Genomic DNA, 56,833 nt, shown 5'->3' on the forward strand with positions numbered 1-56,833 from the left:
GTCGCCTTGAGCGTCGTGTGGAACTGCTCGTCGCGATCTTGCTGAGCGACGCGGACGTCATTGCGGAGACCAGTGACTTCGTCGGTGAGGCGAGAGACGTTCTCACCGGTGGCTTTGACCATGCCGACGCTTTCAGCCTGATCTTGGCGAAGCAAGTCGACTTCCTTTTGGATCGTTTGGTTTTGGCTGACGATGACGTTGCGCTCGGTTTCGAGCTTGGCGACGTCTTGCAGAGCGGCGGTTTGCTCACTCTTGAGCTGGCTGATTTGTTGCTGGTACTTCGCCTCGAGGTCGGCCTTGGCGGTTTGCTCTTGAGCGAGCTGCGCGTTGACCTTGTCGTAGGCTTCCTTCCAGTTGCGATGCGTCGCGTAGACGAACATCGCGATGACCATCAGCGAAACGCTGGCCAACAGGATGAGGACGGTGAAGATCTTTCCCAGCAAATTCATCGATGCACTTTCCAGTGAGGAACGAGCCTGCCTTGCGGCGGCGATTCCAACGCGCCTTCGACCGGTTCAATCCAAACCGCTCGAACAGCCTCCAGTGGCACGCAGAGCATCCGATGCCCCGTCACGCGGCGACGGTGTGTCTTCCAGCTTTGTCTGTTTCTCTGGCGACGACGTGTTGCAAAGACTGTTCCGCAGTCGGTCTCGCGGGCCTACTGGTCTTGCCACAAATCACTGCCAGGACAGGAGATATCCCCTGTAGTACCGCAGTATAATCAGGCCCCGAAAAGGGTGTCAAACTTTGCGGGCGTCCAGGCTAGGCCGCAAAGCGAAGGGGCGACTGATCTTAGGGATTATACGGGCGTCTGCCGCGGCGGTGCGGAGTTTTTTCTTGGCCGCAGGCCGCCGCGGGCCAAATCGTGGGGAGCGAATGCCGCGGCCGCCCTGCCCTGGCGGGCGTCGGGTTGGCCGCTAACTGGTCGGTATTAATGCCCGAACGGAGTCGCGTGGCGTGGCGAGATCGCCACAAGGCGGCTTGGGGTTGTTGCCCAACCGCAACGCCGGAGTTCTAGCCCCGGGCTCTGCCCGGGGCTAGTTGTTAGTGGCAGCCGCAACCGGTGCCGCAGCCACCGCCGCCCATCGGTCGGGGGCTCGCCGCTTCGCCGCCGAGGTGGGCCACCGCAGGGACGCTCAACAGCTTCGACAACTTCGTGCCGCCGCAGGAGTCGCAGGTCGGCGTCTCGCTGCCGCGGACGAGGTGTTCCTGTTCCTTTTGGCAATCGCGGCAGACGAATTCGTAGAGGGGCATGGCAGGATTTCTCGTTTCAGCAACTCTGGACAACTATGGGGCGGTCATTCTGAGCGGAGCGAAGAATCTGGTAGCTCGTTTGAGCTGCTAGATCCCTCGCTCCGCTCGGGATGACGTCTACTGCAATATTCGTCGCCGCTTACCAACGTTCTTCAGGCCGGCGCAAGATTTCGTTCGCGATGATCACCTGCCGGATCCCGCCCGGGCGGGCCAGTAGTTCGCGAAACTCCTTGGCCGCGGTCGCCGCGGCGCTTTTGGGGGCCGCGTTCGAGACTGGGGCCAGCGTTCCGACGCGGTGGTCGAACTTCTGCTGCAACTGCGCCTGCATGCGGTCGTCGGCCAGGGCGACTTCTTCCCCCAGCCGCGAGGCATGTTGGCCGATGGAGGCGACGCCCCGCATTTGTTCGGTGACGTACGCGTCGACCGCGGCGCCGGTGGGCAGATTGTTGCGACTGGTATCAGCGACCGATTCTGCCGCGCGGCTGGTGAGCGAGCCAGGGGCGTCGACCAGGCGGCGGGGCTGGACTTCCTCCAGCTGCGGTTCCGGCGCCTTTTTCTGCGGCGTCGGTCGTTGCCGCTGCGGCTGTGGCGGTCGCTTTGGGGCGGCCGGCTTTGGCTTCGCCTCGCCCTGAGCACGACGAAGAAACTCCTCCACTTCGCGGCGGAGCGTTTCTTCGAGCGTGACAGGTTTCGCCGAAGGGGCGGGATTGGCGGCGGGACGTTCGAGGCTCGCACGGTCGGGAACGCCGGCGGGGCGACCCATGTCGAACGGATCGGGCTCGGGCTTCGGGCGGGGCGCCGCTTGCTCGCGTTTCTTTTTCTCCTGCTGCATTGCGCCCACGAGGTGGGCGACGCCGTAGATCACCACGATGATGATTGGCATTACGACTCGCGCTAAGTCGGCGAGGTCGGCGAGCAGGAGTGGCGGAGAGGCGAGCATGCCGGTGAATTGTTTGAGGATTGATGCCGCTGATATAACTCTACGCCCGATTGCTGGTGGTGCCGGCGATCGACTCGCGCATGTCGGTATCGGCCTGCACGTTTTTCAGCTTGTAGTAGTCGAGGATGCCGAGCTTGCCGGTGCGGAAAGCCTCGGCCATCGCTTTTGGGATCGAAGCTTCGGCCTCGACGAGCTTCGCGCGGTTTTGTTCGATGCTGGCGATGTACTCCTGCTCTTGCGAGACGGCCATCGCGCGGCGGCCTTCGGCCTGGGCGCGGGCGACGCGGGTGTCGGCCTCGGCTTGGTCGGCCTGCAGGCGAGCGCCAATGTTGTCGCCGACGTCGATGTCGGCAATGTCGATCGAAACAATTTCGAACGCCGTCTGCGAATCGAGCTTGCGAGCGAGCACCGCGCGGGAGATGCGGTCGGGATTGGCGAGCACTTCGGCATGGGTCTCGGCCGAGCCGATGGCGCTCACGATGCCTTCGCCGACGCGGGCGACGATCGTTTCTTCGGTGGCGCCGCCGATGAGCTGGTCGAGGTTCGCACGCACGGTGACGCGGGCCTTCACCTTCAATTGGATGCCGTTCTTCGCCACCGCGTCGAGCGTGAGCCGCTTGCCGGTTTGCGGCGGGCAGTCGATGACGCGGGGGTAGACGCTCGTTTGGACCGCTTCGAGGATGTTGCGGCCGGCGAGGTCGATGGCGGTAGCGCGACGGAAGGAGAGTTCGATGATCTTCGCCTTGCGAGCGGCGATCATCGCGCGGATCACCAGCGGGACGTTGCCGCCCGCCATGTAGTGGGCTTCGAGCGCCTTGGTGGTGAGTTCTTCGTCGTCATTGAGGCCGGCCTGGACTGCCATGATCTTGGTGCGAGTGATGACGGTGGGATTCACCTTACGAAAGGACATCCGCACCAGGTCGAGCATGCCGACGCCGGCGTTGGTCATCACCGACTGCACCCACAGTCGCGCGAAGCGGGCGGCGATCGCGAACGCGATCACGACGCCGATGAGTACAACGAACCCGACCACCAGCATCGGTGCGCCAGTAAGAAATTCAGGCATCGCAAGTCGCTCCGTCGTTGGGGAGGTGCAAAGAGAAAGTCGGCCTGGGCGTCAGTATAGCGGAATTCGGATGGAATTGGGGAGCCTGAGTTGCTGGGCTATCGCTGTCGGCGGTCGCGGCAATCGCTGAAAGCGTTCTAACGCGATGCGGATGGGCGCCATGCTCTCGATGGTACGCCGTCGTGAACATGCGACTGGCTTGCTCTTGGGAGCCGTTATGCATGCTCACGCCTTTGGGGGCGAGAGCATGCCACCCCCTGGGCGGTTCTTCGCTTCAGGCCAACGGATCTTCCAGCGAATCGAAGCCGAACTCTTCGATTGGGCGAGCGAGGACGTCGTCGGGTTCGAACGCGGCGGCCTGGGCTTCTTCGGTTGCGGCGGGGCGGACCATCACGCGATTCGCGCGGACCTCGACGATGACCACCGGCTGACCCGGCTCGATGGCGATTCCCTGACTAACGGCGTCGATCAGCCTGCCATCGACGAGCACCGCCCCGCTGGGGAGCATCAGCGATTGAGCGACGCCGACGCGGCCGACGAGGCCGCGGCGCGGATCATCGGGTTTCGTCTCTTCCTCGCTGGGCAATTCGCCGAGAATGGCTCGCCCCATCGGCGTCTTCGGCCAGATCTTAAGCGCGAGCCCAATGGCGAGCGGGATCGCTAGCCCGGCGACTGCCATGAAGCTGAGGCCCGTGGTGAGGCTGCGATTGAACGCGACGACGATGCTCGCCACGACGGCGATAAACGCGAGGAAACTGAGAATCCCGCCGGAAGGGATAAACGTCTCGAGCGCGATCAGGCCGCAGCCGACCACCAGCAACACGACCGCCCAACCAATTGGATCGAGCAGATTCATAGGGCAGGAGTTTCTCTGATGCTTCGCGCGGCGATTTTTAGGACGCTGGGCATTCTAGCACGCTGCGGCAAGCGGCGGCAAAGTGGAGGGGATGTCCGTAGTCAGTGGTCAGTTGCCGTCGATGGGCATCGCGTTCAACGAATTTGGAACGCTGCCGGCGTTCAATCTTCCAGCCCGGGGTTGATCGCTATGCGATCTACCCCGGGTACATTCGCGTATCGTGCCGCAACCCTGAAAGGGTTGAATCATCTGCAACCCTTTCAGGGTTGTGGTCAATAAAGGCGGCGGTTGCCCGGGGTAGATTGCCGCGCAATCAACCCCGGGCTGGATGCTAGAACGCTTTCAGCGTTCATGGTCATAGATGGCAACGCTATTGGCGAGGTTCACGTCGCCGCGCGAACGAGCACGCGATTGGCGTGGGCTGCGATGACGACGACGCGCGTGCCGCGATCAAGCGGAATCCCCTCGGCAATGACGTCGACAAGTTGCCCGCCCACGAGAGCGCGGCCGCCAGGGCGAAGGTCGGTCATTGCTTCGCCGACGACGCCGATTAAGTGAGAGTAGTCGGCAATCGCCTCGCGGTGGGAAAGCGTGATGCGTTCTTCCGGGGCCGGCGGTTCAAGCACGAGGCGGTTGAAGATCGGCGCCTTCGGTAGGAAGCGGCGCAGAGCGACTGCCAGCCCGATGACGCCGAGTCCTGCGCCGATGACGATCGACATCGACCGTCGCATCTCGTCCATTTCGGCGCCACTGGTCGGAAAGGTGAAGGTCTGGCTCGCGAGGATTAGGGAGAAGATCACCATCAAGCCGCCAGCGAGCCCGAAGATTCCCATGCCGGGGACGACGAAGATTTCGAGCAGCAGCAGCACGATGCCGCCAACGAACATCACGATCTCTAGCGAGGTGGCGGTCCCTTCGAGCGACTTGCTCCAGAAGAAGAGCAGGAACGCGATCGCCGCCACGACCCCGCCGACGCCAACGCCAGGGGTTTTCATTTCGATGTACATGCCGACGAGGCCGAGCATCAGCAGGAACGTCGCGAGCCCCGGCGAAGCGAGAGCGCGGACGAGCTTCATCGCCCAGTTCAATTCGGCGTGTTGCACGTCGACGCCGTAGAGCCGTTCGAGTTGCTCGAAGTTGTCGACGGTTTGAAAGGCGATGCCGGCGTCGAGTGCGTCCGTGCCGCGAAGTTGGAGTAGTTCGTTGCCGGCGTGAAGCGCGGGGCCCTGCGTCCAGTTGGCGCCGTCGCGCAATTCGCCCGCTTCTTCGACGCTCATCCAGCGCGTGACGCCGGTGTTCTTGTTGCGATACTGAAAGAGCTCGACCTGCGGATCGATCATCGCGTCGAGCAGCGACCAGCTGCGGTTCGTCTTTCCGGCGAGCGAACTACGGAGGCTAACTTCCGCGGACGCGACGGCGGCGCGTAGGCCTTTGACGTCGATCTCGTCGCGCGGTTGGAAGCCGCGGCGACGGCGCGGGTTTGGCGGGAGGTTGCGATTGTTGTCGTCGTTGCGGCCCGCCTCGGCGAGATCGGGCGCGATGCCGATCGTCGCGTCGGGCGCCATGACGAGTTGATCGCAGGCGAGCGCAACGATGGCGGCGCCCCCCTTCGCTTCGACGGGGACGTACGCCACCGTGCGCACGGCGTTGGCGTCGAGTTCCGCCAACTGATTGGCGAGCGTCAGGCAAGCGTCGAGATCGCCGCCAACGCTATCGATGCGCACGCCGATCCAGTTCGCGCCGCCGTCGAGATGAGTCGTCAGCAGCGTCGACGCTTGGCTTACCTCGTCAGGAGTGATCTCGCCGCGCACGGTGATCATGACCGCTTTCCAATCGGCGATGAGCGATTGATCGATCTCCAGCGATTCAAGCGGAATCGAGAGCGCCTTGGCGACGTCGGCTTTATCGGCTGCGAGGTATTTCACAAACCCGAATTGCCGTCCTTCGCGTCCGGTGAACTCGCCGATGGAGCCGGCGGGGATCAGCGTGCGCTCGGAGATGACTTCGTTGTCGCTGCGGAAAGCTTCGACCTCTTCGCGCAACAAGAAGCGAACGCCTTCGTCACTCTCGATCTGGATCACCTCGACGGCGGGGTCGGTCATGCCGATGGCGAGTGCGACGGGAATCGTCCGCTTCGCGTCGGCAATCTCGCGGTAGGCCTCGACGACGGTGCTGCTGATTGCTTGATCCGCCGGTTCGTCGGCGGCAGCGTCGCCGATGCGGGCGTCGGCGGGCATGATGATTTCTTCGCATGCGATCGCCGCGAGCAGGCCGTGGCCTCGCAACGAGTCGGGCAGCCAAGCGACGGTTTTCACGTCGGCCATGTCGCGGCTTTCGAGGAACCGTGCGAGCGAGAAAACAGTTTCAAACTGGCTGCCGGCGCCAGCCGATTCGCCGGGAGCGTCGAACCGCAGCACTAAAATCGGTCGGCGACCATCGCCCCGTTGTCGGCTCTCGGCGACGAGTCGATCACGCGCGCGGGTGATCATTTGCTTGAGCGGGGCTTCGCCGCCGCTGCCGAGCGGCAGCTTCACCTCGACCATCGCCGCGAGGCCTGGTTGCGGCAGGTTGGCGGCGCCATCTGCTGCGGGGGCTGCTTCCAGCGCCTGGCAGACGCCGCTGGAGAATGTGGCGGCGACTAGCGCGAAGAGTGCGAGACAGCGCCAGGAGGCGCGAGCGGCGATCAGTGCGTTCGACTTGTTCATGCGGCGCGTCTAGCGTTAAGTCGACCGTTAGCAACGGGTTACTGCGAACATCGCGAATTATACGCGATGCGGTAAAGTGCGGAAAGGAATCCGAGATTCCCCCGCTGGCACGGGCGATAGGAGAGATTCGTCGGCGCCGCGAGAAGCTTGCCGTGAAACAAATCGCCGAAGAGAACGCCCTAGATGCTGAGCCTGCACAGGCGCGGGCGAAAGAAGAGATCGTCCCCAGAGGGAGCAGAATCGGACTGCCCGCCGATTCTGCTCGCCCCTGCGTTGGACGAATCGAGCGAAGCGATTAACGCTTCTTGGCGACAGGACGCTTGGCCGGAGCCGCCTTGACGCTCTTGCCCTTCGGAATCATGTCGGCCAGCGACTCGGAAGCGAACTTCGAGCGGAGCTGATCGACGGCCGTGTCCATCGACTTCTGGAGTTGGTTGGCGGTAGCCACCTTCTTGTTGGCCTGACGCTTCAGCGGTTCGACGGCGTCGATAACGTCGAGCAGCGAGATCTTGGCAGCCGGCTTGGCGAGGGTGACGCCGCCGCCGACGCCGCGACGCGAGTGGATCAATCCGCCGCGACGCATCGATTGCAGCACCTTCGCAAGGTAGGCGCTCGGGACCTTCGCCTTGGCGGCGATGTCTTTCGTCGTGGCGGAGCCCGACGAGTCGGCGGCGAGCTGCACCATCGCACGCAGAGCATATTCGACGGTTTGTGAGAACATACGCAATTCCTTCTGGCGGGGGCGCCTAGTGGCGCCGGTGTGTGTTGGAACGCCCTTCGCTAGCGTTCACATTTCTCGGTTTTAAGCAGGCCGACGAATTAATGGAAGATGGTTTACGCATAATTGCGGAGAACGGCGATTAAAGGGTCCGAATCTTACCAAAATGGAAGGTCCAGGGACGTGCGCCGGGACTTGAAAGGGTATTTCCCCCTCTGTAACGAGGCTTCGCCGATTTCGCTTTTCAATGCGGCAAGACGCGGTTGACGTCAGCCTTCATTGTTTCCTTTCAAAGTTGCAATCTATGGTCGCTTTTTCCTCCACGAGACGCCGTACGCCCCGTCCGATTGTTGGCGCGGGCGTTTCCCCAACGACATTGCTTGAGCAGAAAAATAGCGTAAACCTCGGGGAAAACGCTACCTTGCGAGGTTCGCGGCGATCGTCGAGCGGCGTTGAAATCGTGCGCGATGCGAGCGGGCGAATCATTCAGGCGCGCATCGGTCGTTGGCGCGTCGTCTCGGCAGCGGCGGATCGCGATATCCTTGAGGTGCATCAAGCATCGTGCGGTCGCACCGCAATTCGGCTGGCGCGCTGCGCCAATCGACAGGATCGCGCGAGTTGCGAAGTGTGGCAACTCTACGATGACCAGGGCCGCCTCTTGGCGTCGTTGCAGCGATCGGCTGACGGAAGGATGGCGGTCATTTCCGACTATCAGTTGCGGCAAGCCTCGCGACTGGTGCGGACTCACGCAGGCGAGATGGAATGCGTGGAGTCTTGGAATATTTAGCAGCTTTTCGGAATGGCGCGCAGCGGACGCATGCGTCACAAAAAAACGAAGACCAAGCCGAGCGGCTTGGTCTTCGTGTTCGTGAGTCGATGGTGGCGGTTGACGGGCTTACTTCTTGCCCTTGGCGCCCTTGGCGGGGGCTGCGTCGTCCCCTTCGGCCTTGGTCTTCTTTTTCTTCTTCAGCGACAGCTTCTTCACGCGGACCTTCGGAATGCCGATGGGCGACATGCCCTCGCTCCAGCGGTCGTTTTCCTTGAGGCGTTCCAGTCGCTCAGCACGGCTCAGGACGTTCCGGGTGCTCGTGGCGCCGCGACGGACTTTCAGGCTCTTGTCGATGGTCATGGGAAGCTCCCGCCCCGCGGGCGGATCGATCGTGAAAGGGTATTGTCGAAGGGCGTTCGCATGGCGAACCGCCCGGATGGTCGGTCGAATTCGGCATTCTAGCGGGTCGAGGTAAACCCCGCAATGCGTGCCGCCGCCGCCGACGCTGCGAAGGCAGTTATCGGCCGAAACAGGGGCAGTCGGCCAATATTGAAGGGGTCGGGGGCCTTCTGCCGCTGGGGAGCCTGCTCGAGTGGAGCGCCGCTAGCGGCAAAAGGCCCCCGACCCCCTCGATTGGCAGTCCTTAAACCGTTTCGGTCTTCGCCGAGCGGATTGCGTTGAGCAGCGTTTTCATCGAACCGAACCGCTTTTCAGCCTCCGGTTCGAGGCATTTGTGGATCGCATCGCGAATGACTGGGTTGATCTTCGGGCAATGCTTTTCCAGCGGCACTGGCGCCGATTGGCCATTCCCCATGGCGGCGAGGCCGTCGCCGCTTCCCCGCTGCCAGGGGAGCTCGAACGAAAACATTTCGTACATCGACACGCCAAAGGCGAAGATATCGAGCCGATGGTCGGTCGGCTTGCGGCGAACCACTTCCGGGGCCATGTAATTCGGCGTGCCGGTACGGATGCCGGGCTGCTGGAACTCCTTCTTCGCCGGAACGGTCAGGCCGAAGTCGATCAGCTTCAGCGACGTGGCGTCCTTCGTGCAGACGAAGTTTCGCGGGCAGATGTCGCGGTGGATGTAGCCGGCTTCGTGGACTGTTTGCAGCGCCTCCCCCGCCTGCGTCATCAGGGCGACGCGATTGCCGTCGAGCAGTTTGCTGCGTCCGATGATGAGCGAGTTGAGGCCGGGGCCGTCGAGATACTCCATCACGACGTACTGCTCGCCCTTGTTCGTCATGCCGTGGCTGAGCGTGCGGACGATGCGGGGATGGTTGAATTGCATCGCGATCTCGCCTTCGCTTGGCTTGTTGAGGCCGCGGAAGCGCTGTTCGAGTTGCTCGGTCTTGTCCTTGTCGAGCACCTTCAGGCCGACGATCTCGCCCGTGTTCCGATCGCGAACCGCCTGGAAGCTGCTCATCGTGCCGGAGACGGCTTCGCGGAGGACTTCGTAACGACGGGTGACGTCGACTTTGCCCCCCTCCATCAGCGATTTGAAGAAGCCGCCGATACCCATAGGATGTCGCGATTCGGTGAAAGGAGTGGAGAACGCCGACGGAACGAAGCGTTGAAATCGTGGCCGCAAATACGCCCATTTAGCGGCGGTCGTCAGGCCGCTTCCCGCCGCGAGCGGCGGGGCTAAATGGCCCTAGCGGCCACCACTCCAATTTAGATGGGGCATGCGATGCGGGCAAGAAAACGCTGGGCTTAGCGCTTGCCGCAGTAGTCGATCGCGCGGGCCAATTCGCTCTTCAAATCGTGCCGGCGGATGATGCGATCGATATAACCGTGCGCCAGCAGGAATTCGCTGGTCTGGAAGCCTTCCGGCAGTTCAATCCGGATGGTCGCTTTAATCGTCCGCGGGCCGGCGAAACCGATGAGGGCCTTCGGCTCGGCGACGATGATGTCGCCCAGCGACGCGAAGCTCGCCGCGACGCCGCCCATTGTGGGGTTGGTGAGGACCGAGATAAACAGGCCCCCCGCCTGGTCGTACCGGGCGAGCGCGGCGGAGACCTTGGCCATCTGCATCAGGGAGAAAATCCCCTCGTGCATGCGGGCGCCGCCGCCTGAGCCGCTGACGATGATCAGCGGCAGCTGTTGTTCCGTGGCGCGTTCGACGAGCCGCGTCAGCTTCTCGCCGACCACCGAGCCCATGCTCCCCATGATGAACGCCGAATCGGTGACGCCGAACGCCACGCGACGAGCGCGAATCATGCCGCTGCCGGTGACCACCGCGTCGCGGAGGCCGGTCCGCTGTTGTTCCGACTTGATGCGGTCGGGGTACGACTTCTTATCGTTGAAGCCGAGCGGGTCGACCGACTGCAGGTCGCGGTCCCACTCTTCGAACGTTCCCTCGTCCAGCACCGACGCGATGCGGCCCTGGGCGCTGAGGTACATGTGGTTGTCGCACTTCGGGCAGACGTTGAAGTTCTGCTCGACCGCTTTGCGAAACAGCATCTCCCCGCACGAGCCGCAGCTCATCCACAGGCCGCTGGGGACCCCGCGTTTTTCGCGCGGAGGTTTACCCTGCCCGCCGGGAGCTTCGGTTTCGCTGGACGACATGGCTTGGGTCGGGGAGGAAACGATGGTCGACATGTGGCGGCTGCTGGGGTGATATCGCCGGTACGCAGTATATCAGCGTCGTCGGCGGGCAACCATGGCGGTCTGGGGAGGTTGGCCGGGTGCCGCGCTGACGGCTCTAGCGCCTCGCGGAGCCACCGACTCAACAATACTTCTGGCTCCCTCCCCCTGGAGGGGAGGGCTGGGGAGGGGGGAAGAAGCCTGGTACCCGCTGCGATCACCCCTCCCTAACCCTCCCCATCAAGGGGAGGGAACCTCATGGTTGAAGTATTGGCAGGGGCTAGAAATGCAGGTTAGATCGCTGCAGCGAGCTCAATTGGCTCCCACAGCGGCTTGCCGACGCAGGCCGACTGGCAGAGCGTCGGCGGGGCGCCCGCCTGCAGCATTGAGCGGAGGACGCTCGCCAGCGGTTGGGCGAGCACCAGGGCGATCGTTCCCGATTTGTGCTTTTTCGTAAGCTTCGCGATCGCCGCCTTCAGCCGCTCGCCCGCTTCGCGAAGCGTTTCGCCTTCGGGGGGGCAAACCGTGTCTGGGCGTTCTTGCCATTGGCGGAACACGCGGGGCTGCTTCGACTTCACGTCGTCGAACAGCATGCCCTGCCACAGGCCTTGGTCGAGGTTGTGGAGCGTCTTGAGCGTCTTCGGCTTTTGCTTGAGCGTCGCGGCCAGCACCTCGGCCGTTTGCTGGGCGCTCAGACACGGACCGGCGTAGAGGGCGTCGATCTGCGTGCCGCGGGCCGCCAATTCTTGGGCGGTCGCCTCGGCTTGCTGGCGTCCTTCGCCGCTCAGCGGAACGTCGAGCGTTCCCTGAATTCGGCCCTGGCAGTCGTACTCGGTCAGCCCGGATCGGACTAACAAGATGGTTAACATCGAACGAGCAACCTCTGAATCTCTCTGCTTGGTTCTGGCAACTAGGGTAAGTGGCATTGAGTGTTGCGTCGATTGGAACCGCCGGGTTTGCCGCCTGGCGGTTTCGACGCTATTGGGTTCCCGAGGCGGCCAGGCGAGTTAGCTCAGCCAAACTATCCGCGTACGGGGCAGGTTTCTTGAAAATTGCGGAGCCGACGACCAGCATCTGGGCGCCGGCGGCGGTGCATTGGGCGATGGTCGAGGCGTTCACGCCGCCGTCGATTTCTAGCAGCAAGTCGCTGCGGAGCGAGCGCAAGGCCCGCAACTTGTCCAGCGCCACCGCCTCGAACTGCTGGGCGCCAAAGCCCGGCATGACGCTCATGCACAGGACCATGTCGCACAGCGGCAGCGCGTCGGCAATCGCTTCGACGGGCGTCGGCGGGTTGATCGCCAGCGAGGCCAAGGCGCCCCGCTTGCGGATCTGTTCTAGAATCGGCCGGGGATCGTCGGTCGCCTCGGCGTGGATCGTTACGATGTCAGCGCCAGCATCGATGATCTCGTCGACGAACGCGGCGGGCTTCGACACCATCATGTGGACGTCGATCGGCAGGTCGCTCGCCCGGCGGACCGCCTCGACGATCGGCATGCCGTACGTGATGTTCGGCACGAAATTGCCGTCCATCACGTCGAGGTGAAAGGCCCGGGCGCCAGCAGCTTCGACGGCCTTCACCTCAGCGGCCAGGTTGCCGAAGTCGCACAGTAGCAGCGACGGCAGCACCACGGGCGGCGGGTTGCGAAGTTCATCGAGGATACGGCGGCGCGGCATGGCGGAGTCGCTCTTCGGCGCAGCAATGCCGATGGAGCTAGTGACCCAGAAATGGGGTTCAGGAGGGAATGGCCGCTGGGTAGTCGCGCGGCGCCGATCGAATCGGTAACGACTGAATCGTGTTCAGTCGCCTCGGAGGATCATGGGCCGCAAAGGGCGGCCGGCGGCTGTCGAAGTCGCCGCGCCGATTCTACTCACGGCACCAGGAACTACTAGAGCGGTTTCCTGGGTCTGGTTTGTAAGTTGTTTGGTGGTATGGGGTTTGGTGGATTGCGGATTCTCGCAGATTGGCTTCCCGAAGACCGCCGATGCTACGAATCGTCCAAATCCTCGTTCCGTGGCAGGTCGGCTGGCGAGCTGACGCCGAAGAGCTGGTTGAATCTTGAGGTTGTGTGATATCGGGCCACTTTGGGCGTCCCCGCAGGCCGCTCGACCCGCACCAATTGGCGGCGGACCAGCTGGGCCAGGATCGCATGGCTTTGCGAGCCGCGGAGCTTGTTGAGTTCCTCGCCGCTCACCCCCTGGCGGTAGGCGACGATGCTCAGCACCTCGACCGCGGCCGGCGTGAGCTTGGCGGCCCGTTGTTGCCCCCGGAACTGGTCGCGGAGGATGCCGAGGTCGCTGCGGAGCTGCAGCCGGTAGCCGGCCGCGTCGCCGGTGATTTCGTAGGCCGCTTCGTCGTGCCGGTAGCTGGCGTTGAGGTCGGCGACAAGCTGCTCGACCTCCTCGGCGGAGACATTGCGGATGTGCGAGGCGATTTTTGCCGCGGGGAGCGGCTTGCCATCGGCGCTGCCGACGAACAGCATCCCCTCGATGATCATCCGCGGCGTCACGGGTAACGAATCATCGTCGTCAGGCTCTTCTTCAGGTTCGAGCGCGATCTGCGGCTTCGCGATCGCCAAGCCGGGCGCGGCGGCGGGCGTCCCCATCAAGCGGGCGAAGGCCGAGGAGAGCCGCTCCAGCGAGAACCGCTGGTTCGTCGGCGCGGGCGCCGACGGCGGCGCGATCGGGCGCAGCGGCAAGATATCGGGATCGGCGGGTTCGCGTTCGGGGGGCATAGCGGCCGGATGATATCGCCGCGGCGGCAGAAGTCACAAGGCGGCTATGCGGTCCCTCACGTAAAATTAAACCGTGAGGTCCCCTCCCCTTGAGGGGGAGGGAGCAGAGGATTCTCTTTAGAGACGCTTGCCGTTAATGAGCTTCTAGCTGCAGGGGAGGTAGCTAAGGAGCAACCGCTGCTAGCACCGTTGCCTCCACGGGCCGCGGCGTGAGCAGGGCCACCCGATGCTCAGCCACTAGCTTCCGCGCCCCCGGCAGAATCTCCAGCATCCGCCCCGGAAGTTCCGGCAGCTTCACCCGCCGCATCACTTGGTTCAGGCGAAACAGGAGCGTCTCGTCTTCCATGTAGTCATACAGGAAACGCAGTTCGACGAACCGCGTGATCAGTCCCGCCACGCCGCTGGCGTCGCAGCCGTTCATCTGGCCGATCGCGGCGGCGACGAACTCGGCGTCGACTGTCGCTAATGCCGCGTAGTAGGCATCGACGCCGCGGCGATCTTCAGCAATGAGGGCCGCGTCGAGCAGCAGTTCAACCAAAATATGCCCGAGAAAACCGGGCCGCATCCCGTCGCGGTCGCCGGTCGCCCAGCGGACCTGGCGGGCGAGTTCCATCGACAAATCGCCGAAGGCGCCCGTCTCGTGGAACCAATCGTCATCGGCATGGTGCCGCATGACGCCGCGGGCGTAGGAGGCCATCTTCGAGTCGTCGGCGTCAACAAACGGCGCCGCCTGCCGCGATCGGCAACGCAACCGCGGCCGCGTCATGCAGAGCCAATCAGGCGTTGCCGCCCCCGCCACTTGGTACGGATCGTCGAGGCAATCGATGGCGTGAGCAAGGTAATTCATAGATTTCGGGTCGGGGCATCCCCCCAACCAAATGCTAGCAAGCCCCCGCAAAGCCCATCTAGCCGCGGCGTGAGCCCGCGCTGACCTCGACGCAGGCCTTCCCTTTTAGGTAGATACCGGTTGCACCACGATCGGGCAACTCCGCTTCGCGTCGCTCCGGCGCCCCACCCTCGCTTGTTCGGTACCGTCATGCTCATCGCCTTGCTAGCTCAGGCCACCGCTCTAGAAGCCGCTCAGGATGCTGTTCCTTTGCCCGTGAAGCCGGAATTGCTGCCCGGCACGAAGGAGTGGAAAAGCAACACGCTGAATGAACTGTTTACCCTGCAGTTCAGCAAGATGGACCCTGCCGAGTGGGAGTATGCCGCGTACCAACTTGGCTTGCGCGCCGTCTATGTGCTCGTCCTGCTGACGCTCGCTTGGACGCTTTCTAGTTGGGCGGCGTCGGTCGTTCGCGCCACGCTAACGCGCGTCAAGTTCGACGAGACGCTCACTCTGTTTCTGTCGACGCTCATGCGTTGGACAATTTTGCTGCTCGCGGCGCTGTCGTGCCTCAGCTACTTCGGCGTCCAAACGACGAGCTTCGCCGCGCTCATCGGCGCCGCAGGCTTGGCGATCGGCCTCGCCTTCCAGGGGACGCTCTCGAACTTCGCCGCCGGAGCGATGCTGCTCATCTTCCGCCCCTACAAAGTCGGCGACACCGTGAACGTCGCCAGCTACACCGGCAAGGTCGCGGAGATCGAGCTCTTCACCACCGCGATCGACACGAGCGACAATCGCCGGATCATCGTGCCGAATAGTTCAATCTTTGGCGCCGTTATCGAGAACATCACTTACCACGCAGTGCGGCGTGCCGACGTCAACGTCGGCACCGGCTACGCCGACGACATCGACCAGACGCGGGCCGTACTCGAAGCGGCGGTTCGCAGCGTCGCCGACGTAGTCGCGACGCCGGCGCCGGAGGTGATCCTCACCGACCTCGGCGCCTCGAGCGTCAACTGGCAGGTTCGCGGCTGGGCGAAGCGGGAGTCGTTCGGCGCCGCCAAGCAGGCGATCATCCGCGCGGTAAAGCTGGGGCTCGACGAAGCCCGGATTTCGATTCCCTTCCCGCAGCTCGATCTCCACCTCGACCCGCCGGGCCCCGAGCCGGCGCCCTCCCCTGCCCCGCCCGAGCCGGTGCGGTGGGCGCCGAAGATTTCGAATACTTGATGCCGAGAAGGGGTCGGGAGCCTTCGCTTCGCTGCCGCTGTCGCCAGCCGCCGAAACCCGCTAGAATTCGGGGTTTCGCCAGCCATTCGCATGGCTAATAGGCGCCGAGCCGCCCCCACCGCGTCACGATCTCACCGCGTCAGGATTGTAGTTCAATGGAAGCAGGCATCGTCGGGCTCCCCAACGTCGGCAAAAGCACGCTGTTCAACGCCCTCACGGCGGCGGGGATTGCCAGCGAAAACTACCCCTTCTGCACGATCGAGCCGAACGTCGGCGCCGTTGCCGTCCCTGATCCTCGCTTGGGCCGCATTAGCGCGCTGATCAAGACGCAGAAGATCATCCCGGCGATGCTGAAGCTCGTCGACATCGCCGGCATCGTTCGCGGCGCGTCGGAGGGCGAAGGCCTCGGCAATAAGTTTCTCGCCCACATCCGCACGGTCGATGCGATCCTGCATGTGGTCCGCTGCTTCGAGGATGGAGACGTCGTCCACGTCGAAGGCAGCGTCGACCCGATCCGCGACGTGGAAACGATCGACACCGAGCTGATGCTCGCCGACCTGCAATCGGTCGAAACGATGCTCGATCGTGCGAAGCGGACCGCCCGCACGGGCGACAAGGATGCGAAGCAACGCGTCGAGATCCTCGAAGAGTGCAACGCCCTGCTCGCCGCCGGCAAGCCGGTCCGCGGCTTGGTGTACGAGGATGAGACGCGGGCGCATATCTTGTCCGAGTTGCAGCTGCTCACCACGAAGCCAGTGCTCTACGTGGCGAACGTCAACGAAGACGACCTCGCCGGCGAGAGCGCCCACGTGAAAAAGCTCCGCGACCGCGCCGCCGTCGAAGGGGGCACGGTCGTCCCCGTTTGCGCCCGCCTCGAATCGGAGCTCGTCGAACTAGACGACGCTGAGCGGCAGGAAATGCTCGAAAGCATGGGCCTTTCCGAGCCCGCCCTCGCCGCCCTCGCCCGCGCCGCCTACAAGCTCCTTGGCCTGCAGAGCTACTTCACTGCCGGCGAGAAGGAAGTCCGTGCCTGGACGATTCCCGTCGGCGCCACCGCCCCGCAGGCGGCCGGCGTCATTCACACCGACTTCGAGCGCGGCTTCATCCGCTGCGAAACGTACTCGGTCGCCGACCTCGAGCAGTACAAAAGCGAGAAGGCAATCCGCGAAGCGGGCAAGATGCGCGTCGAAGGGAAGAACTACGTGATGCAGGATAGCGACGTTTGTCACTTCTTGTTTAACGTCTAGGGCGTCTGCCGTTCGTGACGCTGGGAAAGGTCTCTCGCAAAGGCGCAGAGGCGCAAAGGAATGCGCTGAGAGCGGCTGTGTGGATCAAGGCCGGTGGTGCGGTCCATCTTCAGGCAAGATTGCTCCTAGCTCGACGAATTGTCGACGGGCTTGCCGTGTGCGCATGAGGTATCATTTCTTTGCGACATGCCCTCTGCGTCTCCGCGCCTCTGCGCGAGACATTTCTGAAAGCCAATACCGGTAGCAGTCGACGCCCATGCGAATGAAGTCGCTTGTAAGCACCGAGAATGCCACGGGCGTTAAGCAGTGGATGCAGTCGATTTTGGTGATCTTGTTCGCGCTCCCCTTCGCCGGCGTCGGCGTGTTTATGGCTGGCTGGGTTGTACGCGACGTATGGACTTACAATGCGATTCAGTCGTGGCAGGCGACGCCCGCCATGCTTTTGGAGACTGAACTCAAGGGCACAGGTTCCCAGCGGGCGACTGCGCGCTATCGGTACGAGGTCGACGGCAACAGCTACGAGTGCGATCGAGTCGCCCTACATGCAGGCGCCGATAACATTGGCAAGTTTCAGCGCGAACGCGGCGAAGAACTGGAGCGGCTATTCAAACAAGGCAAGCCGATCACCGCGTACGTCAATCCAGCCGACCCGGCCGAAGCGATTCTCTTTCGTGATTTGCGTCCGGGAATGCTGGCGTTCAAAGCAATATTCGCCTTGGTCTTCGGCGCTGTTGGATTTGGCATCATCGGCGCCGCCATCATGGCGGCGTTGGGACGGGACGGAAAGGCGGAAGCGAAGGCGAGCCAAGAGCCGTCGCTGGAACCTTGGCTTGCGAAAGAGGCGTGGCGAACAGGGCGAATCCGCACAAGCGCGGGCCCGATCTGGGGAGCGCTGCTGATGGCCGGTTTTTGGAATCTGATCAGCACGCCGGTTTTCTATCAGGCGGCGACCGATGGCGAGGTTGAGTGGTATATCCTCTCGCTGATCAGCCTCTTTCCCTTGGTCGGCTTCGTCCTGGCCGTCTCGGCCTGCTATTTGTGGCTGCAGCATTGGAAGTGGGGCGTCTCGGAGTTTGAAATGGCCGCCGTTCCGGGAGTGCTGGGCGGCCCCTTGGCCGGGGTGATCCACGTGCCACGGTCGATCGAGTCGCCGGAGGGAATCGTCATCCGGCTGGCCTGCGTCGAAAGTAAGCGAGAAGGGAAACATACGAAGACGACGACGCTGTGGGACGAAGAACGCACCATTATCCGCAACCTCTCCACGCCCGGCGGCGCTGAGACGTTGATTCCGGTCCAGTTCGTGATTCCCTACGGCCTGCCCGATAGCGGCGCCAACGGCGTGACTTGGAAGCTATCGGCTGCCGCAAAAACGACCGGCATCGACTACGGGGCTGAATTCGATGTGCCAGTCTTCAAAACGGAGGCGAGCTCGCCGACTCCGTCGACGATCGAGATCGACGACGGCAAGCTCTTCGCCCCGATCACGCTGGAGTCGATTGCCAGAGGATCGGGGGCCAGTGTGGAGGAGGACCTGCCCGATCGGAAGCAACTCAACTTTCCGATGGCTCGTCAGCGCGGATTGTCGTTCGGCGCCACGCTCTTCACCGTCATCTGGATCGGCGTCAGCGTCGGGTTGTTTTACAGCGGCGCTCCGCGCTTCCTTGCCTGGTTGTTCAGCGGCATTTCCGTGGTCTTACTTCCGATGCTCGTCTCCACTGTGCTGGAGCGGACGCGACTAGAGTTTGGCAGCCACGGCGTGAAATACACGCGGCAGATCGCAGGCATCGGACGCGAGCGGTCGGTGGCTGCGGAGAATATTTCCAGCGTCACGGCGACCAAGTCGGGGATGAGTTCGAACACCACGACCTATTGGAAAGTGGAACTGCTTGAGCGGGGAGGCGCCTGCCATACGCTGGTCACCGCCATTCCGAAGCGGCAATTGGCCGAACGCCTTGCCGAGGAGATTGCCGCGGCGACGGGAATCTCCCAATCGCGCAAGGGTTCCGGGTGTTCGCGCATGGAACTCGAAAGCGAGTTGCCGGCCGACTTGCGGGGCGGTTAGAGTTGGACTTGTGCTTGGTGGAATTGAGCCACGAACGCACGACGGACACGAAGGATGGCACGAAGGTGATACGGGTTCCATCTTTTCGATTTCTCCTTGGCGGTTCAACTTCTTAAACGCATCAAGCGAAGAGCAGCAATGATTCATCGAGTGAAGACGCAGTTAGTCGTAAGTATGGCAGTAGCCATTACAGCAGTGAGCGCGGTTTGTTCCGCCGCGGAGCCGCAGAAGCTGGTGTGGCCGAAGCGGCTGGCGCCTGGCGATACGATCGCGCTGATCGCCCCGGCCGGGCCGCCCGATCGCGAGCAGGTGATGCGATTCAAGAATCACGTCGAGCAGCGCGGCTACAAGGTGAAGCTCCGCGAGGACATGTTCAACGTCGAGGGATACCTCGCCGGCAGCGACAAGCGGCGGGCGGAGGAGTTCAACGAAGCGTTCGCCGATCCCGAGGTCGACGGCGTGCTGGCGGTGCGCGGCGGCTACGGCTGCATGCGGATGATGCCGCTCATCGATTGGGATGTAGTGAAGAAGAACCCGAAGCTGCTGCTTGGCTACAGCGATATCACGGCGCTTCATGCCGGGATGAATAAGGTTGGGATTGTCAGCTTTCACGGTCCAGGCCCGGCGTCGGGGCTCGGCAGCGAGAAGGGGCCGACGGAGTTTACTGGCAAGTACCTGCTTCGCGCCGTCGAAGCCTCGCCCGAGTCGCCGGCTGGTCCCTACACGGTCGAGGTGCCGAAGGATGTTTCTGAGGTTGATTCGTTCGGCAAAGGCAAGGCGACGAGCCGGCTCGTCGGCGGCAATCTGTCGCTGATCTCTGCCCTCGAAGGGACGCCGTACGCGATCGATACGGATGGCGCGATTCTGGTGATCGAAGACGTCAACGAGGCGCCCTATCGGATCGACCGGATGATTCAACAACTGAAGCTGGCCGGCAAGCTCGACAACATCAAAGGCGCCGTGCTGGGCAAGTTCACCGAGGACTTCGTTCGAGAGGATAAGCTGACCGACGACCAGCGGTTCGATACGACCGGCGTGCTGCGGCAGTACTTTGAAAACCTCGGCGTGCCGGTGCTGGTCAACTTCCCGATCGGCCACTACCCGCAGAACTGCACCGTGCCGCTGGGGGGCGAGGTTGAGATCGACGCTGATGCGAAGACGCTCAAAATTCTTGCTCCTTAGTTTTTAGCCGCGAAGAGGCGCAGAAGACGCAAAAATAAAGACAGTAGAGGCCTCTTTTTGCGCCCTTTGTGCCTTCTCGTGGCTAAGAAAATAACTCTTCAACCACCTCGCCGCCGTCAACGATTTTGATTGGCCTCCCGCCGCCGCTCATGTTTTCGTAGTCGGCGTCGATGCCGAGCGTGTGGTAGACCGAGCGGAAGAGGTCGGGGATCAGCACGGGGCGGTCGGTCACTTCCGTGCCGGCGTCGTTGGTGGCGCCGATGACTTGCCCGCCGCGGACGCCGCCGCCGGCGAGGGCGACGTTGAACGCTTTTGGGAAGTGATCGCGGCCGCCGCGAGGGTTGATCTGCGGCGTGCGGCCGAACTCGCCCATCCAAATGACGAGCGTCTTCTCAAGCATGCCGCGCTCTTTCAGGTCGGCGATGAGGCGGGCCGACGGTTGATCGACGTTGCCGCACAGATTTCGCACGGCGGCGAAGTTATCCTGGTGCGTGTCCCAGCCCCGAGCGTGGACCTCGACGAAGGTGACCCCCTGCTCCACCAGCCGGCGGGCCATCAGGCAGCCCGCGGCAAACTCGCCGCTGCCGTACGACTCGCGAACCTGCTCGGGCTCGCGTTCGATGTCGAAGACTTCCATCCGCGGGCTGTGGATCATGTCGGTCGCCCGCTTGGCGACTTTCAGTTGGTCGGCGACGACCTGGGCGCCGCCCGCCGCGGCGAAGTCGCCTTGCATCGATTCGAGCAACTGCATCCGGCGGGCGAAGCGAGTGGCTTCCGACGATGGCGTCGTGTTTTGCGGCGGCTTCGAGGCCGATTGAATGATGAGCGGATCGTAATCGACGCCGAGGAGCCCGCCGCCGCCTGAGTTCGGCAGCCGGCCGCCGATTTGGACGAAGCTCGGCAATTCGCTGGCGGCGCTACCGATTTGATCGGCGACGTTGGCGCCAAGCGTCGGGTGCTTCACGCTCGCCATCGGCAGGTAGCCATGGTGGAGCAAGTAGGTCGCCCGTTGGTGGTTGCCTTCTTTGCTCGTCATCGAGCGGATGATCGCGAGCTCGTTGGCGACCTTCGCCATGTGGGGAAGGTTCTCGGCGATCTGAATGCCGGAGACGCTGGTGTCGATCGCCTTCGTCTCGCCGCCGTTCGCGTGGCCCGGCTTGGGGCTGAAGGTTTCGAACTGCGAGGGGCCGCCGCTCATCCAGAGGAGGATGCAGGCCATGCCGCGGTCGCGAAGTTCGTCGGCACGCGCGGCGAGCACGTCGGTCCAGCTAAGGGCACTGGCCGCTAAGCCGCAAGCGGCTGATGCCTTGAGGAAGTCACGCCGGCGGACGACGCGGTTGCCGCGGAGGGAGACGTGCGTGTGATGTTGTAGTGAGAAGGCCATCGGAGTGCCTGTGTCTCAAGTGCTATGAATTAATTGAACCGCGGATTTCACTGATTTCGCTGATAAGCAGGTGACCAGTAATCTGAAAGTGGCTTCGAAGGAATTGCCGATCAGCCTCTTACTTTCCTATCTGTATAATCCGCGAAATCCGCGGTCGCTCTTTTACCCCTCCGAGCCAGTGGCTATTACCTTCGGTGCCGGAACTCCGCCGAGTTCACCAGCGCCCAAGCGAAATCTTCCACCGCCTGCTTTCGATTGCCGACTTCGCGGAAATACGTCTTCGCTCGCGTGAGCTCTTCTTCAGTTGGCTCTCGGCTGAGCGTGCGCAAGTAAAGTTCGGCGACGAGTTCGTCGTTGTTTTTGATTTCGGCGACCAAGCCGCTGAGGACGCCGCGGTTGGCTCGAAGGCTGCCGGCGACTTGGGCGGAGTTCATCATGGCGAGCGACTGCGGGATCGAGCCGCTGATCGACTCGCGCGGCTCGCTCGGGTCGAAGCCGAACGTTTGGTTGAACTGCGTGCGCGGATCGCGCTGCTGGCCGCCGAGCCCTCCGCCGCCGCGGCCAGGGCGTTTTGGTTCTGCTTCGGGGACGTCGAGCGCCGAGAGGATCGCGTTGTACAGCTGATCGGCCCGCAGTGGTTGCGGCACATTGGCGGCAAACGGCGATTCGTCCTCCGCGCCGCCGCGCGGCCGCGATTGGCGTTGGTACGCCTCGGTCGCGGCGATCGTTTCGAACAGCCACTTCACGTCGTAGTCGGCGTCGCGGAAGCCCTTCGCGAGGATCTCCAGCGTTTCCGGGGCGACGGCGGTGCGGTCGGGGCCGACGTCGTCGACTGGTTCATAAAAGCCGCGGCCGACCATTTCAGACCAGAGTCGATTCACCATCGCGACGGCGAACCACTCGTTGCGGGTAAGGTACTTGGCGAGCATCTCGCGCCGCTGCGAGTCGACGGTGCCGTACGGCAGCTTCGCGGTCGTGAGGAAGAACTTCGGCTGCATTTGCGTGCCGGGCGCCGAGGGGTCGAGCAGGTCAGGCATGAAGTGCTCGGGCATCGGACGGTTGCCGTCGTCCGCCTTAGCGAACTTGAACTGACGATCGCTGGCGACAACTTGGAATGAACGCGACGTTGCCGTGCGGACTGGCCGGACGCCGATGCGCGGGAAGAACGCAGCGAGTTCGTGGAACTGCTCTCGCTTCCAGCGATCGTACGGGTGGTCGTGGCACTGGGCGCACTGGATTTGCATGCCGAGGAAGATGCGGGAGACCTCGGCGGTCGTTTCTTCGGTGCGGCCCTCTTGGGCCATGATGATCGCGGTCGAGCCGTTGTCGCGAACGTCGCCGGTGGCGGTGACGAACGCGGCGGCGATTTCGTCCCACGGGACGTTCTTGTTCAGTTTTCCGCTAAGGTCGGCCTCGAGGGCGTTCGACGCGATGAGGGCGCGGTCTTCGATGCGGCGATAGAAGATGACGTCGCGCCAGTAGCGGGCCCAGTTGAGGCCATACTGCGGATCGGCGAGGAGTTCGCGGACGGCCCGCTCGCGTTTGTCGGCCGAGGGATCGAGCGTGAAGGCGATCACATGCTCGGGCGTCGGGATGTCGCCGACGAGGTCGAGCCAGACGCGACGGAGGAAGGTGGCGTCGTCGCAGGCGGGGGCGAGTTCGGTTTGCGATTTGAAGAGCTCCGCGGCGAGCAAGGCGTCGACTTGCTTGGCAACGGCTTTGGGCTCTTGCCGCGGGCCAGCGTGGGTCGAGGGGGCGAGGGACGCCAAGAGGGCGAAGCCGATGGCGAGTTGCGTCGCGAATGTCGTGAAGGGTCGTGGCATGGCGAGCCGTCTCGTTTTGAACGCCGTGGTTGAACGCCGTAGCGGAGCCTGGGGAGCAGATTTGCTCGCCCGGCGTCTCTATTTCCAGCATATCCGCTGGCGAAAGTTTTCAGCGCTGCGAGTTCCGGGAATTGAACCCCGGCGTTTTGGCGGGAGTTTCGTTGTTGGTTGGGCTTTCGTTGTGGTCGCCCGTCGAGGCCGGATTGCAGTGCATTCCTTGTACCGGGGGCTTTGTTTGCGGGGACCGCGACCGGCGGTCGCGGCTTTATGGCGGGATTTGATTTTTGTCGCGGGATCGCGCTTTTGACGACATAAATCTTAAGTTGTTGTTGGGATTGCGGTTGTGGGTGTCGCGGCGGCGACAGATTTGGTTGTTGGAATCAGGCCTCATGAACGCCGCATGCTAGCCGGACCGCCACGCGGTCCGGGGGCGGTTCGTTGGTGATGGTGCATCGATCGCGCTGCGGCCCGGAGGGCGTGGCCCTCCGGCTAGTTGGTTGCCGAGGGTGCGTCGCGTTGATTTGAGCCTAGCAGAGTGGGTGGCCCAGTTTCGACACAAAAGTTCGGAGATTGTCGGTGGCCGGAAAGAGGGGCTGGCGGTTGATTTTAGTGTGTAGCCCCGGTTGTCGTCTCAAGCGGCTGCGCCGCCCTGGTGGGCGAGTACGCCAACCAGGGCTACCCGCTTTCGAGTGACCTCCAGTAACTTGCCTCAAGCGGTGCTGAGCCGAGCTCGAGCACCTCTCCTTCCCAGACGGGCTCCCAAGTTTGGTATATCCCAAATCTTAGGCCGACGTGCAGTCTGGTGTGTGGGGCGCGCCGTGAAGCCAGTTGGAAGACGATCAGCACTGATCGTTGCGCTTCGTCGGCCGATTTCACTTGGCGAACAACAATGTCCCATTGATTCGCTGCTTCGTCGTGAAGCACGTTGTGAGGGGTCGTTTTAATGTGGCCGGCGTAACCAACCCATGGTGGCGCGAACGGCCGGGTTGTCCCTCGGCCTGTCCATGTAACTTTCGCATGAACGACAGGGTAATGTTCGCCAGGCATAGTGAAATCACGAGAGCAGAATACGCGACAGAAACCGTTTCAATATCAGGTACGGAATTAATGGCGGGCCTCGGCTGCCGCCTCGCGCGGCTACCGTGGCGGGGCTGGTCTGGCGATTGTATGGCCTCTTGTGGCTGCGCCGCCCTGGTAGGCGAGTACGCCAACCGGGGCTACCCGCTGCGGCGGATGAATTAGGCGGGCGTGTCCTTAATGTACCGCGCTAGTGTGAAGCGTGTGCGATGATGAGGGGCCGCGACCGGCGGTCGCGGCTTTGTAGGGAAGTAAGGAGTGAGCGCGCAACAAAAAAGCCGCCTTCGGTTGAAGGCGGCTTTTTTCGTTTTGGGTTGTCGCGAAGGCGATTAACGCTTCGAGAACTGCGTTCCGCGGCGGGCGCCGTGGAGGCCGTACTTCTTGCGTTCCTTCATGCGGGAATCGCGCGACATGTAGTTCTTCTCGCGAAGCTTTTCGATCAGCTCGCTGTCGTGCTTCAGCAAGGCGCGGGCGATGCCCTGGGTGCAGGCGCCGGCTTGGCCGGTGGTGCCGCCGCCGTCGACGAGGATCTTCACGTCGACCTTGTCGCGGAGTTCGCAGTGGTCCAGCGGGCCGGTGACGGCGTTCTGGTCCTGTACAATGCGGAAGAACTCGGTGAGTTCGCGGCCATTGACGGTGATCTTGCCGCTGCCCGGCTTAATGCGGACGCGGGCGACGGAGGTCTTGCGACGGCCAGTGCCGAGGGCTTCTTCCGAGGCGACTGCTGACATGGAGGAGGTTCCTCTGTTAAATCATCGCGGGATGACCCGCGGCTAAGTATTTGAAATGTATGGGGTTAGGCGATCGAGGCGAGCTCGGTCGGCTCAGGCTGTTGGGCCTGGTGCGGGTGATCGGCGCCCTTGTAGATCTTGAGCTTCGACAGCATCGCGGCGCCGAGCTTGTTCTTCGGCAGCATGCGGCGGACGGCTTCCTGAAGGATCAGCTCAGGCGACTTTTCCAAGCGGTCGGCGGCGCCGATCGTGCGTTGGCGGGTGTAGCCGGTGTACCAGGCGTACTTCTTCTGGTCCCACTTCTTGCCCGTGAAGTGCACCTTCTCGCAGTTGACGACAACGATGAAATCGCCGGTGTCGACGTGCGGGGTATAGGTCGGGCGGTGCTTGCCCATCAGGATGACGGCAATTTCGCTGGCCAGGCGGCCCACGATCTTATCGGTGGCGTCGACTAGCAGCCACTTCTGCTCGAACGTGCCAGCTTTGGCCATGTAGGTGGTCATGGGACGAATACTTTCCGCAAATACGTGTCGAAAACTGTCGTTCGAGCCGCTTAGCCGAGGCGCAGCGACTTTGGAGAATCGCTCAATTTACCAGCGTCCCCCCAAGGGGGCAAGTGGACCATTTTTAAGGGTTCAGGTGGCTGGGTTCGGGGTTCAGGAAGAACGCGGTGGGCCTCGCTACTCCCGGAGCGTACGTGCTATTTTCGGCCGCGCAGGGCGAGCGCCCCGAGCCAAAGGGTGAGAAATCCCCCGGTCATCGCCACGACGACCCACAAACGGCGGTAGTCGCGGTCGGGAGTTTGCGGGTCGAGGCCGAGATAGGCCCCGAGGGCGAGCAGGCCTCCCCAGGCGACCAGGCTGGCCACGATGTACCACAGGAGCCGGCGGTTGGTGGGTTCGTGCTGCATGGGGCGGTCTGGCCGGAGGGTTTGTGGGAGGGGTCTCCGACCCCGATGCGGCTTTGGCGGTACTGAACGGCACGAATTGGTGAGCGGTTTCGGCGTCGGAGACGCCTCCCACAGGCGGGGCTTGCCTTTCGCCATCGTTGCAGCGGTCTTCGGATTAGCGCAAAAGCGCTATTACGTTAAAGGCCTGCGCAATTCGAGATTTAAGCAGTCACGACCTCCGAGTACACTCGGCTAAAGATGAGCGAGCCGCGGGCATCCCCCGCTTTCTCGGCGGACGCGCGGGGCGAGTCCCTGCGGCGTGATTCTACCCCACCCCCGCCCTTCCCTGAATCGTTATTTGCCAAGGCTGAGTTGAGATGATTATCGGCGTCCCCAAAGAAGTGAAGTTGGATGAGTACCGCGTCGCCATGCTGCCGGTTGGCGTCGAAGAGCTAACCCGCCGCGGGCATAAGGTGCTCATCGAAGTTGGCGCGGGAATTGGTTCGGGCTTGCCCGACACCGAATACGCCGCCGCCGGGGCTGAGTTGGTGCTCGAAGCGACTGAGATCTTCGCTCGCGCCGACATGATCGTGAAGGTGAAGGAGCCGCAGGCAAGCGAATGGCCGATGATCCGCAAGGGTCAAACGGTCTTCACTTACTTCCACTTCGCCGCCGATCGTGAACTGACGGAAGCGATGATCAACTCGGGCGCCGCCGCGGTGGCGTACGAGACGCTGGCCGACGACCAAGGCCGATTGCCGCTGCTGACGCCGATGAGCGAAGTGGCCGGCCGGATGAGCGTGCAGGAAGGCGCCAAGTACTTGGAGCGTCCGCAGCAAGGCCGCGGCATTTTGCTGGGCGGCGTGCCGGGCGTGGCGCCGGCGAACATCCTCATCCTAGGCGGCGGCATCGTGGGTGCCAATGCCGCGAAGATTGCCGCAGGCTTCAACGCCAACGTGGCGATTCTCGACATCAACATGGATCGGCTGCGGTACCTCTCGGACGTGATGCCGCCGAACGTCGACGTGTTGTTCAGCGATCGTCACATCATTCGCGAGCAGCTGCGGTTGGCCGACCTCGTGATTGGCGCCGTGTTGATTCCTGGCGCCAAGGCGCCGCGGTTGATCGAACGCGAGCAGCTGAAGGAAATGAAACAAGGCTCGGTGATCATCGACGTCGCGATCGACCAGGGCGGCTGCATTGCTACGAGCCGGCCGACGACGCACAGCGAGCCGACGTACATTGTCGATGATGTGCTCCACTACTGCGTGACGAACATGCCGGGCGCCGTGGGGCGGACGAGCACGTTTGCGTTGTGCAACGTGACGCTGCCGTGGGTGATTGAGATTGCCCAACGCGGGATCGAGGATGCGGCTCACTCGCTGCGGCCGATTGCTCGGGCCGTGAACATGTTCGCCGGCGAGGTGACGAATCGGCCGGTGGCTGAGACGTTTGCGATTCCTTATAGCAATCGCTTTCTGCCGTAAGCGTCTCGGTTTGCTTTATGGAAGTCTCATGGCTGTGGTTCGTCGTGCCGGCTCTGGTCATGGGGTGTTACGTCTTGCCGGTGCTAATTCTCTGCCTCAGCGGGCTGAAGCTTCACCTTCACAAGGAGGCTGCCGCGGTTGAGTTGTTTCGTGGTCTGCTGTCGTCGGGCGCTATAGATCCACAATGGCTTAGGGATAGTGGGTTTTCCCCGTTGGGAGCCTATCACCTGGGTGATGCAACTGGTCGGAGCTCGGTTGTTTGGAAGCGCACTGGAGAGAGAACGTATTTGTCAGTGGTCTTGAACGGAGGCGAGTTTTCATCACTCGAATTCTTTTCTGCGTTTGAATCTGGCGGACTTTCGACCGGCAGTCGGATTCTCCAAGTTCTTCCTGTTGCTCCCGGCCGCTGGGTTCAGTCGTTTAGTCTGAACGACCCGCGAGAAGTATGGAAACGTCATCTGCAGGGGCTCGAGTACCTTCGAAACGCATCAGGAAAAGAGCCCAGCGTGAGTGAAGTAACTATATTGGACGAGTTTCAAAGCATCCTTGATGATTCATTTCGATACATTACTTCACTTCGGTTTTGGTACTTGCGAACGGCGTATTGGCCGATTGTTCGTCCATGCTGGCAACATGGAAAAACCGTGTCCGAACAGGCCGCTCGTCGTCACGATGTTTGAAGGCGGCTGGCGGGGCTTTGCAATCGATGAATGAAACAACTGCCACGCTGCGCTGGGAGGGGGGCGTCGACGGCCACTTGATGCTGCTCGACCAAACGCGACTGCCGCTGGACGTGGTCGAGGTTCCTTGTCGGACGGTGGAAGAGGCTTGGGATGCGATCAAACGACTGGTGGTGCGTGGCGCCCCAGCGATTGGCGTGGCGGCCGCGTACGGCGTATGTTTGAGCATCAAGAACGGCGAAGCGGCGGTCTACGACGTTGTCGAAGCGTGCCGGTATCTGGCGACGAGCCGGCCGACCGCGGTGAACCTATTCTGGGCATTGTCGCGGATGCGGCGCGTAGCCGAAGCACCGACGGCGACGAGCGGCCCGGCTCTCGCGGAGGCGTTGCTGGCCGAAGCGCGGGCGATTCACGACGAAGATCGCGAAATGTGCGCGGCGATGGGTCGGCATGGCGCCGATTTGGTCGCGGACTTGCCCGAGGGCGTCGGCATTCTCACCCACTGCAACGCCGGGGCGCTCGCGACCGGCGGCGATGGGAGCGGGCTGTCGCCGGTGTTCGAACTCGCCCGTCGCGGCAAGCGGCCCCGCGTGTGGGTCGACGAAACGCGGCCGCTGCTGCAAGGCGCACGACTGACGGCGTGGGAACTGATGCAGCGCGGCATCGACTGCACGCTCATTTGTGATTCGATGGCGGCCCATGTGATGCGTGCTGGCAAGGTGCAGGCGATTTTCGTCGGCGCCGATCGGATTGCCGCCAACGGCGACGCGGCGAACAAGATCGGCACCTACGGCGTCGCCGTGCTGGCCGAGGCGCATGGCATTCCGCTGTACGTTGTGGCGCCGACGAGCACGATCGACATGACGCTCGCCACGGGCGCGGAGATTCCGATCGAAGAACGCGCCGCGGAAGAAGTGACCGAAGGTTTTGGCCGCCGTACGGCGCCTGCTGGCGTGCGAGTCTATAACCCGGCGTTTGACGTGACGCCCTATCGGCTTATCAAGGCGATCATTACGGAGCGGGGCGTGTTCAAACCAAAGTGAGCTATTTGAACCACGGCGGCACGGCGGACACGACGGAATACAAAAACTTAGGAACCGCCGATGAACGCAAATGAACGCAAATAATTATCTGCGTTCATTTGCGTTTATCGGCGGTTCAATGCATTCCTTCGTGGCCTTCTCGTCGTGCTCTTTGTGTCGTCGTGGTTAGCTTCTTAAGCTGCCGCCGGTTGCGGCTTCAAGTCGTAGTTGCCGCCGGTGATGAGGTGCAGGATCGGCGTCGTGGCGATCGTCGTCACGAGGGCCATGATCACCATCATCGCGAACAGCGTCGGCGAAATGACGCCCATTTCGAGGCCGATGTTGAGCACCACAAGCTCCATCAGGCCGCGGGTGTTCATCAGGATGCCGAGGGCCGAGGCCATTCTCCAATTCAGGCCGGTCATCTTCGCGGCGGCGAGCGTGCCGCCGAACTTGCCGAGGGTGGCGATCAGGATGATGCCGCCGCAGACGAGCCAATCGTTCCAGCCCTGCACGAGGCCGATTTCGGTCCGCATGCCGGTGAAGGCGAAGAACGCGGGGAGCAGCAAGATTTTGACCATGTCTTCCATCTTGTGCTGCAGGTCGCGGGCGACGTCGCTTTCGTGCGGAATGATGGCGCCGAGGAGGAAGGCGCCGAAGATCGCGTGAATGCCGATCCACTCGGCCGCGAGGGCCGACAGCAGCAGGGCGATCAGCACGCAGACCGTCATGCCCTGCTTCGGCGCCTGGCCGGTGGCTTGCCCGAAGAACCGCGTCGCTAGCGGTCGCACGACGATGAACATGACGGCAATGTAACCAAGCGCCATCGCCACCGTTTGCACGGCGCCGCCAACCGCAGACTGGGCGATGCCGACGACGAACGCCAACAGGCACCACGCGGTGACGTCGTCGGTCGCCGCGCAACTGAGCGCGACGACGCCGAGGTCGGTCTTGTCCATCTTGCGATCGGTGAGAATCCGCGCCAGCACCGGGAATGCGGTAATCGACATCGCGATGCCCATGAAGAGCGCGAAGCTGGTAAACGGCACGTTGGCCGGGGCGAGGCTGCGGAATAGAAACAGCGCTAGGATCGACCCCAGGCAGAACGGCGCGACGATGCTAGCGTGCGAGATCGCCACGGTCGAATGGGCGTGCGAGCGGAGCAGACCCGAGTTCAACTCCAGGCCGACCAGGAACATATAGAGGATGACGCCCAACTGGGCGATGATTCCCAGGTACGGGCCGACTTCAGCGGGCAGGACGAACTGCATCGCCTCGGGCGAAATCCGCCCCAGCAGCGACGGGCCGAGCATGATGCCGGCGACCATTTCGCCAATGACCTGCGGCTGGCCGAAGTAACGAAAGAGCCAGCCAAGCGCGTTGCCGGCGACGATGATCGCCGCCAATGCGATCAGCACGTGCATGATCGCGTGCGGCTTGGCGCCGACCGCTTTGCCGGTGACGGCGGCCGTTTCGGGGGGCGCCATCGCTTCGCCGAAGTGCCGTACGATGAGGAACAGGCCGAACGTGCCGCCGATCATCAGGGCGTAGCCGAGGACCAGTTTCCAGGTAGAGCCGTGCGAAGGGCTCGAATCAAAGGCGGTGGCGTTGCTGTTCATCGGCAGGTCGAGCCCCAGGGAAAGCGTTGAGGCGGCCCGGAGAATGGGCCCAAATGGCGGGATATTTACCCTCCCGTCATGGCCCAAAATAGCGAGCGCGTCAAGGTCAGCCAGCGTCCAACTGGCGGAACCCCAGCCACGCCAGCACGGCGTTTTCGACCTCCCGCAGCTGATCTGCGGGAAGCCCACCCAAGCGGCGCAGGAGTTTCGCCGTCGGGATCGTCACCAGGTTCTGCGCGTCGAACACGCCAGGTTTGAGAAAGGCGACGCTGGACGGGACTTCGAATCGGGAGCTGCGCGGCGACGTGGTATGAGCGACGAGCGTGACCAGCGCCCGGTCTGCATCGTCTGCAGGCACGCTTAACGCCAAGCAAGGGCGAACCTTGGCGGCATAGCCAAGATCGACGAGCCAGATTTCACCGCGCTGGACGCTCGGCATCTTGCTCCTCGCGTTCGTCTAGCGACAGGAACGTGGCCTCAGCGGCGCGCGTCAGCTCCTCGTCCGCCAGCGGCGCCGTCTCCCACTGCGAGGTGCGGCGAAAAATCTCGCCCGCTACCAGCCGCTGCTCCGCTTCTGGCAGGATATCGAACGATTTCAAGATGTCTTGCGCTGAAGACGACATGGCCGAACACTCGTGACGTAGCGGGGCTCCGGAACATTCCGGAACGCCTACGCTCAATTCTAGTCGCTGCGATCGCGCCGGTGTAGATCGCTGCAATTGGCCTGAATCGTGGCAATTCTTGCCTTCCGCGGACGAATCCGTGATAGCGGATACAACCAGCCCGGAGATTAAAAAATGGAATTCTTGTGCGTCCTGCCGTTCATGTTCCTCGGCATTGTCGCGACGGCGTTCTGGATCTGGATGCTGGTCGACTGTTTGACCAATGAATCGAGCGAGGGAAATGATAAGCTTATCTGGGTGTTGGTGATCGTGCTGGCCAACGGGCTTGGAGCCCTCATCTACTTTTTCGTTCGGCGTCCGCAGCGCGAGGAAGAACGCCGGATGGAGAATCCGCATGCCGACGAACGCTTCCCCCGCAACTGACGCCGACCGTCCCTCGATTGGCGAATATCTCCTACAACGACTCCAAGATTACGGCATCGCTGATTGCTTCGGCATTCCGGGCGACTACATCTTGTCGTTTTATACGATGCTCGAGGCGAGCCCGATCAATGCGATCGGCTGCACGCGTGAAGATTGCGCGGGGTTCGCCGCGGATGCATATGCTCGCGTGAGCGGGATGAGCGCGCTCTGTGTTACCTACTGCGTCGGCGGCTTGAGTGTTTGCAACTCGATCGCCGGCGCCTACGCCGAGAAGTCGCCGGTGGTGATGATCACCGGCTCGCCGGGGCTGCGGGAGCGGATTCACAACCCCCTGCTCCACCACATGGTGCGGAACTTTCGGACGCAGTACGACGTGTTCGAGAAGCTGACCGTCGCGGGGACGGAACTCGACGACCCTGAAACGGCGTTCCGTGAAATCGATCGCGTGCTCGCGGCGTGTCAGCGGTTCAAGCGGCCGGTGTACATCGAGATCCCCCGCGACATGGTTCACGTGCGGCCGGAGGTGCGGCCGCTCTATTCGAGCCCGATTCCCCCGAGCGATCCGCGGGCGCTCGACGAAGCGGTGGAAGAGGCGGCGCAGCGGATCGAGAAGGCTCGGCAGCCGGTGCTGCTGCTGGGGGTGGAGATTCACCGGTTCGGGCTGCAGGATCTCGCGATCAAGTTGGCCGAGCAGGCGAAGATTCCGATCGCGGCGACGATGCTCGGCAAGGGCGTCGTCGAAGAGACGCACCCGCTCTACATGGGGCTGTATGAGGGGGGCATCGGCCGGCCGGAGATCACGCAGTACGTCGAAGCGAGCGACTGCGTCGTGATGCTTGGCACGTTCATGACCGATATCAACCTCGGCATCTACACGGCGGAACTCGACATCGGCGATTGCATCTACGCGACGAGCGAGCAGCTGCGGATTCGTCATCATCATTACCGCGACGTGAAGCTTGAAGATTTCATTAAGCGGCTCGTCGAGCGCGGCATCAAACGGCAGAAGCCGCAACCGCCGGCGCCGACCGAGTGGAAACCCGAGCCGTTCAAACTGCAGCCGCAGGATCCGATCAGCATCATGCGGCTGATGCGGCGGATTGACGAGCAACTCGACGACGGGACGATCGTTATCGCCGACGTGGGCGATTCGCTGTTCGCGTCGACGGAGCTCACGACGCACAATCGTACGGAGTTCATCGCGCCGGCTTATTACACGTCGATGGGGTTCGCCGTGCCGGCGGCGCTGGGCGCTCAAACGGCCCGGCCGAACGCCCGCGTGCTCGCGATCGTCGGCGACGGCGCCTTCCAGATGACCGGCATGGAATTGTCGACGATCGTGCGTCGCAAGCAGCCAGTGATCGTCATCGTGCTCAACAACGGCGGCTACGGCACCGAGCGACTGCTCCACCCGGGCGAGTTCGAGTTCAACGACGTCCACGGTTGGCAGTACGAGAGGCTGCCGGAAGTTTTGAATGGCGGGACTGGCTACCTGGTGCGGACGGAAGGTGAGTTTGACGCAGCGCTCACCGCGGCGTGGAACGATCGCAGCGGGCCGAGCATTCTGCATGTGATTCTCGACGAGCACGACAAGAGTCGAGCGCTGGCGAAGCTGGCGGAGATGATGCAGAAGACGGTGGTGCAGCAGTGAGCGAGGGGGCGAGGGGGGCGAGCGCGGGCAGCGTGTTGTTGCGGCTGGCCATTGGAGCAACCCTCGGCTTCGGGATCGCTGCGGGGGCCGACCCGCATACGCAATTCCTGCGCGTGGTGGCTGACTTCGAGGTTCCGCCGGGCGCGCTGCGGATGACGCTCGCTGTGCTAGTGCTCGGCGCGTTTTTCTTTGCAGGGGGACTTTGGGCGGCGCGACGGCGGCGTTTCGCCTCAAGCGCTCCAACGACGGCTGCGGGCCGGCCAAAGCTGCGACGAGCCCAGCGACGCGCTGGATTTCGCGCCCTCTTGTGGCAGGTCATGCTCAGCGGCTGGCTTGCGCTCGCCTACCCAGAGCAATGGACGTGGCCGACGGTGGGACTGAAAACTGGAGTCTCCCTCGCTGTCAGTGCGATCGCAGGGATGCTCGTGTACGGCGCATTGGTCGCGATTTTGACTGGCGTGATCCACGTCTGCGGCGACCCCGGTAGATTTCTCGACGGATCGGTGAGCACGATGGCGGCTCTCGTTCCCCGCGGGCAGGCGCAGAAGGCGATGACTTGGATTGCGTTCTGTCTCTTTAATCCGGTTATCGAAGAACTGCTGTTCCGCGGCGTGTTGGTTTACCAAACGTCGCTGGTGCTTGGATCTCTTTGGTTGCCGATTCTCGTGGGGCTCTTGGTGAACATCGGCAATCATTGGTATCAGGGCCGGCGATCGATGCTGCTGCATGTGCCGTTCTTCGCCATCGCGGTTGCCCTGCTCTTCAGTCCGCTCGGCTTGGCGGGGGCCATCGGCTTTCACATTGCCGGCGACGTCGTGCCGATGGCGTTGGTTCGCAGGCAACTGCGGCAGTTCCGCGAGCGGCATTGGCGGGTAGGCACCTCAACGAGAAGCAATATCCAACAGCAAGCTGTCGAAGTTGCTCACAACGCCAACCTGTGAGGTCCCCTCCCCTTGAGGGGGAGGGTTAGGGAGGGGTGACTGAAGCGGGTACCAACGTTCCACCCCCTCCCCAGCCCTCCCCTCAAGGGGGAGGGAGCCAGAGTATTCTTCAATAATGGCGCCCCGCAAAATGTCCACTAGAATGCCCGTCGTTTTCGCAGGCCACGCGAGGTTACGTCCATGGATGAACAAACTGCCAAGATTGTCATTGCCGCCGGCGGATGCGTCGGCGTCCTGTTTTGGCTGACGGCAATCGGCCTCTACCGCAAGCTGGCCGCGGCGGAGAATCCGCGGCGTTTCGAATCGATCGTGAAAGGCCGCCAGCCGGCTGAAACGATCGACTCGCTGCTGCAGCAGGGGCAACTTTTTAGCCCGCAGGCGCGGCTGGAGCGGATCGCTGGCAATCGGCTCGCCGTTCAGCAGATGGGCGTTAGGTTGGAACTTGAGGCGTCGGGGCAAGGGAGCGACACGCGGCTCGCCGCGACGGTGGACGATTCAACCCTAACGCACCGATTTCAGTTGGGCCTGGGGGCGTTCGTGCTGATCGTAATGCCGATCGTCATCGGCGGCGTTGTGGCAGCGCTATGGCACCTGGTGGCCCCAAGCGACAAGTTGGCGGTCCGTTGGCAGACGCTGCAGGTTCTGCAGATTGCTCACGTGCTGTGGCCGCCATTTTTGATCTACTTTATTTGGCGGCGGCTCCACGATCAGGCGGGGAATGCGGCGGCGAATCTCACGACGTTGGCGTCGGCCGCGCCTGGCTCCCGTGAATAGATACTCACTTCGCAACCGACGCCGCGGGGCGACCTGCGGAGTGCGCATAACAGCGTGCGCGAACGCGCATAGGGAGGTGCGCGATTTGTGACTAGAATAGGCGAGTCCAGGCACTAGTCGACCCGCGCCGCAAGTGATCGCCCCGGCAGGCGAATTCGCAGCGGCGAGGACTACGTTGCATTGAAACTAGGGGTCATCCTCCTCGGCGGCAATTGCTTTGCCCTCCACGAAAAGGACTCGTACTGCCATGCCTCGCCATGCCACGTTGGCGCGCGCTCTGCGTCGTCGCGCCTTTCGGGCGTTCACCCTCGTCGAGCTGTTGGTGGTGATCGCCATCATCGGCGTGCTGGTTTCCCTGCTGCTTCCAGCGGTGCAGGCGGCGCGTGAAGCGGCGCGGCGGATGAACTGCCAGAGCAACCAGAAGAACTTTGCGCTGGCGGTGATCAATTACGAGAATGCGAAGAAGCAGCTTCCAGCTGCCATGGGGGAAGGCGTATTAGCTGGCAGAAACAAAACAGAGTTTTTGCCGTATCAGGGACCGCAGCTTAGTTGGCATATTCAGGTTCTGCCGTATATGGAACTGCAAAGCCTGTATTCGCAGTTCAAAATCGACGGCACGACTTCAATTTTCAACCAAAGCGATCAGACGCGGCCGGAAGAATCGCAGCCGGCAGTAATGCTTTGCCCAAGCGACTCGGCGTTTGGACGCTTCTACTCAGACCCGGACTTCACGTCGGGCCTCGGCGGCGTACGAAAGGTGGCTAAAGGCAATTACGTTGCCTACGCCGGGCCCGAACATATGAACTCAGCTCATGTTTTCCCCGGAACGATCAACACGGTCGGGAATGAACTTCGGCAAGTGAGCGATGGCACATCGCAAACGATTATGATTACAGAAGTTCGCACCCGGGATGTGCCTGAGGATCAGCGAGGCGCCTGGGCGCTCGCTTGGCCAGGGAGTAGCTGCATCGCGCTTGATCTCCACAGCGGACCGCTCGGGACCAGTTGGACTGCCTCCGGAAGACCGGACGTGCCGTACATTCCAAGCACCAAGCAGCAAGATCTCGACTACTCCAATCCGCCTAATAGCTTTGGCGGCGGCGTTTATAGCGCCGATAAGTTGCGCAAATGCCCTGATTCCGCTGGCGCTGATATCGAGCGAATGTCCTGCGATTCCGCTAACGAATCTTGGGGGTCCGCCGCTCCGCGAAGCCTTCACCCTGGCGGCGTCAACAGTGCGCACGTCGACGGCAGCGTCCACTGGCTATCGAACGACGTGAACGTGACGCTGCTGGGAGCCATGATCTGCATCAACGACGGCGTCCTGCCGACTGAATAATCCCCAGGGACTTGGGAGAGCTGTATCTATGAAGGCCGTACTTTCGACGGGCGCCGTCGTGATTGGCGTATTACTGTTAGCGACGAGTTTGGTGTGGGGGCTCGTTTTCCCCGCATCGGCGGGCTGGACCGAGGAGAAGAGCTTGAGGCTCAGGGATCTTAAAGCCCGCGCCCATGTGCTCAGCAGTCAGAACGCGGCGGCAAGCGACAAGCCAAGTATGCACGGCGGGGAGAATGGCGCCGACAAGAAGGCCGAGTACGACAAAGTTAGGGCGGAACTTGAAGCACTGGACGCGGAACTCCAGGGCAAAATCGAAGCGCCAGAAGCGGCCGCGTCGATTCTTCGCTACTCTGGCATCGCGTTTGTCATCGCTGGCGCGCTTGCCGTCTACACGAGCAAGGGATAGAGCAACAGCATTTTCCGGATTCAACTGCTGATAGGAAACGGGCCGCTCGCGATTGAGCGGCCCGTTTTGTTTTTCGATCCACAAGACGCGCGACAGCGTCGCGACCGTCCTTCCGTCGCAGTCGGGAACTGCGAACATGCCAGAATCGATCGAACTCGTTAGATGTCGTAGTACAAGCAGAACTCGTACGGGTGCGGCCGGAGCGCGAGGGCCTGCACTTCGTTCTTCTTCTTGTACCAGATCCACGTGTTGATCACGTCCTGCGTGAAGACGTCCCCTCGCAGCAGGAACTCGTGGTCCTTTGCCAGCGCGTCGAGCGCTTCGCCGAGCGAGCCTGGCGTCGTCGGCACCTTGGCGAGTTCTTCCGGCTCGAGATCGTAGATGTCTTTGTCGAGCGGATCGCCGGGGTGGATCTTGTTTTGGATGCCGTCGAGCGCGGCCATCATCAGCGCGGAGAAGGCGAGGTAGGGGTTGCTGCTCGGGTCGGGGCAGCGGAATTCGATCCGCTTCGCCTTCGGGCTCGGGCTGTACATCGGGATGCGGCAGGCGGCCGAGCGGTTGCGCTGCGAGTAGGCGAGGTTGACCGGCGCCTCGAAGCCGGGGACGAGCCGCTTGTAGCTATTGGTCGTCGGGCAGGCGAACGCGAGCAGCGCCGGGGCGTGGGCCAGGATGCCGCCGATGGCGTAGATCGCTTCGTCGCTGAGGCCGGCGTATCCGTTGCCGGCGAACAGCGGGTGGTCGCCCTTCCAGAACGAGATGTGCGTGTGCATCCCCGAGCCGTTGTCGCTGAAGAGCGGCTTCGGCATGAAGGTGACCGTCTTGCCGTGCCGGCGGGCGACGTTCTTGACGATGTACTTGTACATGCACATGTTGTCGGCCATCGTCAGCAGATCGTTGTACTTGAGGTCGATCTCCGACTGGCCGGCGGTGGCGACTTCGTGATGCTGCGCTTCGACGTCCATGCCGCAGTCGATCATCGTCTGCATCATTTCATTGCGGATGTCCATCAACTGGTCCGCCGGCGGGCACGGGAAGTAGCCTTCCTTGTGCCGCAGTTTGTAGCCGAGGTTCGGGTTCTCGTCGGTCCCGCGATTCCATTCGCCTTCGGCGCTGTCGATGAAGAAGAAGCCGCAGTTGGGCGTCTGATCGAAGCGGATGTCGTCGAAGATGAAGAACTCGGCCTCGGGGCCGATGTAGCAGGTGTCGGCGACGCCGGTGCTCTTCAGGTAGTTGACCGCCTTGCGGGCGACGTTGCGCGGGTCGCGCGAATAGTCTTCGCGGGTGATCGGATCTTGGATGTTGCAGATCATCGAGAGGGTCGGCAGCTGCACGAACGGATCGATGATGGCCGTCTCGGCCTGCGGCACGAGCAGCATGTCGCTCTCGTTGATCGCCTGCCAGCCGCGGATGCTCGAGCCGTCGAAGCCGAGGCCGTCCTCGAAGACTTCCATTTCCAGCTTGCTCACCGGAATGGTGAAGTGCTGCCACAGCCCGGGGAAGTCCATAAAGCGGAGATCGACGGCTTTGACGCCACGTTCACGGCAGAGGGCGAGGACGTCTTGCGGGGTCATCATCTTTGTTCCTGTCGATGAGTGCGTGGGAAATGCGGGGATGTTTAACCACGAAACACACGAAATGAACGAAAGGAAGAAATGAAGTCAAATCACGCTAACAAGTCGTGAGGTATCACTCAGGTCTTTTTCGTTTCTTTCATGTGTTTCGTGGTTAACGCATTTGCCTTTGTATTTATGACGGAGGCGTCGAGACCGGACGGCGTGGCGGTCCGGCTAGGGGGCGTCTTGATCTCTTAAGCTTACCTTGCGAACGGCCGTTCCAACGCCGCACACGATACAAAAGAAAACCCCGCTTCGCCACCAGGACGAAGCGGGGTTCGACTTTTCAATTTCGTCAGGAAGCGGCCGAATTCAGGCCATTCGTGACGAGGCTAGCAGCCGCTCGATTAGGAGCGGAGCGTCGCCAGGATGCGGGCCGTGACCTTGTACGGGTCGGCGTTCGAAGCCGGACGACGATCCTCAAGGTAACCCTTCCAGCCATTCTGGGCGGTGACGATCGGAATGCGGATCGACGAACCGCGATCGCTCACGCCGTAGCTGAACTTGTTGATCGACTGCGTTTCGTGCAGACCGGTGAGGCGTTGGTCGTTGTCCGAACCGTACGAAGCGATGTGCGATTCGTGTTGACCGCGGAACTTCTCGCAGATGCTCTTGATGAACTCCTCGCCGCCTTGTTCGCGGATCGGGGTGTTCGAGAAGTTGGTGTGCATGCCGCTGCCGTTCCAGTCGCCCTTGACGGGCTTCGGGTGGAGCTCGACGACGATGTCGTACTTCTCGGCAATGCGTTGGAGCAGGTAGCGAGCAATCCAGGCGTCGTCGCAGGCCTTCTTGGCGCCCTTGCCGAACAGCTGGTATTCCCACTGGCCCTTCATCACTTCGGCGTTGATGCCGGTGACCGACAGGCCCGCTTCGAGGCAGGCGTCGAGGTGCTCTTCGACCAAGTCGCGGCCGACGCAGTTCTTGATGCCGACCGAGCAGTAGTACGGACCTTGCGGAGCCGGGTAGCCGTCCTTGGGGAAGCCGAGGGGCTTGCCGTCCTTGGTCAGCGTATATTCTTGCTCGAAGCCGAGCCACAGATCGCTGTCGTCTTCGAAGCTGCCGCGGAGGTTGCTCGGGTGAATCGAGCCATCCGGCGAGAGGACTTCGCACATGACGAGCGAAGCGTTCTTGCGGAGCGGATCCTTGACGATCCGGACTGGCTTCAGCAGGCAGTCGGAGGAGCGGCCTTCAGCTTGTTGGGTGCTGGAGCCGTCGAAGTTCCAACCCGGGCATTCCTCGGGGGTCTTCGGCTCGCTGTCGACGATCTTCGTCTTGCTGCGCAGGTTCGGCTCGGGCTTGTAACCGTCCAACCACAGGTACTCAAGTTTGTAGGCCATTTCCTAAACTCGCTCCTCACGATGACTGGGGACTTCTGACGGGCATCCATCCACTAAAAGTAAGCGTCATCCATCCGAACGCCCGAGGGCGTTTGCGCTGACGACGGCATTTTGACTCGGGAATCTGCTTCGAGAGCGACCGCGCCGTCGCTGCCAAGACTCAACATCGTACGGCGTTCAACTGCGGCTCGCTAGGCGCCGAACTAGGGGTTCCCCGTTCGGCAGATCGCGATTTTCCAGCAGCGAAGCGCCCACGAAACAGGTCGTGAACAGCGCACGGCTCGACAAGCAAACACGACCGCGCTGCACCCCTGAACCCGGCCAAGCGGGTGGGGAAACAAGTACAGAATGGATGGTCCGCCTATCGCATCTCGGCCAGGCCGCGTCTTGCGCGGTATTTGGCCGAAGGGGGCTAAAGCAAGCGCTGCGCCAATTCTTGCCTTCTCCTGGCTGTTCGACGTAAAGTAATGGATCAGAATCGGTTAGGATGATTGCTCTCGCGGGCAGGTCGATCAGCCGAAGCTTGCGTTGCCCAGCCGGGCGGCAATCGGTGCCCTGGCACTAGGCATCCCCGACTGGCGGGGTGGATGGCTATCCAGGCTGTTCAAACACTATTCGTCGTTCATTCGCTTGTTGCAGACGCCTCATGTCGGCTCCTGAACCCCGCCGTCTGAAGTTCATTCCGACCGCCGCCACCTTTCGGCTCGGCGAGCCGCTGGGCGTGGGCGCCGTGGGGACTGTCTATCGGGCGGAGAGCGACGATGTTCCGTCCCCTGCGGCCGTGAAGGTGCTGCACCCTCATATCGCTCACGACGACACGGTCGTCGACCGCTTCCAGCGTGAAATCGTCATTATGGAGCGGCTGAACCACCCCCACATCGTCCGCCACTACGGCGGCGGGATGATGGATGGCCGGTTCTTTTATGCGATGGAGCTATTGAAAAACGGTTCGCTGAGCGACCTCATCAAACGGACCGGTCCCCTCCCCTGGCCGCTCGCCGCTCTCTACACGGCGCAGATCGCCTCGGCACTGCAACATGCCCATAACCATGGGATTATTCACCGCGATCTCAAGCCGACGAACCTGTTCTTCGGCGACGACGGTCGCGTGATCCTCGGCGACTTCGGCATCGCGCGCGACACGCACGACGCCGACGGCACCGACCCGGGCCGTACGGTGGGCACCTACGCCTACATGTCGCCCGAGCAGATTTGCGCTGACGGCGAGATCACCGGCAAGGCCGACCTCTATGCGCTCGGCTGCGTCCTCTACGAAATGCTGTCGGGCAAGCCGCCGTTCAAGGGGGCGAACTTCGCCCAGATTTGGGATCAGCACTTACGCGCCGTGCCTGCGAGCTTGCGCGAGCAAGGGATGGAGTGCCCGGAATGGCTCGAGCACCTGGTGATGCAGTTGCTGGAGAAGGAGCGTGATGCGCGGCCGTTCAACGCTCGCGCGGTGCAAGGTTTTTTGCGAGATCACCTCGAAGACGAGTTTGGTCGCGAGTATGCGGAAGTGATTCGCGGGCGTTTTGCTGCGCCATAGCCCCGGACGAGGGCGTTCGCATTCGAACGCTGCAGGCGTTCCATCTTCCAGCCCGGGGTTGATCGCGCAGCGATCTACCCCGGGAAATGGTTCTCCACGCCGCAACCCTCCAAGGGTTGCATCGGTCGCGGGATGCATGCTTGACGGAGGGGCTTCAACCCTTACAGGGTTGTGATAGAAATCACGGGCGGCTACCCAGGGTAGATGGCTTTCGCAATCAACCCTGGGCTGGAGGACGAAACCCCGTTGGGGTTTTAATGCCGAAACGAGATCTACATAGGATCGACGCTACGCTTAACAATACCCGCTCTCGGAATTGTGTTAGCGCAAAAAAAGGCGCCGAGTCGAATTGAATCGACTCGGCGCCTGCGAACTTCACTTAGCCTCGACGAGGCTGAGACTTAGATCTCGTTCTTCACCGTCAACCGCGGCGCCGAGCTGTAGGCGCCGGTTTGGTGGAGGCGAACCACCCGGCGGTCGGCCTTCAACGGCATGCCGTTGACTACCGAACCGAGGACTCGCACGCCCATGCCCTTAAGCATCTCGACCGCCTTGTAGACCTTGCGGATCTCGCTGTGGTCACGCAGCACGGTGAGGACCGCTCCGTCGATGTACTGGCCGAGCGACAAGCTGTCGCTGATGCCCAGGACCGGCGGGGCGTCGATGACGATGAAGTCGAACTGATCGCGAAGCTTCTCGAAAATCGCCTGCGGCTGATCGGTCGCCAACGCATGGATGGCGTCGGCGTTGCAGACGCCGGCGGTCAGCAGGTAGAGGCCTTCGTTGTTCGTCGGCTTGATCGCGTCGACCAGGTCGATCTCCGAGCGAAGGACTTCGCTGAAGCCGTCTTCGATCGGCATGCTGAACAACTTGTGGAGGGCCGGGGCGCGCAAGTCGCCGTCGACGAGCAGCGTCCGGCGGCCAGCGCGGGCGAAGCTCAAAGCGAGACTGCTGGCGACGACCGTGTTGCCTTCCATCGTTCCCGAGCTCGTCACCATGATCACCTGGCGGCCCGCGGCCGCGGCGTCGTGCATAAGCGTAGCCCGTACGTTGTCGATCGCTTCGGCGACCTGCGTCGCGACCAGGCTGGAGCCGGTGAGGGCCTTCAGCGAGGTCGACGGGAGGATGCCGAGTACGCGAACTCCCAGGCCTTCGTCGATATCGGCGGCGCCGTTGAGGCGACGATGGCGGAAGTCAAGCAAGGCGACGCCGTAGCAGGTGAGCGCCATGGCGACCAACCCGCCCATGCCGGCGATGGCGACGCGTTGCAGCTTGTTGTCACTGGGAAGGCGGGTCGCCTTCTGCATGACCGTCACTTTGTCGAAATCGGAGACGCCGCCCGCCCGTTCTTGGCGTTCGCGAGCTTCGTTCATGACTTGCCACTGCAGCACCTTCTCCTGCAGGCTGCCGGCAATCTGCTTTTCGCTGTCGATGTTCGCTTCGAGCATTTCGTGCTGAGGGTCGCGTACGCCCAGAGCGAGGAGCTTCGTGCGAGCCGCATCCAGTTCCTTTTGGTACTTGGCGATGCTGGTTTCGATCGACTTAAAGCGAATGTTGTACTCGACGATGGCCGACCGCAGCGCTTCGTTCGGCATCTTCGAGATTTTGTCTCGCAGCGTCCGCTCCGCTTCGGCTTGCTGCTGAGCCATCTGGGTTTCGATCTGTTGGATATTGGCCCGCAGCTGCTTGATTTGCGAGCTATTCGGATTCTTGGAAGTCGAAAGCTTCGATTGCAGGTCCGACTGCAATTGGAACAGCTTCTCCTTGTACATGTTGATCGAGGGGTCTTTCTCCAACTCCATGGCGACAGCCTGGTCGACGAGCGTCCGGCTGTTGGCGCCTTCGACGGCGAGTTGCTTGAAAACTTCGAGGTTGACCTTGTCTTCCTGGGCCTTCGCGAGGAGATTCTCGGTGTTCTTAATCTCGTTCATGAGCTGCGGGATTTCGACGTCTTCCCGCTGCGTGCCCATTTTCGCGGATTGCTCTTTCAGGTCGTTGAGTCGCGTTTCCAGCCGCTTGTTCGTGTCGCTGAGTACCTGACGCAAGTCGGCCTGGGTGCTGGCCGCCAGCAAGCGATCCTGCAACAGAACCTTTTCCTGATACGCCTTCACGACGGCGTCGACCACCTTGACCATCTGGTCGGCGTCTTCTTCGCCCTCGTAGCGGACTTCGAGAATTTCGCCGTCGCCCGGGAACGTCACGCGGAGTTCGTCGGTGAGCCAGTTGATTTCCTGGCCCTGGTGAGCGCGAACGGCGTCGAGATTGGCGATGTCCCCCTGCTGCAGCACGGCGTCGAGCACGAGCGGACTTTTGAGCAGCGTGAGATGATTCATCGCTTGACGTTGAACGTCTTGCGGCGTCAATCGCTCGGATTGATTGTCGAACACGTCGCTGCCGAGCTTCGAGCGGACCTTCAAGTAGGCCGTGATGGTCGAGGTTTCCGGGAAGGCCCACCACAGAGCGCCCGCGGCGCCGGCGCCGACGAGCAGGCCCATCAGGATGGCCATGAGCCACCGCCGGCGAAGGCAGTGGGTCATCCAGGTTTGGTTGAACCCGCCGGTGAGAATCTCCGGACCGCGGGGAGCGAAGCCGCCGAACGTCGCCGGGACGTTGCTGGGGGCCGGCGACGCAACCAAGGCTCGCGACGGCGAAGCCTCGGGGGCGGGAGGATAGATCACCTCGGACTCGGAAATATCTGCGCCATCTCTAGCCATCGAGTGCCTCTCTAAAAACGATACCGACGTTGAGCGAAGATGCGTGGGCGATGCAGAAAAGCCGTCAATCAACCAACGCCGTCACCGTAAGGTTTGTTCGACGGCGTCTGCTTGTGTTACTGCGTTGCGTCCTGCCCGGAGAAGCAATCGCCGGACCAGTGGGGCCGCTCTTGCCGTTCTGCCGGGAAATCAGCCTGTTTTCGCCTGCCGGGGGGGCGCCGGCGGTTGTCTCCGGGCAACGCTGGGGTTGCCCGAACGCAACATGCCAGCACAGCCGTTCTAAGCGGTTGCCGCTCCGTACGGTGCAAACGCATCGTCGTCGATCGGAATCGTCAGCCGCGACAGGATGGCCAATTCAATCCAGAGCAATCCCAGGCCGATCGGCATCATCGCCAAGCCGGCCCAGTGGTGAACGAGATCAACGAGCCACGGGGTGTCTTGCCCGAAAGCCATGTACAGTAGCGCGGTCGAGACGATGCGGATGACGTTGCTAGCGAGCGCGATGGGGATGGCGCTCAGCAGGATCACCAATTTGTCCCACCAGGGGCGGTCAATAATCATGACCAGCGCCACGCTCATCGCCCCGAAAATCGTCAACATCCGCAATCCGCTGCACGCCTCGGCGACTTGCAGCGGTTCTTTCAACGTGTCGACCAGGATGGTATTGCCCATCCGCGAAGCGCTGACGCCGAGCGTTTGCAGCGTCCAGGTGCTGAGAATCGACGCCCAGGTCTGCAGCTTCATCAGCAATGTGTTTTCCACGAGCGACGGCAGCGGGTACATGAACAGCAGGAACGCGACCGGCAGCCACGCCCAGCGGAACATCGACTTACCGCCGATAAGCAGGCAAACGCCGAGCAAAGCCCCGATAAAGCTGAGCCGCTCGAAGTTGTTGAAGTCGAAGTACGCCGAGAAAACCCGCAGTCCCAGGCTGGCGGCGAGCACGCCGACGCCGATCCACCGCTCCACTGGCGCCGCTTCCGTCAGCGGCCGCCGACGGATCCAGAACAAGTAGGCGGCGAAGAAGGGAATGATGTACCCGTGGGAGTACATATCTTTCACCCAAGACGTCGCGGTGAAAGCGAGCATGTTGAAATAAGCGGCGACCAGCGTCGCCACCAAGGCGCCGAAAATGATCCAGGCGGTCTGGGCGTCGTGCGCCGACAGGGGCTGCGAGTCGTCGTAGTCGAAATCGCTGAAATTGCCGCGGGGATTCAGGTTTCGCGAAGCAGCGGTGCTCATAGCAAAAAAGTCGCTTAATTGATTCGTGAAGTAAGGAGACTTCTCAGCAGCTGCTGCGAAGCTTGGGCGTCAGAACGAGCGACGAAGTTCAACGCAAAAACCGGCTGGAAACTTGCCCCATCCTTGCGACGAACGTCGCCCGCCGGTCGTGAACTGCATCGAAAATAAGATCGCGCTCTAGAACCCAAAATACGCGGGTTCTACAGAAGTGTCAAATCTCTGGAGCCCTTGGCGGCACTCGCTATCCCCTTGGAATGTAAGGGACTTACGTCTCGGTGAGGGTCGCGCCGATCGTGCCGTTCGCAGCGGCGCGACGGCTCCGATTTCGGGACTGCGGCGAGTCCTTTCATCTTCCCATGCAAAGGCGAGTTTGTTGTGAGCGCTCGTCGCTTGTGGGAGGCGTCTCCGACGCCGATTTCGCTCACAACTCCCTATAGCGACGCGGTGCCGGTCGCGGCATCGGCGTCGGAGACGCCTCCCACAAATCCACTTGCGACCCATTTCACAAGTCATCTTGGGCGGCGGATGCTGGCGATGCTGTCACGCCGTAACCGGCAAAATCGTTACTTCCTGCCAGATTTCCGCCAATGAGGGCAAAGTCGGTGTGAAGCTCTTCCGATTATATGCATTGTAACTGTCACGTAAGCGGCTCCGCGCCGCGGTTCGTCCTATTGAGCGGACGGCCGCGGGAACCGATGCCGCCAGCGATCTTTTCTTTGCGGGAACTGACAAATGATGGCTTGCCACCGAACTCGTCGCGGCATCGCTTGGCTGCTGATCGCCTACCAGGCGGCCCTCACCGGCTGCACGGCGTTCATGGAGCCCCGCAACCCGGTCCCGGTGACGGCCCCCGAGGCTCCGCCGACGAGCCCCGTGCCGCGCGAACTCGAGAAAGTGACTCTCCCGCGCTACGTCATCGAACCGCCGGACATCCTACTGGTCGAAGGCGTCAAGCTGGTGCCGAAGTCGCCGCACCGGATTGAAACCTTCGACGTGCTGCTGATCCGCGTGATCGGCGCCTTCCCGGAACAGCCGATCGACAACACCTACAACGTCGACGCCGACGGCACCGTCAACCTTGGCCCCACCTACGGACGCATCCCCGTCGTGGGGCAGACGATCGAGGAAGCCGAAGACGAAATTCGCGACCAACTGTCGAAAGTTCTCACCGACGTCGACGTCTCGGTCTCGCTCGTCGCCTCCGCTGGCGCTCAGGCGATTACCGGACAGCATCTCGTCGCGATGGACGGTCGCATTAACCTGGGCACCTACGGCTCCGTCTATGTGGCGGGCATGACGCTCGAAGAAGCCCGCGCTGCGATCGAAACGAAGCTTGGCGAGAAGCTCGAAGAGCCTGAAGTCTTCGTCGACGTCCTCGCCTACAACAGCAAGGTCTACTACATCATCACGCAAGGCGCCGGCCTGGGCGACGACGTCACTCGCCAACCGATCACCGGCAACGAGACGGTCATCGACGCGGTGGCGGCTCTCGGCGGCATCTCGCAAGTCTCGTCGACCAAGATGTGGATCGCCCGCCCCGCCCCGAACGGCGTCGGCTGCGAGCAGATCTTGCCGATTCAATGGAACGACATCGCTCAGGGCGCCTCGACGGCGACGAACTACCAGCTCATGCCTGGCGACCGGTTGTTCATCGCCCAAGATCGCCTGACCAATTTCAACACGGTCGTCAACAAGCTGCTTAATCCGTTCGAACGCATCTTCGGCTTCGTCTCCCTCGGCACCTCGATGGCGAACCGTATCGTCCGCTTCGGCTTGGCGAATACGTTCTAGCCGCTGGCCCCGCGAGGGGCGTGCAAATCGAACCGCGGCTGTTTGACCTGAACTCATCACTAACGGCATACGCAAACCGGATCGCCTGAAGACGAACTGCTCGCTGCAATTCGCCATCGCCTCCGGGCTCCACAGGAAGTGACGCCATGTCTCCTCGATTGAAACTTCAATCCGTCGCCAAGCCGCTGCTCCTGGCCGGAGCGCTCTGGAGCGCCGGGCTGGCGACTCCCGCTGGCGCCGTCGGGCATGGCGGAAACCGTCCGCAAACGCCGCCGCCGTGCGGGCCGGACGGGGTCTGCGTGCCGAACATTCCCACCTATGGTTGGTATCAAACGCGGTGGCGGACGTTCCCTGGCGATGCCAAGGGAGTGACTCCCGACCAAGTGAAGAAGCAAGAAGAGAAGGACGAACAGGCGGAGTCGATGACCGGTCCGCGGACGCCAACGCCCGCGGAAGAAGGAACGATCACTCGGGAACGGCCTAAGCGCGCCGGGCAACCGGCCGCTGAAGGGGGGCCCGTTCCCGATCCGAACGAGGACATCCGCAATCTGCCTGGTCTGCCGCCGCTGCCAGGTCCTGGGGACGCCGCGCCGGCGCCCGCCGGGCCAGCCGGCCCTGCCGGGGAAGCGGCGCCGGCGCCTGCCGGCGGTTTGCCGCTCGGCCCGGCTGGTCAGCCAGCGCCCGCCGGCACGGAACCGGATAGCGGCGGCAGCAATCCGCTCGATCCGTTTGGCTCGGCGCCGCCCGCGCCGCCCTGGTTGTCGCAATCGATGACCAACCCGGCGGCTGGCGAGCTCGTTCAACTGCCGTACGTTCAGCAGGCCGGCGGCCAAGCGGGCGGCCAGGTCGTGCAACCGGTCGACAACATCGAACCGGTGCTCGACGGTCCGAATCTCCGCGGCGATGACGCGCCGCCGGCGTTGCCGCCGGCTTTGCAACGGCTGTCTGGCATTCGCTCGCCGGCTGGCCAGGGCGCCGTCGTCGTCGCTCCGGCCTTGCCGCCGGCCCTCGCGCCGACGCGCACTGCCATGGCTCAACCGAGCAGCGTCCAAGCGAAGCCAGCCGCTGGTCCGGCATCGCTGCAGCCGTCGCGTTACATCCAGCAAGCCAGCGCCGTCGTTCCAGTCGGCGGGCAGATGGTGAGCCCGATGGGGACGATGGACGCCGCAACCGCGGGCCAAGGCGCCCAACAAGCGATCTACATCGAAGCGGGCGTCGTGAAGTAAGGCTTCGCCCGCGGAGTGGAAACCGCACCATCCTGCGGACTGGCCGCTTAAGCGACCAGTCCAATGCGGCTTCTATATCGTCTGCCGTTTAAGCTCAATCGACCGCCACGCCATCGCCGTGTTCGCACAGCGATGGCGTCTTCATGCGCCGCCGCCTATCCTACAGAGACCAGACGCCCAGCGGCGTCCTCGTCTCACTTCTAGCACGGCAGCCGGGGCAGCATCGCGATGAGTTCTTCCACAGGCCGGGTGATCGCCATCGGCGACGTCCATGGCTGCGTCCACGCGCTTGACGCGGTGCTCGACGCGATCGCGCCGACCGCCGCCGACGAGATCGTGCTACTCGGCGACATGATCGACAACGGCCGCGAGTCGAAGGAAGTCCTCGACCGCATTCTCAAGCTCCAGCAGCAATGCCGCGTGGTGCTCATCGAAGGGAACCACGAAGAGATGATGCTGCGGGCCCGCGCGAACGAGGCCGACCTCAATTACTGGATGAACTGCGGCGGCGCGGTGACGCTGACGTCGTACCACTTTCCTGGTCGGCTGAAAGATATCCCCGACGCTCACTGGCAACTTATCGAGTCGTGCGTGCCGTACTATGAGACGGCCGACGACATCTTCACGCACGCCAACTACTTGCCTGAACTTCCGATGAGCGAACAGCCGCCGCACGAACTGCGGTGGACGCTGTTCGAACCGCAAGAAGTCCGCCCCCACTTCTCCGGCAAGCGCGTGACGGTTGGCCACACCGAACAGCGCAACGGCGAGATCCTCGATCTCGGGTACGCCGCCTGCATCGACACCGCCTGCTGGCGCTACGGCTGGCTGACGGCGCTCGACCGCACGACGGGCGAAATCTGGCAAGCGAGCAAGTGGGGCGTGATGCGCGAAGCAGGCGAGGAAGTGCACCGCGAGAAGCTTGGCGAACTTATCGGGACGCGTGTTCTGTAAATTCCACGCACGCTTAGCTTTTTTGTAAGGAAGCGTACGAGCGAAGGTTAATCGGTCGCCTTAAGTAAAACTTTAGGGAAAAGTGTGCGGCTTGAGTGGAAATTAGTGGCTAATTCAATCGCTATGCTTATATTTGCTACTTTAGCTATTCGGCTTTTCGTCTTTCGCGGAAGAATCCGAGGAATCTTCAGTTCCAGCTTAATAGCAAGAACCGGAGCAAATCCTTGACTACACCACTTTTTAGGTGGGCGGGCAGTAAAAGAAAAAGCCTTCCCACGTTAGCTGAATTTTGGCAACCAACATTCAGGCGATATGTCGAGCCGTTTGTTGGTTCAGCAGCGCTGTTTTTTCGACTGCAACCCAGACGGGCGCTGTTGAGCGACATTAATAAAGGTCTTATTGAGGCATACAAGGTCATCCGCGATCAGCCTGACGATCTGCATGCCGCCGTTTGCGCCATTCCCAGGCGCGAGACTACCTACTACAAGATCCGAGCGCAACGTCCTGCTGATTTGACGCCTTTCGAGCGTGCTGTACGCTTTGTGTACCTCAATAGATATTGTTTTAACGGCATCTATCGAACTAACGCCAAAGGCGAATTTAACGTGCCATTCGCTCATAATAAGCCTGGCGTCATCCCGTCTATTGAGCAGTTTCGGCAGTGCTCAATTTTGTTAAGCAAGACTTCATTGCGCTGTGGAGATTTTGAATCCGTACTTTCTGCAGTTAGGGAGGGCGACTTTGTGTATCTGGATCCGCCGTATGCTGTTGAGTCTAGGCGGATTTTCCGGCAGTACGACGCAAAAGAGTTCACGTTGGAGGATATGGAGAGGCTGTCTAAGTGCCTTCGTTCTATCGATGGAATTGGCGCATCATTTGTGATTAGTTACGCAGATTGCGCCGAGGCACGCCGCCTCCTGAAGCGATGGAAACCAGTGCGGCATCGGGTTCGGCGACATATCGCAGGCTTTGCTTCCGCTCGTCGTACCGCTTTTGAGTTGCTCGCCACGAACATTGAGGCCAGATAGTTATGGCCAGTGATCACGAAACCGGCACGCTAGATCATATCGCTGTCGAGAGAATTGATTCCAATCCAGAGAATCCGCGGCTTAATTTTCGCCAAGGTGAACTTGAAGAGTTGCAGGAGTCTATTCGCCAGTACGGCGTGCAGGTGCCGATTGCTGTTTATAAAAAAGGCCGACGGTATGTGCTGATTGATGGCGAACGAAGGTGGCGCTGCTCGTCCAAATTGAATTTGAAGACCATTCCGGCGCTCATTCAGGAAGAGCCTGCGCCGCTTCAGAATCTTCTTCTGATGTTCAACATCCACGCGCTCCGCGAGCAATGGGATTTGCTCACAATTGCGCTGAAGCTCCCGACAATCATTTCTCTTCTTGAAGACGAACGAGGGAAGTCGCCTACCGAGACGGAGCTTTCGACCACCACGGGGCTTTCTCGTAGCGTCATTCGTCGATGTAGGCTTCTAACTGATCTGCCCAAGAAATATCAGAACCAGCTTCTTGGTGAATTAAAGAAGCCAAAAAGCAAGCAGGCATTGAGCGAAGATTTCTTTATTGAAATGGAGAAGTCTCTCAAGACGGTTATGCGAGCAATGCCAGGGGTTGTATCTGATAAGAATAGAGCGCGCGACTGTCTTCTTAAAAAGTATAAAGATAAAGTAATTGATAATATTGTGGACTTCAGGAAGATGGCGAAGATCGCGAGGGCAAAGAGCGTCGACGCTGATGCGGATGCCGCTAGGACGGCTATACAAAGGCTTTTGGATGATCCTGACTATTCGATAGATGAGGCTTGGAACGACACTGTCGCTGAGGCGTATGTCGAGCGGGATATCGTCTCAAGGATTGAGCACTTGCTTTCCAAGCTAGGTGAAGTTGGGCGTACGGAGATTGACGAAGATGTTCGCGATAAGCTTGAGGAGTTGGTTCAGAGAGCTCGAGCTATTCTGGAGGCGGACGAATGACGTACGTCTTGCTCGGGCAGGATCTTCACGAGACAGCAGATGGAGCTAAAAAGTATTTCAGCCAGAACTATGGCGCTACGCAATTTAAGTGCGAGCAGTCCGTTAGAGAGAACTTGCCACTCAAGCCAACTTGGCAGGCGAAGCTCAAGCACGGCTACACCTTGTGTGTTAATGTTCAACCCAGTCCCTTCTCTCACACTCTTCATGAATTCGTAAACAGTTGCGCAGCCAACGGATTAGCCATAAAGCTTTGGGTCGCCGTCTCTCATGGTGGAGCAAAGGATTCATTCAGTGCAGAACTCAGGAAAGCCCATGAAAATGGAATTGGCGTACTGCAATTTGGTCCGGATGGTACAGCGCATGAGCACAATCGGGCCGTGCCGCTCTCGTTGTTCGCGTTGCGAAAAACTGTTCTGAAAGATGTGCCAACGGTGTGTCGCGAGCTCGTAAAGGATGCAGAAGCGACATTTTTGGACGGAGCTCCGGACAAGGGCTGTCAAGCAATCTGTCAGGAGCTTGAGCGTGTTACTCGGGCATTTGCCGAGACCACATACAATCTCGGCATGTGGACTGCACCAAAGAGCTCGAAAACTTACTCCAGCAAGTTCTTTCAAACAGACCCGTGGGCAGCGATGCTGGAGGCAATGGAGAGCCGCATTGACGTTACTGCCGTTCGAGGTAAGTGTACCGGCTTTTCGAAGCAATTGATTGTTCAGAGTCGCGGCTACACTGACTGGAGAAATAAGGTGAGTCACGCACCGAAGACGCTCCAGCAGGTTCAAGCCAGAGATGCAAGGCTTAGGACAATGTACGAGGCTACGAGAGATCTATTACTGGAGTGGTACCCTGTAGCCAAGCCATTTAAGGTGCTAAAGTAAAATTTAGATCGTTGTGCTGTTTGGGGCTTCGGTAACACGAGTGGGTGTCCTCGAATAATAAGCCATGGCGGTGTTGCCTCTTTCAATCCGCAAACACCCTGTCCGGTACGTCTCCGCCGTCGCCAATGGCCGACAGCATCACCAGCGTCGCGACGTCGAGCGTGTGCTCGATCGTATGCACGCTGCCGTCGAGAAACGCGAAGTGGCTGACGCCGTTGTGCAGACTGCCGAACTTGCCGGGGTAGTCGTCCGTCTCGCTCTCCGGGAAGCCGGCGGAACTGCGGCGGACGATTGAGTGTCGCGCGTCGCCGCTGAAGATCGCCGCATCGCCTTGCCGCACATGTTGCAGCGCCGGATCGACTGATTCGTCGATCGGCGGCAGGTACTTCTCGCCCACTGCGTACGTCATCGACAGGCCGTCGGTCACTTGCCGGGCTGAGATTTTCGACATCACATAGATGGGGCCAAGTTCGGTCGTGTCGAATTCGTCGCGTCCGGGCATGCCGTGTTGCGTGCTGGTGCCCGAGTTGGCGGCATAATCGCTGCCAGCCGCGACGCCGCGCTTCGTCGACGGGGCGTCGTCATTGTCGAAGTCGCGATCGGCGACCGGGCTGCGACGCGTGGGGCAGTAGAATGCCGACACCGGCGTCCGCATCGCCGTGCTGTTCGCGTCGTCGTCGGCGCGGATTGCAGGATTGTGAGCGGCGTACATCGCCTGCTGTTCCATGTAGGGCAGCAACTCGAACGCCCATGAGACGGCGTACTGGTCGGTTCCTAACGGTTTCAGTGGAAAACCGTGGCTGGCGGCGGGGAAGCGTCCCTTAGCATCGTGGTGAAGCTGCAACGCGAGCCCGATCTGGCGGAGGTTGTTCTGGCACTGCGTGCGACGAGCTGCTTCGCGCGCGGCCTGGACCGCGGGCAAGATCAGCGCGACGAGGACGCCGATGATCGCGATGACGACCAGCAGCTCGACGAGGGTGAAGGCGGTACGACGGCGGCAAGGAGAAGTATTGGTCATCGGGCAGGATTCGCAGGCGGGAGGCGGGCGGCAATCGGCGCGGTAGCAACGACTCTCGATTCGTTGCTGCAGAGTGTAACCCCGGCGATAGCAGCAAAGCTCGCTCTCCAGAAAAAAGTCCAAGCGAGCCGCTGGCTTCATGCCAGCGGTCATTGCCAATCGCACGAATCGCGGGCCGACGATTGACGACAGCCGTTAAGCGCTGCTCCGGCGGTGCGTTGATCCGCGGCTACGGCGGTGCTGGCGCCTGCCTGGTTTCTCTTGACCGCCGCCGTCATACCCGCGTACTGTCCGCGGCCCGTGACGGGTCTCGCGCTCACTCTCGAGCGGCCCAACGATAATTTCACGCACTGGAGGCGTTGCGATGGTCGCGAAGGTGTTCTTGGCAGCGGCGGCGATTCTGATTTGCTGCGGCACGACGCTGCAGGGCGAATGCCCCGGCGGCAAATGCGACAAGTCGGGCGAATGCGCGACGGCGTCGAACGCAGAAACGTGCAGCGTCGAAACTTGCAGCTGCGAAGAATGCAGCGGCGAGAAGTGCACCGCGTGCAAATGCCAGAAGTCGACGAGCGACGATCTGAAGGTCGCCGTCGTGAAGGACGAAGAATGCTGCGAAAAGAAGAAGTGCTCCGCTGAAAAGTGCACGGCTGGAACTTGCCAAGATGCGAAGTGCAGTGCTGAAAAGTGCAGCGCGTGCAAGTGCGACAAGTCGACCGCGAGCGACGAGCTCAAGGTCGCGCTCGTCAAGGACGAAGAGTGCTGCGAGAAAAAGAAGTGCTCGACGTGCTCGACCAAAAAGTGCTCTGGCTCAGCTTGCAAAGATTCTGCCTGCAGCAAGACCGCCTGCATTGCCGGCTCGTGTAACCTCAGCCAATGTACCGCGGGCAGCTGCGGCGACGGCGCTTGCAGCCTGACGGCCGGCGTCAGCTCGATGTGCGAAACGCTGAAGTGTGCGATCGTTGATGCCGCCAAGCAGGAATTCACCGCGACGTGCAGCGGCGGAACTTGCAGCGGCGGAACGTGCTCGAAGAGTAAGTGCGAATGCGGCGGGAACATCTGCAGCACGACGGCCTGCTCCGGCAAGTCGTGCGGCAGCAAGTGCTCCACGGTCGCTGCCGCGGAACCGTGCGATACGTGGTTCTGCTTCGAAGGCAACTGCTCCGCCGGCGAATGCAGCGCTGCGTGCTCGACCGAAGTTTGCGACGGCCTGAAGTACGCCGTTGAAGCCTGCCTCACTCTCAATGGCGGCGAATTCACGATCACCACCTCAAAGACCTGGCCCGGCACGCCCGTTGAAGTCGCCGTCGCGGCTGAAGAATGCACGAAAGTTTCCGCCTGCTCGAAGTCGTGCGGCAGCGAGTGCTCTGGCAAGTGTGCCGGCGAATGCAGCAAAGAGTGCGTTGTTGAGTGCAGCAAGTCGACCTGCGGTACGCTCGCCTGCTCGACTGAAAAGTGCACCGTCGCCAAGTGCGACGCCGCGCAATGCTCGACGGATGTTTGCGGCGCCGAGCAGAGCGAACTCGACGCGAAACTCGCCGATCTCGCTAAACTGCAACGCGAAGTCGCCGAGCTTCGCCGTACGACCGGCACGCCGGAGCAGTTGATCGTCAACGTCAAGCTGGTCGAAGTCGATTTGACGAAGTGCCGCAAGTTGGGCTTCTCGTTCGATTCAGCATCGCCCCATATGGTGGCGGATTTAAACGAGACGATCGAAAAGTCGCCCGATTTCCTCACGGCGCTGCAGAAGAATCATTTGGCCAACGTCGTCGCCAACCCGACGCTGGTCGTGCTTAGCGGCCGTCCGGCTCAGTTTCATGCTGGCGGTCAATTTCCAGTTACCAGCGGCGACGGCCGCACGGAGTATAAGGACTTCGGCACCAAGGTCGACGTCCTGGCGACGACCGTCGGCGGCGGTAAAGTTCGGATGGAGATTCGCCCCGAGTTTAGCGAAGTGAACGGCGAGTGCGGCCCGGCCCCCTGCCCTGCCCTTTCAGCTCGTCGTTGGGATTCAAGTCTGATCGCCGAGCTTGGGAAGCCGTTCGTCCTATCGAGTGCCAGCGAGCGTCGCGTTCAGGCGCATGTCGAGACCGACGTTACGCAGAATCCGCCGCAACAACGGGTGCGTCAAGAGGTCAGCGAAGTGCAGTACTTCGCTGTCGTCACGGTGGAAGCGTCGGAGGGGATGGAGCCCGCTGTTTCGGAGATTCACCAAGCCGGTTTCGAGAGCCAAGCCGGGCGCGAACAAGTACAAGCCGCGTACGAAAAAGCGCTGCTGGCGGAAGTTGCGGAGGAGGAGTACTGCGTACGCGTCTACCCGGTCGCGGATCTGCAGGTGTGGCGCGTTCGTCCCGATGGCGTGGAGTTCGACGCCAGCTTGCTGACGACGCTCATCAAAGTGATGGCTCCTGAAAATTCGTGGCGAACGGAGGCGGATGGCGTTACCGTCGACGAATCGGCGCGTGGCGAGATTGAGGCCTTCGAACGCAACGGTTCGCTGGTGATTTGCCAAACGGAAGAAAGCCACGAGCGTATTGCTGACTTCCTGCAGCACATGCGGGTCGAGAATCTGAAGAAGACCGAAGCTCGCGAGCAGAGCGAGGCCGCGGTCGTTCCCGCCTCGGGCGTCGAACCAGTTTCGATTGAGACGAAGACCGAAGCAAAGTGCAGCCAAGGCGCTTGCAAGGGATCGAAGTGCCCGAGCGGCCAGTGCAGCAAGTCGTCCGCCGACTCCGTGATCGACGTTGCAGCCGCGCCCGGCGAATGCACCGGCAATTGCCCCGAGTGGGGCGATTGTCCCTGCATCGGCGGCACGTGCACGAAGTAACGCACGGCGTTCGCTAGCTAGAGTAACTAACGAAACGGCCGTTGCTGATCTCGATCAGCAACGGCCGTTTTCGCATTGTGCGAACGTTCGTTCGCTACGGCAGCTTAGGATCGTGGTCCGGCTGCCGCGGTCCCCCTTCATCCGAGCGATGTCCGCTACGGCGATGGACCTCGGGATCGATGTCGAACGAGATCGTCGTTACCGAACCGTCGCACATCCCCATGTTGAGGCCGCTCGGGTGCGAACTGCCGAAGCGGTACGAATCCTCGACGCCGTCGACGTCGGGCTTGGGGATTTGCGCCTTATCGGGGAATGCGGGGTCGTAGTACACGCTCCGCATCAGGTCGTCCTGAAAGCCGTTGTACATCGGCCAGTCGTCCGCCTTCGCTTCGCCGCGGAGCGAGGCCTCGGGCTCGAGAAAGCGTTCGCCGACGGCGTAGGTGTTCGACGTGCCGTCGGTGATGTGGCGGAACTGGATGATCGCGCCGCAGTAGCCGATGCCGTTGTGCCAGTCGATGTTCGGCCGCCAGTTGAGTTGCTTGGCCGCATCGAACGCCTTCGGCACATGGAGTTCGCACCATGTTTCCAGTTGGGCAATGTCGCCTGCGTTGGCCGCGTAGTCTGACCGAGCGTGGAATTCGGCATACCGCCCGTTGATCGCCACCTTGTTGTA

General features: G+C 61.8%; 49 protein-coding genes (2 of these 49 running past the window's edge). 21 read left to right on the forward strand and 28 right to left on the reverse strand.

Going from position 1 to position 56,833, the window contains the following annotated elements; translation table 11 throughout:
- The 7 genes from PLANPX_RS01290 to PLANPX_RS01320 form a co-directional block, all read right to left on the reverse strand.
- Positions 1 to 449: the 5' portion of a hypothetical protein gene (locus PLANPX_RS01290; protein ID WP_152096978.1), read on the reverse strand. Its footprint begins 382 nt before the window's first position; 449 of the gene's 831 nt are visible here — the first part of the coding sequence; it begins with the start codon at positions 447 to 449; its stop codon lies off the left edge, out of view.
- 595 nt (positions 450 to 1,044) lie between these two features.
- A complete protein-coding gene (locus tag PLANPX_RS01295) occupies positions 1,045 to 1,254 on the reverse strand; it encodes an FmdB family zinc ribbon protein (RefSeq protein WP_152096979.1) in 210 nt (69 codons plus the stop codon).
- A gap of 139 nt (positions 1,255 to 1,393) precedes the next feature.
- Positions 1,394 to 2,194 carry a hypothetical protein gene (locus PLANPX_RS01300; protein WP_152096980.1) on the reverse strand — a complete coding sequence of 267 codons (801 nt, stop codon included), beginning with the start codon at positions 2,192 to 2,194 and terminating at the stop codon, positions 1,394 to 1,396.
- 40 nt (positions 2,195 to 2,234) lie between these two features.
- On the reverse strand, positions 2,235 to 3,260 hold the full coding sequence (gene floA, locus PLANPX_RS01305) for a flotillin-like protein FloA (protein WP_152096981.1): 1,026 nt from the start codon (positions 3,258 to 3,260) through the stop codon (positions 2,235 to 2,237).
- 274 nt (positions 3,261 to 3,534) lie between these two features.
- Positions 3,535 to 4,116, reverse strand: a complete 582-nt coding sequence (locus tag PLANPX_RS01310) for an NfeD family protein (RefSeq protein ID WP_152096982.1) — start codon at positions 4,114 to 4,116, stop codon at positions 3,535 to 3,537.
- A gap of 383 nt (positions 4,117 to 4,499) precedes the next feature.
- A complete protein-coding gene (locus PLANPX_RS01315) occupies positions 4,500 to 6,821 on the reverse strand; it encodes an NfeD family protein (RefSeq protein WP_152096983.1) in 2,322 nt (773 codons plus the stop codon).
- Between the two features lie 295 nt (positions 6,822 to 7,116).
- A complete protein-coding gene (locus PLANPX_RS01320; protein ID WP_152096984.1) occupies positions 7,117 to 7,542 on the reverse strand; it encodes an RrF2 family transcriptional regulator in 426 nt (141 codons plus the stop codon).
- Between the two features lie 244 nt (positions 7,543 to 7,786).
- Between PLANPX_RS01320 and PLANPX_RS27085 the strand changes: the two genes are divergently transcribed.
- Positions 7,787 to 8,326: a hypothetical protein gene (locus PLANPX_RS27085; RefSeq protein WP_172991786.1), complete on the forward strand. Its 540-nt coding sequence runs from the start codon at positions 7,787 to 7,789 to the stop codon at positions 8,324 to 8,326.
- Between the two features lie 108 nt (positions 8,327 to 8,434).
- On the opposite strand, the gene PLANPX_RS01325 is transcribed toward PLANPX_RS27085, so the two are convergent.
- From PLANPX_RS01325 to PLANPX_RS01355, 7 genes are all read right to left on the reverse strand, one after another.
- Positions 8,435 to 8,668 (reverse strand): small basic protein, encoded by a 234-nt coding sequence (locus PLANPX_RS01325; protein WP_152096985.1) that lies wholly within the window; start codon positions 8,666 to 8,668, stop codon positions 8,435 to 8,437.
- Positions 8,669 to 8,951: 283 nt separating this feature from the next.
- Positions 8,952 to 9,827 (reverse strand): serine/threonine protein kinase, encoded by an 876-nt coding sequence (locus tag PLANPX_RS01330; protein WP_152096986.1) that lies wholly within the window; start codon positions 9,825 to 9,827, stop codon positions 8,952 to 8,954.
- Between the two features lie 191 nt (positions 9,828 to 10,018).
- Positions 10,019 to 10,906, reverse strand: a complete 888-nt coding sequence (gene accD, locus PLANPX_RS01335; RefSeq protein WP_152096987.1) for an acetyl-CoA carboxylase, carboxyltransferase subunit beta — start codon at positions 10,904 to 10,906, stop codon at positions 10,019 to 10,021.
- Between the two features lie 278 nt (positions 10,907 to 11,184).
- Complete coding sequence (locus PLANPX_RS01340) at positions 11,185 to 11,748, reverse strand: histidine phosphatase family protein (protein ID WP_172991787.1); 564 nt, start codon at positions 11,746 to 11,748, stop codon at positions 11,185 to 11,187.
- Positions 11,749 to 11,869: 121 nt separating this feature from the next.
- Positions 11,870 to 12,565 (reverse strand): ribulose-phosphate 3-epimerase, encoded by a 696-nt coding sequence (gene rpe / locus PLANPX_RS01345; protein WP_152096989.1) that lies wholly within the window; start codon positions 12,563 to 12,565, stop codon positions 11,870 to 11,872.
- A gap of 311 nt (positions 12,566 to 12,876) precedes the next feature.
- Positions 12,877 to 13,623 (reverse strand): SMC-Scp complex subunit ScpB, encoded by a 747-nt coding sequence (gene scpB, locus PLANPX_RS01350; RefSeq protein WP_152096990.1) that lies wholly within the window; start codon positions 13,621 to 13,623, stop codon positions 12,877 to 12,879.
- 163 nt (positions 13,624 to 13,786) lie between these two features.
- On the reverse strand, positions 13,787 to 14,470 hold the full coding sequence (locus PLANPX_RS01355; protein WP_152096991.1) for a hypothetical protein: 684 nt from the start codon (positions 14,468 to 14,470) through the stop codon (positions 13,787 to 13,789).
- Between the two features lie 189 nt (positions 14,471 to 14,659).
- Here PLANPX_RS01355 and PLANPX_RS01360 point away from each other — a divergent pair, with 189 nt between their 5' ends.
- From PLANPX_RS01360 to PLANPX_RS01375, 4 genes are all read left to right on the forward strand, one after another.
- Positions 14,660 to 15,676 carry a mechanosensitive ion channel family protein gene (locus PLANPX_RS01360; protein WP_152096992.1) on the forward strand — a complete coding sequence of 339 codons (1,017 nt, stop codon included), beginning with the start codon at positions 14,660 to 14,662 and terminating at the stop codon, positions 15,674 to 15,676.
- Positions 15,677 to 15,831: 155 nt separating this feature from the next.
- A complete protein-coding gene (gene ychF, locus PLANPX_RS01365; protein WP_152096993.1) occupies positions 15,832 to 16,923 on the forward strand; it encodes a redox-regulated ATPase YchF in 1,092 nt (363 codons plus the stop codon).
- 262 nt (positions 16,924 to 17,185) lie between these two features.
- The gene (locus PLANPX_RS01370) at positions 17,186 to 18,985 is read left to right on the forward strand and encodes a DUF3592 domain-containing protein (RefSeq protein ID WP_172991788.1); all 1,800 of its coding nucleotides are present in this window, start codon (positions 17,186 to 17,188) and stop codon (positions 18,983 to 18,985) included.
- Positions 18,986 to 19,123: 138 nt separating this feature from the next.
- Entirely contained in the window at positions 19,124 to 20,167 is a 1,044-nt protein-coding gene (locus tag PLANPX_RS01375; RefSeq protein WP_152096995.1) for a S66 peptidase family protein, read from the forward strand.
- Between the two features lie 82 nt (positions 20,168 to 20,249).
- Here the strand turns inward: PLANPX_RS01375 and PLANPX_RS01380 are convergent, their stop codons facing one another.
- The 5 genes from PLANPX_RS01380 to PLANPX_RS01400 all read right to left on the reverse strand — a co-directional run bounded on the left by PLANPX_RS01380 (position 20,250) and on the right by PLANPX_RS01400 (position 26,092).
- Positions 20,250 to 21,551 carry a DUF1501 domain-containing protein gene (locus PLANPX_RS01380; RefSeq protein ID WP_152096996.1) on the reverse strand — a complete coding sequence of 434 codons (1,302 nt, stop codon included), beginning with the start codon at positions 21,549 to 21,551 and terminating at the stop codon, positions 20,250 to 20,252.
- A gap of 185 nt (positions 21,552 to 21,736) precedes the next feature.
- Positions 21,737 to 23,374: a DUF1549 domain-containing protein gene (locus PLANPX_RS01385; RefSeq protein ID WP_152096997.1), complete on the reverse strand. Its 1,638-nt coding sequence runs from the start codon at positions 23,372 to 23,374 to the stop codon at positions 21,737 to 21,739.
- A gap of 1,406 nt (positions 23,375 to 24,780) precedes the next feature.
- Complete coding sequence (gene rpsI, locus PLANPX_RS01390) at positions 24,781 to 25,182, reverse strand: 30S ribosomal protein S9 (RefSeq protein ID WP_152096998.1); 402 nt, start codon at positions 25,180 to 25,182, stop codon at positions 24,781 to 24,783.
- 65 nt (positions 25,183 to 25,247) lie between these two features.
- Positions 25,248 to 25,685 carry a 50S ribosomal protein L13 gene (rplM, locus tag PLANPX_RS01395; RefSeq protein ID WP_198421829.1) on the reverse strand — a complete coding sequence of 146 codons (438 nt, stop codon included), beginning with the start codon at positions 25,683 to 25,685 and terminating at the stop codon, positions 25,248 to 25,250.
- Between the two features lie 197 nt (positions 25,686 to 25,882).
- Positions 25,883 to 26,092: a hypothetical protein gene (locus PLANPX_RS01400; RefSeq protein ID WP_152096999.1), complete on the reverse strand. Its 210-nt coding sequence runs from the start codon at positions 26,090 to 26,092 to the stop codon at positions 25,883 to 25,885.
- 356 nt (positions 26,093 to 26,448) lie between these two features.
- Here PLANPX_RS01400 and ald point away from each other — a divergent pair, with 356 nt between their 5' ends.
- Together ald and mtnA are read left to right on the forward strand one after the other, a co-directional pair.
- Positions 26,449 to 27,558: an alanine dehydrogenase gene (gene ald, locus PLANPX_RS01405; protein WP_152097000.1), complete on the forward strand. Its 1,110-nt coding sequence runs from the start codon at positions 26,449 to 26,451 to the stop codon at positions 27,556 to 27,558.
- Positions 27,559 to 28,264: 706 nt separating this feature from the next.
- Positions 28,265 to 29,281: an S-methyl-5-thioribose-1-phosphate isomerase gene (mtnA, locus tag PLANPX_RS01410; RefSeq protein WP_172991791.1), complete on the forward strand. Its 1,017-nt coding sequence runs from the start codon at positions 28,265 to 28,267 to the stop codon at positions 29,279 to 29,281.
- A 173-nt stretch (positions 29,282 to 29,454) separates the two neighbouring features.
- On the opposite strand, the gene PLANPX_RS01415 is transcribed toward mtnA, so the two are convergent.
- The 3 genes from PLANPX_RS01415 to PLANPX_RS01425 all read right to left on the reverse strand — a co-directional run bounded on the left by PLANPX_RS01415 (position 29,455) and on the right by PLANPX_RS01425 (position 31,502).
- A complete protein-coding gene (locus PLANPX_RS01415; RefSeq protein WP_152097001.1) occupies positions 29,455 to 30,879 on the reverse strand; it encodes a cation:proton antiporter in 1,425 nt (474 codons plus the stop codon).
- A 106-nt stretch (positions 30,880 to 30,985) separates the two neighbouring features.
- Positions 30,986 to 31,318, reverse strand: a complete 333-nt coding sequence (locus PLANPX_RS01420; RefSeq protein WP_152097002.1) for a type II toxin-antitoxin system PemK/MazF family toxin — start codon at positions 31,316 to 31,318, stop codon at positions 30,986 to 30,988.
- On the reverse strand, positions 31,296 to 31,502 hold the full coding sequence (locus PLANPX_RS01425) for a hypothetical protein (RefSeq protein ID WP_152097003.1): 207 nt from the start codon (positions 31,500 to 31,502) through the stop codon (positions 31,296 to 31,298). Before PLANPX_RS01425 ends, PLANPX_RS01420 begins: the two co-directional genes overlap by 23 nt.
- A gap of 174 nt (positions 31,503 to 31,676) precedes the next feature.
- Here PLANPX_RS01425 and PLANPX_RS01430 point away from each other — a divergent pair, with 174 nt between their 5' ends.
- The 6 genes from PLANPX_RS01430 (at position 31,677) to PLANPX_RS01455 (ending at position 37,036) form a co-directional block, all read left to right on the forward strand.
- A complete protein-coding gene (locus tag PLANPX_RS01430; protein WP_152097004.1) occupies positions 31,677 to 31,925 on the forward strand; it encodes a PLDc N-terminal domain-containing protein in 249 nt (82 codons plus the stop codon).
- The gene (locus PLANPX_RS01435) at positions 31,897 to 33,576 is read left to right on the forward strand and encodes an alpha-keto acid decarboxylase family protein (RefSeq protein WP_152097005.1); all 1,680 of its coding nucleotides are present in this window, start codon (positions 31,897 to 31,899) and stop codon (positions 33,574 to 33,576) included. Before PLANPX_RS01430 ends, PLANPX_RS01435 begins: the two co-directional genes overlap by 29 nt.
- A 38-nt stretch (positions 33,577 to 33,614) precedes the next feature.
- A complete protein-coding gene (locus tag PLANPX_RS01440; RefSeq protein WP_152097006.1) occupies positions 33,615 to 34,517 on the forward strand; it encodes a type II CAAX prenyl endopeptidase Rce1 family protein in 903 nt (300 codons plus the stop codon).
- A 180-nt stretch (positions 34,518 to 34,697) separates the two neighbouring features.
- Entirely contained in the window at positions 34,698 to 35,291 is a 594-nt protein-coding gene (locus PLANPX_RS01445) for a hypothetical protein (RefSeq protein ID WP_152097007.1), read from the forward strand.
- Positions 35,292 to 35,538: 247 nt separating this feature from the next.
- Positions 35,539 to 36,630, forward strand: a complete 1,092-nt coding sequence (locus PLANPX_RS01450; RefSeq protein WP_152101758.1) for a DUF1559 domain-containing protein — start codon at positions 35,539 to 35,541, stop codon at positions 36,628 to 36,630.
- A 28-nt stretch (positions 36,631 to 36,658) separates the two neighbouring features.
- A complete protein-coding gene (locus PLANPX_RS01455; RefSeq protein ID WP_152097008.1) occupies positions 36,659 to 37,036 on the forward strand; it encodes a hypothetical protein in 378 nt (125 codons plus the stop codon).
- Positions 37,037 to 37,194: 158 nt separating this feature from the next.
- On the opposite strand, the gene glnA is transcribed toward PLANPX_RS01455, so the two are convergent.
- Together glnA and PLANPX_RS01465 are read right to left on the reverse strand one after the other, a co-directional pair.
- The gene (glnA, locus tag PLANPX_RS01460; protein WP_152101759.1) at positions 37,195 to 38,607 is read right to left on the reverse strand and encodes a type I glutamate--ammonia ligase; all 1,413 of its coding nucleotides are present in this window, start codon (positions 38,605 to 38,607) and stop codon (positions 37,195 to 37,197) included.
- Between the two features lie 389 nt (positions 38,608 to 38,996).
- Positions 38,997 to 39,986: a glutamine synthetase beta-grasp domain-containing protein gene (locus PLANPX_RS01465; protein WP_152097009.1), complete on the reverse strand. Its 990-nt coding sequence runs from the start codon at positions 39,984 to 39,986 to the stop codon at positions 38,997 to 38,999.
- Between the two features lie 646 nt (positions 39,987 to 40,632).
- Here PLANPX_RS01465 and PLANPX_RS01470 point away from each other — a divergent pair.
- Positions 40,633 to 41,529, forward strand: a complete 897-nt coding sequence (locus tag PLANPX_RS01470; protein ID WP_152097010.1) for a serine/threonine protein kinase — start codon at positions 40,633 to 40,635, stop codon at positions 41,527 to 41,529.
- Between the two features lie 401 nt (positions 41,530 to 41,930).
- Here the strand turns inward: PLANPX_RS01470 and PLANPX_RS01475 are convergent, their stop codons facing one another.
- Positions 41,931 to 44,243, reverse strand: coding sequence for a tyrosine-protein kinase domain-containing protein (locus PLANPX_RS01475; protein WP_152097011.1), 2,313 nt, complete (start codon positions 44,241 to 44,243; stop codon positions 41,931 to 41,933).
- Between the two features lie 279 nt (positions 44,244 to 44,522).
- Positions 44,523 to 45,485, reverse strand: a complete 963-nt coding sequence (locus PLANPX_RS01480; RefSeq protein ID WP_152097012.1) for an exosortase/archaeosortase family protein — start codon at positions 45,483 to 45,485, stop codon at positions 44,523 to 44,525.
- Positions 45,486 to 46,217: 732 nt separating this feature from the next.
- Here PLANPX_RS01480 and PLANPX_RS01485 point away from each other — a divergent pair.
- The 6 genes from PLANPX_RS01485 (at position 46,218) to PLANPX_RS01510 (ending at position 52,318) form a co-directional block, all read left to right on the forward strand.
- Positions 46,218 to 47,276, forward strand: a complete 1,059-nt coding sequence (locus PLANPX_RS01485) for a polysaccharide biosynthesis/export family protein (RefSeq protein WP_152097013.1) — start codon at positions 46,218 to 46,220, stop codon at positions 47,274 to 47,276.
- A 146-nt stretch (positions 47,277 to 47,422) separates the two neighbouring features.
- Entirely contained in the window at positions 47,423 to 48,502 is a 1,080-nt protein-coding gene (locus tag PLANPX_RS01490) for a hypothetical protein (RefSeq protein WP_152097014.1), read from the forward strand.
- A 228-nt stretch (positions 48,503 to 48,730) separates the two neighbouring features.
- The gene (locus PLANPX_RS01495) at positions 48,731 to 49,456 is read left to right on the forward strand and encodes a metallophosphoesterase family protein (protein ID WP_152097015.1); all 726 of its coding nucleotides are present in this window, start codon (positions 48,731 to 48,733) and stop codon (positions 49,454 to 49,456) included.
- A gap of 224 nt (positions 49,457 to 49,680) precedes the next feature.
- Positions 49,681 to 50,484: a DNA adenine methylase gene (locus PLANPX_RS01500; protein ID WP_172991792.1), complete on the forward strand. Its 804-nt coding sequence runs from the start codon at positions 49,681 to 49,683 to the stop codon at positions 50,482 to 50,484.
- A gap of 2 nt (positions 50,485 to 50,486) precedes the next feature.
- Complete coding sequence (locus PLANPX_RS01505; protein ID WP_152097017.1) at positions 50,487 to 51,440, forward strand: ParB/RepB/Spo0J family partition protein; 954 nt, start codon at positions 50,487 to 50,489, stop codon at positions 51,438 to 51,440.
- Positions 51,437 to 52,318, forward strand: a complete 882-nt coding sequence (locus PLANPX_RS01510; RefSeq protein ID WP_152097018.1) for a hypothetical protein — start codon at positions 51,437 to 51,439, stop codon at positions 52,316 to 52,318. Before PLANPX_RS01505 ends, PLANPX_RS01510 begins: the two co-directional genes overlap by 4 nt.
- Before the next feature lie 82 nt (positions 52,319 to 52,400).
- Here PLANPX_RS01510 and PLANPX_RS01515 read toward each other — a convergent pair whose 3' ends face one another.
- Positions 52,401 to 53,336, reverse strand: coding sequence for a DUF1559 domain-containing protein (locus PLANPX_RS01515; protein WP_172991793.1), 936 nt, complete (start codon positions 53,334 to 53,336; stop codon positions 52,401 to 52,403).
- 364 nt (positions 53,337 to 53,700) lie between these two features.
- Between PLANPX_RS01515 and PLANPX_RS01520 the strand changes: the two genes are divergently transcribed.
- Entirely contained in the window at positions 53,701 to 56,160 is a 2,460-nt protein-coding gene (locus PLANPX_RS01520; RefSeq protein WP_152097020.1) for a hypothetical protein, read from the forward strand.
- Between the two features lie 94 nt (positions 56,161 to 56,254).
- Here the strand turns inward: PLANPX_RS01520 and PLANPX_RS01525 are convergent, their stop codons facing one another.
- Positions 56,255 to 56,833 carry the 3' portion of a DUF1559 domain-containing protein gene (locus PLANPX_RS01525; protein ID WP_172991794.1) on the reverse strand. It continues 444 nt past the right edge of the window, so 579 of the gene's 1,023 nt are visible here — the last part of the coding sequence; its start codon lies beyond the right edge, outside the window; its stop codon occupies positions 56,255 to 56,257.

The sequence above is a fragment of the Lacipirellula parvula genome, from assembly GCF_009177095.1.
Taxonomy (GTDB): domain Bacteria; phylum Planctomycetota; class Planctomycetia; order Pirellulales; family Lacipirellulaceae; genus Lacipirellula; species Lacipirellula parvula.

Bases quoted from the DNA above. Each gene is read 5' to 3' on its own strand.
- PLANPX_RS01295 (WP_152096979.1), bottom strand. From the start codon at position 1,254: ATGCCCCTCTACGAATTCGTCTGCCGCGATTGCCAAAAGGAACAGGAA.
- PLANPX_RS01300 (WP_152096980.1), bottom strand. From the start codon at position 2,194: ATGCTCGCCTCTCCGCCACTCCTGCTCGCCGACCTCGCCGACTTAGCG.
- floA (WP_152096981.1), bottom strand. From the start codon at position 3,260: ATGCCTGAATTTCTTACTGGCGCACCGATGCTGGTGGTCGGGTTCGTT.
- PLANPX_RS01310 (WP_152096982.1), bottom strand. From the start codon at position 4,116: ATGAATCTGCTCGATCCAATTGGTTGGGCGGTCGTGTTGCTGGTGGTC.
- PLANPX_RS01315 (WP_152096983.1), bottom strand. From the start codon at position 6,821: ATGAACAAGTCGAACGCACTGATCGCCGCTCGCGCCTCCTGGCGCTGT.
- PLANPX_RS01320 (WP_152096984.1), bottom strand. From the start codon at position 7,542: ATGTTCTCACAAACCGTCGAATATGCTCTGCGTGCGATGGTGCAGCTC.
- PLANPX_RS27085 (WP_172991786.1), top strand. From the start codon at position 7,787: ATGCGGCAAGACGCGGTTGACGTCAGCCTTCATTGTTTCCTTTCAAAG.
- PLANPX_RS01325 (WP_152096985.1), bottom strand. From the start codon at position 8,668: ATGACCATCGACAAGAGCCTGAAAGTCCGTCGCGGCGCCACGAGCACC.
- PLANPX_RS01330 (WP_152096986.1), bottom strand. From the start codon at position 9,827: ATGGGTATCGGCGGCTTCTTCAAATCGCTGATGGAGGGGGGCAAAGTC.
- accD (WP_152096987.1), bottom strand. From the start codon at position 10,906: ATGTCGACCATCGTTTCCTCCCCGACCCAAGCCATGTCGTCCAGCGAA.
- rpe (WP_152096989.1), bottom strand. From the start codon at position 12,565: ATGCCGCGCCGCCGTATCCTCGATGAACTTCGCAACCCGCCGCCCGTG.
- scpB (WP_152096990.1), bottom strand. From the start codon at position 13,623: ATGCCCCCCGAACGCGAACCCGCCGATCCCGATATCTTGCCGCTGCGC.
- PLANPX_RS01355 (WP_152096991.1), bottom strand. From the start codon at position 14,470: ATGAATTACCTTGCTCACGCCATCGATTGCCTCGACGATCCGTACCAA.
- PLANPX_RS01360 (WP_152096992.1), top strand. From the start codon at position 14,660: ATGCTCATCGCCTTGCTAGCTCAGGCCACCGCTCTAGAAGCCGCTCAG.
- ychF (WP_152096993.1), top strand. From the start codon at position 15,832: ATGGAAGCAGGCATCGTCGGGCTCCCCAACGTCGGCAAAAGCACGCTG.
- PLANPX_RS01370 (WP_172991788.1), top strand. From the start codon at position 17,186: ATGAAGTCGCTTGTAAGCACCGAGAATGCCACGGGCGTTAAGCAGTGG.
- PLANPX_RS01375 (WP_152096995.1), top strand. From the start codon at position 19,124: ATGATTCATCGAGTGAAGACGCAGTTAGTCGTAAGTATGGCAGTAGCC.
- PLANPX_RS01380 (WP_152096996.1), bottom strand. From the start codon at position 21,551: ATGGCCTTCTCACTACAACATCACACGCACGTCTCCCTCCGCGGCAAC.
- PLANPX_RS01385 (WP_152096997.1), bottom strand. From the start codon at position 23,374: ATGCCACGACCCTTCACGACATTCGCGACGCAACTCGCCATCGGCTTC.
- rpsI (WP_152096998.1), bottom strand. From the start codon at position 25,182: ATGTCAGCAGTCGCCTCGGAAGAAGCCCTCGGCACTGGCCGTCGCAAG.
- rplM (WP_198421829.1), bottom strand. From the start codon at position 25,685: ATGACCACCTACATGGCCAAAGCTGGCACGTTCGAGCAGAAGTGGCTG.
- PLANPX_RS01400 (WP_152096999.1), bottom strand. From the start codon at position 26,092: ATGCAGCACGAACCCACCAACCGCCGGCTCCTGTGGTACATCGTGGCC.
- ald (WP_152097000.1), top strand. From the start codon at position 26,449: ATGATTATCGGCGTCCCCAAAGAAGTGAAGTTGGATGAGTACCGCGTC.
- mtnA (WP_172991791.1), top strand. From the start codon at position 28,265: ATGAATGAAACAACTGCCACGCTGCGCTGGGAGGGGGGCGTCGACGGC.
- PLANPX_RS01415 (WP_152097001.1), bottom strand. From the start codon at position 30,879: ATGAACAGCAACGCCACCGCCTTTGATTCGAGCCCTTCGCACGGCTCT.
- PLANPX_RS01420 (WP_152097002.1), bottom strand. From the start codon at position 31,318: ATGCCGAGCGTCCAGCGCGGTGAAATCTGGCTCGTCGATCTTGGCTAT.
- PLANPX_RS01425 (WP_152097003.1), bottom strand. From the start codon at position 31,502: ATGTCGTCTTCAGCGCAAGACATCTTGAAATCGTTCGATATCCTGCCA.
- PLANPX_RS01430 (WP_152097004.1), top strand. From the start codon at position 31,677: ATGGAATTCTTGTGCGTCCTGCCGTTCATGTTCCTCGGCATTGTCGCG.
- PLANPX_RS01435 (WP_152097005.1), top strand. From the start codon at position 31,897: ATGCCGACGAACGCTTCCCCCGCAACTGACGCCGACCGTCCCTCGATT.
- PLANPX_RS01445 (WP_152097007.1), top strand. From the start codon at position 34,698: ATGGATGAACAAACTGCCAAGATTGTCATTGCCGCCGGCGGATGCGTC.
- PLANPX_RS01450 (WP_152101758.1), top strand. From the start codon at position 35,539: ATGCCTCGCCATGCCACGTTGGCGCGCGCTCTGCGTCGTCGCGCCTTT.
- PLANPX_RS01455 (WP_152097008.1), top strand. From the start codon at position 36,659: ATGAAGGCCGTACTTTCGACGGGCGCCGTCGTGATTGGCGTATTACTG.
- glnA (WP_152101759.1), bottom strand. From the start codon at position 38,607: ATGACCCCGCAAGACGTCCTCGCCCTCTGCCGTGAACGTGGCGTCAAA.
- PLANPX_RS01465 (WP_152097009.1), bottom strand. From the start codon at position 39,986: ATGGCCTACAAACTTGAGTACCTGTGGTTGGACGGTTACAAGCCCGAG.
- PLANPX_RS01470 (WP_152097010.1), top strand. From the start codon at position 40,633: ATGTCGGCTCCTGAACCCCGCCGTCTGAAGTTCATTCCGACCGCCGCC.
- PLANPX_RS01475 (WP_152097011.1), bottom strand. From the start codon at position 44,243: ATGGCTAGAGATGGCGCAGATATTTCCGAGTCCGAGGTGATCTATCCT.
- PLANPX_RS01480 (WP_152097012.1), bottom strand. From the start codon at position 45,485: ATGAGCACCGCTGCTTCGCGAAACCTGAATCCCCGCGGCAATTTCAGC.
- PLANPX_RS01485 (WP_152097013.1), top strand. From the start codon at position 46,218: ATGATGGCTTGCCACCGAACTCGTCGCGGCATCGCTTGGCTGCTGATC.
- PLANPX_RS01490 (WP_152097014.1), top strand. From the start codon at position 47,423: ATGTCTCCTCGATTGAAACTTCAATCCGTCGCCAAGCCGCTGCTCCTG.
- PLANPX_RS01495 (WP_152097015.1), top strand. From the start codon at position 48,731: ATGAGTTCTTCCACAGGCCGGGTGATCGCCATCGGCGACGTCCATGGC.
- PLANPX_RS01505 (WP_152097017.1), top strand. From the start codon at position 50,487: ATGGCCAGTGATCACGAAACCGGCACGCTAGATCATATCGCTGTCGAG.
- PLANPX_RS01510 (WP_152097018.1), top strand. From the start codon at position 51,437: ATGACGTACGTCTTGCTCGGGCAGGATCTTCACGAGACAGCAGATGGA.
- PLANPX_RS01515 (WP_172991793.1), bottom strand. From the start codon at position 53,336: ATGACCAATACTTCTCCTTGCCGCCGTCGTACCGCCTTCACCCTCGTC.
- PLANPX_RS01520 (WP_152097020.1), top strand. From the start codon at position 53,701: ATGGTCGCGAAGGTGTTCTTGGCAGCGGCGGCGATTCTGATTTGCTGC.